Here is a 55257-nt window from a genome sequence, read left to right as displayed (position 1 = left end):
GCGTTGTGCTGCTGCTCGCCCTCGGTGGCCCAGAAGACGATGAGGATGATGAAGCCGACCAGCGGGATCAGGCTGATGAGCAGCCACCAGCCGCTGCGGCCCGTGTCGTGCAGGCGGCGCACCGCGACCGCAAGGTACGGGATGAGCACGGCGAGCACGTAGATCGGGCTGATGAGCGTAATGCCCAGCACCGAGTCGAGGATCGAAGCGACCGCGGAGAAGATGAAGTTGAAGAGGAAGAACATCCAGAATGCCTGGCGGCGGGCGCGGCCGCTGAAGGTCGCGTACTTCTTGAACGCGTCGAGGTACCAGTTCACTTTGTCCCCCCAAGGACTGGGTGTGTGAGCGGGAGAGCCTGTCCCTGTGGAGCAAGCTTTACGCGAAACTTATGTGGCCGAAACCACGTGGGTCAATTCGTTACCTGGCGGTGGCCGTTCACAGACACAGTCGCGACGAACGTGAACGGCGCCGCCACCTCTGTCGAGGGGCGACGCCGTTCTCTCGGGTCGGGATCGGGTCGGTCGTCACGTCCTTCTCTTGCTCATCAGCAGACCGCCGGCGACCAGGGCGAAGAGACAGACACAGGCGCCGGTGATGACGTTGCTGAGGATCGCGCCGGTCCCCGCGTCACGGGCGACCACCCATGGCGAGACGATCAGCCACGCACCGAGCAGGAGGACCACGAAGTTGAGGTCCTGGGACCGCTCCGGAGCCATCGACATGCACAGGCCCAGGCCGGCGAGGGCGATGCCGACGATCAGGTTGCTGATGGCGAGCTCCGGCTTCGCGGCGGAGAAGTGGACCGTCCACGCGGAGACCGCGGCGTAGATACCGGCGAGGATCACCAGTTCCTCGACCGCCGCCACACCTCGGGTCTGGAGCACGCGCGTGTAACGTTCGCGCATTTCTCCGGCGTCGGGGTGTCCCCTGATATCACCAGGACGGTGAGAGACGTCGGCCATACGACTCGCCTCCTTCTGGCGTTCTGCACGTCTGACCGCGCTTGGCGGCATGATGCCGCGGTTTCATTGTGCTCTTATCTGGCCTTTATGTGTAGATGTGCCCGATAAGGGAAGCGCACAGAAAACCGCCTCCGAAAATGGCTGGAATCTCCAATTCCGCCCTGTTGTTCAACAAAAGTTCAAGGAAAGGGCGGAGAAACCGCGGGCAGGCGCGCTCAGGGGCGGGCGTACGGCCGGGTCATGATCTCCATGTTGTGGCCGTCCGGATCCGCGAAGTAGGCGCCCCGGCCGCCGAAGAGACGGTTGATCTGCCCGGGCTCGGTGTGATGGGGATCGGCGTAGTAGGTGACGCCCATCCGCTCCAGGCGCCCGATCATCGTCTCGAACTCCTCGTCGGGGACGAGGAACGCGTAGTGGCTGGGCACGATGGGCGTGTCACCGGCGTCGTAGTAGTCGAGGGTGACGCGGTTGCCGGTGTCCACCGGCACGAACGGCCCGAAGGGCGCTCCGACCTCCAGGCCGAGCACCTCGGCGAGGAAGCCGGCGGAGGCCCGCTTGTCACGGGCGTAGACGACGGTGTGGTTGAGTTCGACGGCCACAGGGGGTCCTTTCGCAGAGTGCGCGCTGATGTCCTCCTTCTGTCCCGTGCTCCCCACGCACAGCGGTGCGTGGCACAGGACGAACGGACGACCGCGGCGGACCCCGCGCCCACCGGCCCGGGGCGCTCACGCCACGGCCGGGCGCCTCTCTCGATCACGGCCCACGGCCGACCCGGCAGTCATGTGATCAACGTATCCCCGTCCGCGGCCTTGCGGCAACGCCGTTCTCCGGCCATCCGGCGAGTACGCGCGTACGTGAGTGGGGCGGGCGGGCGAGTGTGTGAGCGGCCTCCGGCGTAGCCTGGAAGTGGCCTCGGGGGTCGCACGTTCCACCGCCGGGAGGCGGAAAGACGATGACCGGAATCGTTTCCAGGAGCTTCGACTCCGCAGACGAGACCCGTCCCTTCGAGGGCGGCAAGGGCAGGATGGACCTGCTGAACACGGACGGCGGAGCGGTGGGCCGGGCCGTGTTCGAGCCGGGCTGGAAGTGGTCCGAGCACGTGAAGCCGATCGCCGGCACCGACAGCTGCCAGGCGCACCACGTCGGCTACATCGTCAGCGGCCGCATCACCGTGGTCATGGACGACGGCGAGACCGCCGACCTGACCCCCGGGAACTTCTACGAGGTCCAGCCGGGCCACGACGCCTGGGTGGTCGGCGACGAACCCTGTGTGGCCCTCGACTGGGTCGGCTTCGTCGACTACGCGAAGGCCGCCGGATCCTGACCTCTCGTTCGCCGGGACCACCGGGCTGGCCGGGATCGCCGGGCTCGCCTAGGCGTGGCCGAAACGCACGCCCTCCCACGGCACCCGGTGCTCCGGGAACGAGAACGGTGAACGCTGGTCCAGGGTGCGGGGAGGGGCCGCCTCGATGACCGGGGCCGAGCCCTCGACCTCCTTCAGCCAGGTGCCCAGCGCGTCACGCAGCCCGTCCGCCACCCGCCGGTGCGAGGTGAGCCCGACCAGGTTCTCCAACTCGTACGGATCGGCCGCCAGGTCGTACAGCTCCGTCTCCCGGTAGCGGTCGGACGCGCGCTCGTGCCAGGCGTCCGGGCCGTCGGGGCCGTCCGGCGCCGTCACCACGTACTTCCACCGGTCAGTACGCACCGCGCGCCCGATGACGTCCTCGCTGAGCTGCACGAACACCGAGAACGGGCGGTCGAGTTCGCTGCCCCCGCCGACCAGCGGGCGCAGCGACCGCCCGTGCACGCCCGCCGGCACCGGAAGCCCGGCGGCGTCGAGGAGCGTCGGCATCAGGTCCACCGTCGACACGGGCTGCCGGATGCGGCCGCCGCCCTGGAACCCGGGGCCGGTGAGCACGAACGGCACGCGGACGGAAGCCTCGTGGGCCGAGCGCTTGTACTCGCCGTTGCGGGTGCGGAAGTGCGAGCCGTGGTCGGCCGTCCACGCGAGGACGGTGTCGTCCTCGATGCCGAGGCTGCGCAGACAGTCGCGCAGCCGCCCCACGCCCTCGTCGACCCGCTTGATCTGGCCCAGATAGCCGCCGATGTGCCGGTGCGCGCCGCCCTGCGCCGCGCCCGGGCTGAGCGCGGCGAGGTCCGGCGGCAGCCACCGCCCCTCGAAGCGCTCGCGGTAGCCGGCCGGCGCCGGGTAGTCGTCCGTCGCGTTCTGGTGGTGCGGCTCCAGGAGCGACAGGAAGAGCAGGAACGGGCGCTCGTGGTGGTCGGCGACGAACCGGATCGCCGCGTCGACAAGGCCGTCCGACCGGTATCCCGGCAGCCGTACCGGCTCGCCCGCCTCGTCGTACAGCACCGTCCGGTACGCGTCGGACGTGAACTCGAGCCGGTCCGAGGCGAGCCACTTCTCGTACCCGCCGCGCCGCTCCGGCGGCACCGGCCCGTCCGGGTGCCGTTCGCCCGCCAGATGCCACTTCCCGATGTACCCCGTGACGTACCCCGCCGCCCGGAACGCCCCCGCGAGCGTCGGCACGTCCGCGCCGAGCGGCAGCCCGTTCCGGTGCACCCCGGTCGCCGTCGGGAACCGCCCGGTCTGCAGCGCGGCCCGCGCCGGGGCGCACACCGGATTCGGCGTGATCGCCTGCTCGACCAGCGTCCCCTCGCGTGCCAGCCGGTCGAACTCGGGCGTGACCCCGGCGGGATTGCCGTGCGCGCCCGTGGTGTCCCACCGCTGCTGATCGGTGAGGACCACGATGACGCGGGGATGACTCGTCGGCATGCGGATCCCTTCGGGACGGGGGCGGTCCGCAATTAATTTCGCAGAGGAAGTAATGCCCGCGCCAGGGTTGTGGCCGAGAACGGCCGAAGTCACGCGCCTGCTACGGCTCTCCTCAGCGGACGGGCCCGCACTCGTCGACGAGGAGCGGCGGTTCGCCGAGGAAGACATCGGGGGCGACGGGGCCGTACGCCACGTTGAAGGTGTCCAGCCAGTACGACCAGTCCCGCACGCCCGCCGCACTGCTGAACCGGTAGTTCAGCCGCCACCGCACCCACTGCCCCGGCTCGAGCCGCACCGCGGGCGGCCTGCGCCGCCGGGGCGGCAGCCCGCCGAGCAGCGGGATGTTCGTGTGCACCCGCAGCCGGCCGTTCTCGTCCCGCAGCACCAGCCCGGCGTCGCGCAGGGTCGTCTCGCCGGCGCGCGGCCTGAAGTCGTCGTCCTCCCGGAGCCGGACGGCATGGGCGAACCCGGGCGTCGGCGGGGTCGGCGAGGGCAGGGCGAAGCCCGCCGGCAGGCCGTTCCGCAGCGCGGCGGCCGGCCCGCCCCGGGACCGCTTGGTCCAGCTGACCCGTACCCACTGCGCCGTGATCTCCATGACGTCTCCCCTCCGGGACGAGCCTACGAGAGGGAGCCGGGGCGATCCCCGGTCAGGCCCCCTGACCCGGCCCCTGGCCCGTACCCCGGCCAGGGTCGACCGGGGCGCTGCCGCGGCCCTGCGGGCGGCCGGACAGCTCGGCGTCGAGGGTCTCCTGGGCGACGCGCATCGACTCGGCGTACGCCGGTTCCCGCAGGCGCTTCCACATGACGTCCTCCGGGACGTCCTCGACGTGGGCGACGACCCACCAGATGTTGCCGAAGGGGTCCTTGACGCGGCCGCCGCGCTGCCCGAAGGCGTTGTCCGAAAGCGCCGTTACCACCTCGGCGCCCGCCGCGAGCGAGCGCGCGAAGGCCTCGTCCGCGTCCGCGACGAAGACCCGCAGCAGGCTGGGCATGACCGGCCACTCGGGCCGCCGGTCGAAGGCGAGGACCACGGTGTCGCCGACCCGGATCTCACCGTGGCCGATCGAACCGTCCTCCGTCGCGACCCGGGCGAGCTCCTCCCCGCCGAACGCCTGGGTGACAAAGTCGAGAAAAGCTCCCGTGTCGTCGGTGACCACCCACGGGGCGACGGAGGTGTAGCCCTGCGGGGCGGCGCTGCCGGTCTGAGCGGACATGGTGGGGGTCCTTCCTGCGGAATCCGTACGGACACCACGACCGTAGGACGCAACCAGGCCAGATCCCGGCCTCCATGGCCCGCGGCGCGCGGTGCCCGTCCCGCCGAACTCTTGCTGTAATTCAGGTGCCACCCCTTCCGAGACGAGGCATGGATGAGCCCCACCCTCCGAGGCCCCCGACCACCCGGCGACGGCCCCCGCGAGCCGACCGCGACCCCCGAACCCGAGCCGGGCCAGGGCCAGGGCCTGGACACCGGTTCAGGTACGGGTCCGGTCCCGGGTCCGGGTGCCGGTCCTGGTTCCGGTCCGGGCCCGAGTACGGGGGCGAGTCCAGGCACCGGCCCCGGCCCCGGCTCCGCTGCCGCCGCCGGATCCCGCCCCGCCGGGGACTGCCGGCGCGAGACCAACGCGGCCACCGTCCTCCGTACCGTCCTGGAACACGGCCCGCTCGCCCGCAGCGCCATCGCCCGGCACTCCGGCCTCAGCCCCGCCGCCGTCTCCCGGCAGGCCACCGACCTGCTGCGGCACGGGCTCCTCAGGGAACTCCCCGAACGCGCCGAGACCGCCGGACCCGGCCGCCCCCAGATCCCCGTCGACCTGCACCTCGGCAGCACCACCGGGCCCGTCGCGGGCGGCGTCCATCTCGGCGTCGACGTCACCTCCTTCGGCCTCGTCGACCTCCGCGGCCGCGTCGTCGCCCGGCGCCGCTTCGCGCACGCCGGCGCCGACCCCCGGGTTCTGCCCGCCTCCGTCGCCCGGGAGTTGCGCGCCTTTCTCGCCCAACATCTGGGTACCCGGCCCCTGTTAGGTGTCGGCGCCGCGCTCGGCGGCTGGGTCGACCCCGACCGCGGCCGGGTCGTCCGGCACGACGCACTGGCCTGGACCCACCGCCCCCTCGCCGCCGAACTCGCCCGTGGTCTCGGCGGCCCCACCGTCCGCGTCGACAACCACGCCCGCGCGGTCGCCCAGTCAGAGATCCTCTTCGGCCGCCCCGAGGCCCGCCGCAGCCTCGTCCACCTCTTCGTCGGCAATGTCGTCGACGCCGCCCTCGGCATCGCCGGCGTGGTCCACCAGGGCCCCGGGTCCGCCGCCGGGGAGGTCGCGCACCTGCCCGTACCGGACTCCGACACCCCGTGTACCTGCGGACGTTCCGGCTGTCTCGCGGCGACCGCCTCCAACCGCGCGCTGGCCGAGACCGCGTACCGCCGGGGAATCGTCCCGGAACCCGACACCTTCCTCGTCGTCGACGCCGCAGCCACCGGTGACCGCCGCGCCGACCGGCTGCTGCGCGAACGCGCCCGCGCCGTGGGCCGCGCGGTCGCCCTGCTCCTCGACGTCCTCAACCCCGACCTGGTGGTCGTCACCGAACTCGCCAGCCTGCTCGACCCCTGCTACCTGGAGGAGATCCAGGGAGCCGCCGTCGACCACTCCCACGTCTGCGACGACCCGGAGCGCATCGTGATCCCCCACGCGGGCCCGGCCACCATGCCCGTCGCCGCCGGCACCGTCCTGCTCAACCCCCTCTTCCGCAACCCCCTGCAGAGCCTCGAAGGCCTCGCGGCGCGGGAGTAGGGGAGCGACGGCGGCGACCCGCCGGGGCGGCGGGGGTGCCGGAAAAGGGCGGGGTACCCCGCCCCGCCCCCTGGCACCATGCGGCCATGACCCGAGACCACCGGATACCGACGCCCCGCACCGCCGACGAGCGCGCCACGCTCACCGCCATGCTCCAGTTCCAGCGCGACACCCTGGCGATGAAGTGTGAAGGTCCCACCCCCGAGCAGCTCAGGTCCCGGGCGATCGACCCCTCAGGGCTCTCGCTGCTCGGCCTCGTACGCCATGCGGCCGAGGTGGAACGGGGGTGGTTCCGCAACGTCATGGGCGGTGAGCGCAGCCGCAGCCCGTGGACCCCGCCCGGCGCCACCGACTGGGCCGATTTCGACGTGGACGGCGCCGACGCCGACGAGGCCTTCGCCGTCTGGCGCGCCGAGTGCGCCCGGGCCCGCCACTTCGTGGACGCCGCCCCGAGTCTCGACGTCACCGGCAGCCTCGGCGACGAGACGTACTCGCTGCGCTATGTCCTCGCCCACATGATCGAGGAGTACGCCCGCCACAACGGCCACGCCGACCTGCTGCGCGAGCGCATCGACGGCCGCACCGGCGAGTAGCGGTACGGGGCCGGGGGCGGCGCCGCAGACCGGGCCGCAACGAGCCGTGCCCCGAGCCGGGGGCGCCGACCCGGGCCGCGGACCGTGGCCTGCCCCGGCCCCGCGCTGGTACGTACAGGGCCCGCCCCGGGCCCCAAACCGCCCCGCCCGCCCGGCTGTTATCGTCCCTGCATGCCGCAGCTGATCACCCCCACGACCCGACTCCACGTCTCCTGGCTGGCGGCCCGCGCCGAGTGGAACGCCGGTGATCACCAGGCCGGGGGCGGCGTATGGCTCGCCGCCGAGCAGGAGCTCGCCGACCCCGATGTCTTCGCCGCCTGGGTCGGGCGGCTGTGCGCGATGTCCGACCGTTCCCGGACCCTGCCCGCCGGCCAGGTGCACGACACCCACTGGTGGATCGTCGAGGGCGACACGTACCTCGGCGCGATCGACCTGCGCCACGAACTCAACGACCTCCTCCTCCACGCCGGCGGCCACATCGGCTACAGCGTGCGCCCCTCCGCCCGCCGCCGCGGCCTCGCCACCTGGGCGCTCGGCGCCGTCCTGGCGGAGGCCCGCAGCCTCGGGCTCGACCGGGCGCTGCTCACCTGCGACGACACCAACACCGCCTCCGCCCGCACGATCGAGCGCAACGGGGGAGTCCTGGAGGACGTCCGCGAGACCGAGCTCGGCCGCAAGCGGCGCTACTGGATCGAGCTGTAGGCGTCGGTGACGCAGCACGCCGGGCGGCCGGCCCGCTCGTACGCGTGCCGGAGCGCCGCGGCGGCGTCCTCCCGAACGACCTCGTCGTAGCCGAAACGCTCGTCCGCGAGCCGTACGACGTCCCCGACCGTCACGACGGTCGGTTCGCCGCGCCCCGCCGCGTCCCGCGCGGTCATGAGGGCCAGGTCGGCGGAGCGGGTGAGCGCCCGCGCGTACGCCTGCCAGGCGAGGGCCCGCGCACGCCGGGGCGCGAGCGGTCGGGCCGCCCGCCCCTGCCAGCGCGCGCCGATCGCGACGAGGACGGCGCCGGCCGTGACGACCAGGGCGCCGACGGCGGCATCGGGGCTCATGTTCACACCGCCTCCCTTCCCCAGGCGCCCGGGACCGAACCGGCTGGGGTCTTGGTCGCCCGCAGGTGACACGTGTAATTTCTGAAAGGTCACCCTCTTCGCACCACCACCGAGCAAGCGGCGGCCGCACCGGCCGGGCCAGGAAGGCGCACCATGTCCCTGGAGACCCCTGAAACCTCCGAGACTTCCGAGACCCCCGAGGCCTTCGTGGACGCCCCCGTCGTGACCACGACCCGCGGCCCGGTCCGCGGCGAGCGGCGGGCCGACGGCAGCTGCCGCTTCCTCGGCATCCCCTACGCCAAGCCGCCCGTCGGCCCCCTGCGCTTCGCCGCGCCCGAGCCGCCCGAACCGTGGACCGAGCCGCTGGACGCGACCGCGTACGGGCCGACCGCGCAGCGCCGGCCGTTCGCCGACGTCACCACGATCCCCGAGCCGACGATCCCCGGCGAGGGCGTCCTGAACCTCAACGTCTTCACGCCGGACACCGCCGGGGCGGCCGGTCTGCCGGTGCTGGTCTGGATCCACGGCGGCGGTTACGTCGCGGGCTCGGCGGCCAGCCCCTGGTACGACGGCGCCGCCTTCAACCGCGACGGCGTCGTCCTCGTCTCGCTCGGCTACCGCCTCGGCGTCGAGGGCTTCCTGCACCTCGACGACGCGCCCGACAACCGGGGCGTACGGGACTGGATCGCGGCCCTGGAGTGGGTGCGCGACAACATCGCGCGCTTCGGCGGCGACCCGGCGAAGGTGACGATCGCCGGGCAGTCGGCGGGCGGCGGCGCGGTGCAGACGCTGCTGGCCGTGCCGGCGGCCCGGGGGCTGTTCCGCGGCGCGCTCTCGGTGTCCGGCGCCGTCATGCGGCCCGACGGGCCGGAGGTCGCCCGGGCCGTCTCGCGCCTGTTCACCGCCCGCACGGGGCGGCCGGCCACGGCCGCCGCGCTCCAGGACCTCGGCGACGACGAGCTCCTCGACCTCCAGGACCGCCTTGCCGCGCCCGGCCCGGACCGCGAGGGACTGCCGCCGATGCTGTCCCTCGTGCCCTTCGCGGACGGCGAGCTGATCCCCGAGCCCGTCCTGGACGCGCTCACGACGGGCGGCGCGGGCGACGACGTCCCGCTGATGCTGGGCTTCACCGCGCACGAGTTCAACATGATCCCGTCCCCGGGCGCGGACGGCCCGCCGCTGCCGGTGCTGCTCGGCGGCCTGGGGCTCACCGGCGAGCGCGCGGCCGCGTTCGCGGAGACGTACGCGGACACCGACCCGGCCGGCCACTTCGGCCAGGCCCTCACCGACGTGACCTTCCGCGCCCCCGCGCTGGAGGTCGCCGACGCGCGCGCGGAGCGGGAACGGCCCACCTGGCTCTACCAGTTCGAGTGGACCTCACCCGTCAACGGCCAGGCCCACCACTGCCTCGACCTCCCCTTCGCCTTCGACCTCCTCGACGCGGAGGGTGTCCCCGCCGCGGCCGGCCCCACCCCACCCCGCCCCCTCGCCGACGCCCTCCACCGCGCCTGGGTCGCCTTCGTCACCGACCAGAACCCGGGCCCGGACTGGCCCGCGTACACCCCGGACACCCGCACGACGAAGATCTGGGACACCGTGCCCCGTACGGAGCGGGACCCGCTGGCGGCGGTCCGGGAGATCTGGCTGGGGGAGTGAGCGGCCGCTGAGCCGCGGTCCGGCAAGGTGACGACACGGCGCCCCGCCCCGCGCGGGCGGACCGCCGCCGTCTCAAGACCCTGCTGCTAATTGGTTTGACCGGGCCGCGGTTCGGCGTTGCACTGTGGCGGGGCGCCGCGCGTGTGGTGTCCGTGAAACGGGAGGCAGCAGCACCGATGCAGATCCGGCCGACGACCGATCAGGACCACGACGTCTTCGTCGACACCCTCCACGCCGCGTTCGCGCGCTTCCCCGAGGCCTCCGGTGAGGACGGTCGCGGGGTCTGGTGGGCGGCGCTCGAGATGGACCGGGGGCTGATGGCCGTGGCGCCGGACGGGCGGCCGGTCGGGACGGCCGCCTCGCACGCCTTCGAGCTGACCCTGCCGGGGCAGACCCTCGCCCCGGCGCCTGGAGTCACCGCCGTCGGCGTCCTGCCCTCGCACCGCCGCCGGGGCGTGCTCACCGCGATGATGCGGCACCAGCTCACCGACCTGCGCGAGCGCGGCGAGTTCCTGTCCGTGCTGCTCGCCTCCGAGGCGCTGATCTACCGGCGCTTCGGCTACGGCCCGGCGACGTACACCGCCCGGATGACCGTGACCCGCCACCAGAGTGCCTTCGCTCACCCCCGAGCCGGCGAGGTCGCCGACACCGGCACCGTCGAGGTGCTGAAGAGTTCCGAGTGCGCCGACGTCCTCGAAGAGGTCTACGACCGCTACCGCCGCGCCCAGCCCGGCGCCCTCTCCCGGCCGCACCGCTGGTGGGAGCGGGCCGCGGGGCAGCCGCCGATCTCGCCCGCGCCGCGCTACATCGCACTGCACCGCGACGCGGACGGCGTGCCGGACGGATACGCCAGCTACGCGCACGGCGAGTCCGGCACGATGAAGGTCGACGAGGTCATCACCGCCGACGACGCCGTCTACACGGTCCTGGTCCGCTACCTCCTCGACCACGACCTGTTCACCGAGGTCGCGTTCAAGCACGTCCCGGCGGACCACCCGATCCGCTGGCAGTTCGAGGACTTCCGCGCCGCCGAGGTGGCGGGCGACGGGGACTGGCTGTGGGTGCGGCTGCTCGACGTCCCGCGCGCGCTGACCGCGCGCGGCTGGTTCGCGGACGGCGAGCTCGTGCTCGACGTGGACGACCCCTTCCTCGGCGAGCGCAACCGCTACCTCCTGAACGTCCGCGACGGCAAGGCCGAGTGCGTCCCCACCGACCGCGAGCCGGACCTCTCCCTGGACGTCAGCGACCTCGGCTCGGTCTACCTCGGCGGCACCGCCCCCAGCACCCTGGTCCGGGCCGGCCACATCCGCGCCCACCACCCGGCCGCCGCCCACCGCGCCGACACCCTCTTCCGCGCCGACCGCTCCCCGCACTGCCTCCACTGGTTCTGACCTCAGGGTGTGGGCGCCGCGTAGCAGTGGATCGTCACCGTCCGCTCGGGGGACCACCGTTGGGTCGTCGTGGTGAGCAGCCGCCAGCCCGCGCGCTCGTAGAGGGCGATCGCCGCCGTGTCCGAGGCCACCACGTCCAGGACCGGATGCCGGCCAAGACGCCGGGCCTCCGCCGTCACATGGCGGAGGAGGCCCGCGCCGATGCGGTGACCGCGCGCCGCCGGGGACACGAACAGGCGGCCCACGACGGCCGGTTCGGAGCCGTTCCGCTCCCGCCAGATCCGCGCCGCGAGGTCGTCGTCCGCCGGCCGGGACAGGGCCACATGCCCGGCGACACGGCCGTCGAGCTCCGCCACCCACGCGCCGATGCCCATCGCCGTGCCGTCCCCGGCCGCCAGCCAATCGGCGGGCCGGGCCGGCCAGTTCACCGGGTAGCCGTCCCGGTCGTGGACCTCCGCCAGGATCCGGACGCAGGCCGGGAGATCGGCGGCGCTGCGGGGGCGAACGGAGCAGGTGGGCCTGGTGGTTCGGTGAGTCATCCGCGAAGCTCATCACACCTGGGCACCCGCCCGCCCGCCGGCCGCCCGGCCGATATCATCGCCCACCACTCATCCCCCCGGCCTGCCGACAAACCCCACCCCCACGAAGGGAACAGCCATGCCGAAGCGGTTCGCCGAGCTGTCCACGCCCCTGATCGCCGACGCCTGCGTACGCCTCGGCGTGCCGCTGCGGGCCGCGCCCGCAGGGGTCGCGCCCGTCGTGCCCGGACAGCGGCTCGCCGGACGGGTGCTGCCCGCACGGCACTACGGCAGCGTGGACGTGTTCCTGGAGGCCTTCACCCGCCACGCCGCACCCGGCGACGTCCTGGTCATCGACAACGCGGGGCGCAGCGACGAGGCCTGCGTCGGCGACCTCGCCGTCCTGGAGGCCGAAGCGGCCGGGGTGGCCGGGCTCGTCGTGTGGGGGCTGCACCGCGACACGCCCGATCTGGTGGAGATCGGACTGCCGGTCTTCTCGTACGGGGCCCACGCGCCCGGCCCCGTACGGCTCGACCCGCGCGGGCCGGAGGCCCTGCGCAGCGCCCGGGTCGGCGCGCACACCGTCGACGCCGCCGACCTGGTGTTCGCGGACGACGACGGCGTGCTGTTCGTGCCCGTGGACCGGGCCGACGCGGTGCTCGGCACGGCCGCGGACATCTTCCGCACCGAGCGGGACCAGGCCCGGCGGATCAGGGCGGGGGTGACCCTGCGCGAGCAGACCCGCTTCGCCGAGTACCTGGAGCGGAACGCGCAGGACCCCACGTACAGCTTCCGCAAGCACCTGCGCCGGATCGGCGGCGCCATCGAGGAGTGAGCCGGGGGCAGGTACGCCGCCGCCCGCCAGGTTCCCCTCTCCGCCTCAGCCGGCCGCCCGGAAGCCGATCGAGCCGTCCGGGAGCACCGCCTCCACCTCGGCGCCGTGCTCCACGGTGCGGCTCACCGTGCAGTACTTCTCGTGGGTGAGGCGCACGCCCCGGGCGAACACCTCGGCCGCCCGCGGGTTGTTGTCGGGCAGCTCGAACTCGTAACTCACCCGGATCCGCCCGACCCGGCCGTCGTCCTCCGGGCCGATCACGCCCTCGACCACGATCCGCAGGTCGTCGTGGTCGACGGCTCGCGCCGTTCGGTCGACGACAAGCCCGCCGCAGCCGCCCATCGCCGCGAGCAGCAACTCCACCGGCGTGAACGACGGCTGGGCGGCCGCGTCGTCGTCGGCGGCGATCCGCACCTCCGCGCCCCGGTCGTTGCGGGCGGTCCAGGTGCGGTAGCCGGTGCGGACGGTCTCGATCCGGTACTCGTCGGCCATGGGGGCGGATCCTCCTCGGTACGGGGCGCGGGCGCGGGCGCGGTACGCACGGGCACGCAGGCACGCGGGCACGCGGATAGGCCACGTGCCCGCGCCCATCCCATCACTCCCGGCGGGACGGCGCCGGTACGGGCACGCGCACGCCCCGTACGACGGCCCCCCACGCCTCCGCCACCGCGCCCCACACCTCCCGCAGCCGCGGCTCCGCCTCCCGTACGGACCGCACGGCGGCCTCCGGATCAAGCCCCGCGTCCCGTACGTGCGCGTCGTCGGCACCGGCCCACACGGCCACCGTCGGGGCCAGGACCTCCGGATGGAACTGCACGCCCCACGCGTGCGGGCCGACGCGGAAGGCCTGGTACGGGCAGTCGTCACCGGCGAGCAGCGGCACCGCCCCGGGCGGCGGCGTCCCGATCTCGTCCCAGTGCCACTGCGCGGCGAGCGCGCCCTCCGGCACGGCGCCGAACACCGGGTCGCCGTCGGCGTCGGGCAGCCGGCGCAGCGGTACGGTGCCCAGTTCGGGCCCCTGCGGGCGCCGGACCACCCGGCCGCCCAGCGCGTGGGCCATGAGCTGGCCGCCCAGGCAGATCCCGAGGACCGGGGTCGGGGCCGGGCCGGTGACCGCCTCACGTATCAGCTCCCGGACCCGGGGCAGCCAGGGCGCGGCGGTGTCGTCCTCGCAGTTCGCCGAGCCGCCCAGGACGAGCAGCCCGGCCCACCCGTCGAGGGAGCCGGGCAGCGGCTCGCCGCGCCAGGGGTGCACGGTCCGGACGTCGAGCCCGGCCGCCCGCAGCCGTTCGCCGACGAGGCCGGGGCCGGCGCCGTCCTCGTGCTGGACGACCAGGACGGGAGGTGTGGTGGTGTCGTCGGTCAAGTCGTCCCGCCTCCGCGTGATCGAGAGTGACGCATGGTCGTGAAAGTGATCGGAACAGCCGGCCTCCAGGGTCGCTGAGGAATCGTTTCCGCGTGGCCGGTTCAGCGGACTTGGCAGGGGCACCGGGCCGGTGATCGACTGACCCGATGAGCACACGGCGGTACGGCAGGACGGCGCAGCCGGGACCTCTTGGCGCCGAACGGCCCGAGCAGAGCGCGTACATGCTGCGCACGGCGGCGATGGAGGCCGGCCGCGCGTACAAGGAACACCTGCTCCGGCTGCTCGACATCCGGACCGGTCAGACGGCGCTCGACGCCGGCTGCGGCCCCGGCGCCGACCTGCCCGCGCTCGCCGCACGCGTCGGCGGGCCCGGGCGGGTCATCGGCGTCGACCGCGACCCGGCGATGCTCGCGGAGGCACGGCGCCGGACCGCCGGACTCGCACGGGTCGAGCTGCGCGAGGGCGACCTGAACGCCCTTCCGGTGGCGGACGGTTCGGTCGACCGCGCCAAGATCGACCGGGTCCTGATGCACGTGCCCGACCCCGCCGCCGTGCTCGCCCGGCTGCACACCGCCACCGCGCCCGGCGGCCTCGTCGGCCTCGTCGAACCCGACTGGGACACCCTCGCCGTCGACTCCGAGGACCTGGACACCAGCCGGGCCTTCACCCGGTACACCGTCACCGAGGCGGTCCGCAACGCCACCGTCGGCCGTTCCCTCGGCCGCCTCGCCGAGCGGGCGGGCTTCACCGTCGAGACGGTGTGCGCCGCCGCCCCCGTCCTCCGGGACTTCGAGACCGCCGACTACACGCTCGGCCTCGGCCGCAACATCCGCAAGGCCGTCACCGCCGGATACGTGACGGAGGCGCGCGCCCACCGCTGGCTCGCCGGCCTCGCGGCGGGCCCGTTCCACGCCTCGTTCACGCTCGTCACGGTGCTGGCCCGGCGCTGAGCACCCGGGACGGGCCGGGGGTCCGAATACCGGGCGTGAGTACGGGGCGTGAGTACCGGTCGTGAGTACGTGGAGCGCGGACGACTGAGTACGGCGGCCGATGCCCGGGGCGGCGTCCCGCTGCTGAACTGTTCCCATGACCGACGACGCCCCGCGCACCGCCCGCCCCCTCCGGACCGTCACCGCCACGGCCACCGCCACCGGTTCGGCCCTCGCGGTCGCGCTGCTGCCGGTCGTCGTCGGCGCGCTGTTCGCCCGCTCCATGGGCGGCGACCCGATGGTGTCCGTGAACGCGATGATCGCGGGCGGCGGCCAGCGGGCCCGTATCTCCCGCTCACAGCTGCGCGTCTCCCGGGGCCGCGCCGTCGCCCGGGCGCGCTGCGCGTGGGGCCGGTCGCCACTGCGCCCCCGCCGACTGCCGGAGGGGCCGACGCGTCCTGACCGCTGCCGGTAGAGAATGGCCCACGCCTGGCGGAGCTCAGGGGAGGGCAAGGTGACGACAGAACCGGTCGTGTGCGCGTCCGTGGCGTACGGGGAGGAGTGCCCCGACTGCGCGGCGCGTCTGGTCAGCCACGGCGTCCAGGCGCTGGTGGGCAACCGTTTGCGCTGGGACGTCGAGTCCTCCTGCGCCGCCTGCGGATTCGCCGTCGTCGTGTGCGGCACCGGCCCGCCGCCGCCCGAGCGCCGGGCGCAGCTCCTCGCCGAGGACGGGCCCGCCGTGCTGCGCGTGGGCGGAGGCGAGACCGGACAGGTCTCCGTCGCCGTCGTCATGCGGGTGCTGCGGGCCGTGCCCGGCGAGGAGCTGGACCGGGCGGCGGCCAGGGAGGCCGCCCGGCGGGTCCTGGCGGGGGAGTGGACGGGGACGCTCCCGGAGACCGAGCGCCTGGCGCGCGGGCTGCGGGCGGCCGGTGTCGCCGCCGAGGCCGTAGGGGCGAGGGCCTGAGGACCCGCAGGGCGAGCGGGTGGGCCGTGGCGGCCCTCCTGACCGCGGTGACCGGAGGCCCCGCCGAACGGCAGGGCCTCCCAACCCGAAGCGCCTCGGCGGCCTCCTCGGCGCCCTCACGCTCGGCGCCGCCCTTGAGGCGGCCCCGGGCCGGCGGTGGTCACCCACGCCCGCCCGCGTGTGGAGTTGACGGTCCAGCCGTGAAAGCTGCGCGGTTCCGGCCCCGGCGCGCGCCCGAACGGGTGATGATCATCCGGGTCACCACACCACCGGAGCACCACCGCACCACCCCGGACCGTCCCCGCGCCCGCCCCCGTCGAAAGGCCACCCCTCATGGCAGAACAGGACCGCTCCCCGCAGCCCGGACCGGACGACGCGCCGCCGCCACGCGCCGGCCTGGGGCGGCGCAGGTTCCTCGGTTACGTCCTGGCCGCGCCGACCCTGACCGTCGCCGCCCGGATCGGCGCCGACGCCCTCGCGCCCACGCCCGCCGCGGCCGCGGTCCCCGGTGCCGCGCCCGCCGTCATCCCCTCGCTGCCCGGGCCCGCGGAGATCCTGGACCTCAACGACCTGCTCACCGCCGCCGCGCTGCCCACCGCGAACCTCATCACCATCCGGCTCGACCCGGACGGCACCGCCCACTTCGCGCTGCCCCGCGCCGAGGTCGGCCAGGGCATCACCACCTCCACCGCGATGATCATCGCCGAGGAGCTGGACCTGCCCCTGGACCGGATCAAGGTCACCCTCGCCGACGCCCGCCCCGAACTCCTCTTCAACCAGCTCACCGGCGGCTCCAACACCACCGTCTCCACCTTCACCCCGGTCCGCGTCGCCGCCGCCGTCGCCCGCGGCCGGCTGCTGCGCGCCGCCGCCCTGGAGCTCGGCGAGGCCGTCTCCACCCTCACCGCCAAGGCCGGAGTCATCACCTCCGCCGCCGGAGCGGTCCTCACCTACGGCGAACTCGCCGTCAAAGCAGCCGCCCTGACGGACACCCAGGTCTCCGTCACGCTCAAGGAACCGGACGACTTCACGGTGATCGGCACCGCACAGCGGCGCGTCGACGCGCTCGAAGCGGTCACCGGGCGCAAGAAGTTCGCCATGGACGTGCAGGTCCCCGGCGCCCTGCCGACGATGGTCTGCCGCCCGCCGACGATCAACGGCACCGTCCGCTCCGTCGAGAACGCGGCCGAGGTCGCCGCCCTGCCCGGCATCACCGACGTCGCCGTCGTCTCCACCGGAGTCGCCGTCCGCGGCCGCACCTTCGGCCAGTGCATCGACGCCGTCCGCGCCCTCAAGGTCACCTGGGGCCCCGGCACCGCCGAGGGCGCCTCCGACGCGACCGTCCTGGAGAAGCTGCGCCGCGCCGAACTCCCCCTCGTCGTCCCGCCGCTCGACCTGCTCACCAAGTCCGTCGACGTCCGCTTCACCTTCGCCTTCGCCAGCAACGGCGCCCTGGAGACCAACTGCGCCGTCGCCGACGTGCGCCCCGGCTCCGCCGAGATCTGGGCCAGCCTCAAGTCGCCGATCGTCGCCCAGGAGAAGATCGCCCTGCAGCTCGGCCTGCCGGTGAGCGCCGTGAAGGTCCATGTCACCGAGGGCGGCGGTTCGTTCGGCCGCAAGCTGTTCCACGACGCCGCCGGCGAGGCCGCCGAGATCTCGAAGGCCATGGGCAAGCCGGTGCGCCTGATGTGGCACCGCACCGACGACTTCCGGCAGGGCCGTACGCACCCGATGGCGACCTCCCGGGTACGCGCCACGTACGCGCTCGGCGAGGTCCTCACGTACGAGCAGCGGCACACCTCCGTCGCCACCGACTTCGGGCACGGCGTCGGCGAGATCATCACTTCGGAGGCGGCCAAGCTCCCGGTCGCGAACCTCACCTTCTCCGAGACGATGTTCCAGCTCACCCAGACCAGCCCCTACCACTTCGGAGTGACCACCCAGCTCCTCAACGAGGTCGACCACGGCTTCAACACCGGCTCCATGCGCAACATCTACTCGCCCAACGTGCGCACCGCCCAGGAACTGGTCGTCGACGAACTCGCCGAGCGCATGGGCCTCGACCCGCTCGCCTTCCGCCGCCGCTTCCTCAAGGACGACCGGGCCCGCGCCGCGCTCGACAAGGTCGCCGAACTCGGCGACTGGGGACGGAAGATGGAGCCCGGCACCGCGCAGGGCATCGCGATCCACCCCGAATACCACTCCGTCGTCGCCGTCCTCGCCGAGATCGACTGCCGTCCGGCGACCACCGGCCGGCAGATCCCGAACGCGTACACCGGACCGCGCGTCACCAAGGTCGTCTGCGCCGTCGACGTCGGCCTCGCCGTCAACCCGCGCGGCCTGGAGGCCCAGATGATGGGCGGCATCAGCGACGGCATCGCGATCACGCTCAGCTCCGGACTGCACCTCAAGGACGGGCACTTCCAGGAGAGCAGCTGGGACAACTACTTCTACACCCGGCAGTGGAACACCCCGCCCGAGCTGCGGATCGTCGTCATGCCGTCCACCGGCGACCAGCCGGGCGGCGCGGGCGAACTCGCCGTCGCCGCCTCCGCGGCCGCCGTCGCCTGCGCCTACGGGCGGGCCACCGGCACCATGCCGACCAGCTTCCCGCTCAACCACACGGCGCCGCTGCCCTTCACCCCGACGCCGACCGTCCCGCCGATCCCCGCCGCGCCCACCGACGGCCGCGACCACACCCTCTGACGCAGCCCGCCCCCGCCCCACGACTCACTACGGAGCCACCGTGCCCCAGCACACCTTCATCCTCAACGGCAAGGCCGTCACCGCCGAGGTCGAGGACGACGTCCGGCTGCTCTGGGTGCTCCGGGACGTCCTCGGCGTCACCGGACCCAAGTACGGCTGCGGGGTCGGCGTCTGCCGGGCCTGTACGAGCCACCTCAACGGCCGGGCCTTCACCCCCTGTTCCATCCCCGTGAAGGACCTCGCGGACACCGACGAGGTCACCACCATCGAGGGCCTGCCCGGCACCGTCGGCAAGGAGTTGCACCCGATGCAGGAGGCCTGGCTCGATATCGACGTCGCCCAGTGCGGCTACTGCCAGCCCGGTCAGATCATGACCGCCGTCGCCGCCGTCCGGCGCGCCCACGAGGCCGGCCGCGAGATCGACGAGGCCGATCTCGACCAGATCCGCAACATCTGCCGTTGCGGCACCTATAACCGTATCCGTGAGGCCATCAAGGAGGGCGCCCGCCGCATGGCGTGAGCCGTACCCGATCCGGTGTACGGCCGATGTCCGGTGTACGGCCGCTGCACCGCGTACGGCCGGTGTACGGGCCGGCGGCCCTCCGCCACAGCAGGAGCCTCCACGACCGCAGGGGAGAGCCGCCGGTGTCCGGAAAGATCGTCCAGTTCATCTCCATCTCGCTCGACGGGTACATCGAGGCACCCGGCCACGACCTCTCCTGGCACCGGGTCGACGAGGAGGTGCACACGTACTTCAACCGGGAGATCGCCTCGATGGGACGCCTGATCAGCGGTCGGCGCACCCACATGCTGATGGCGTACTACTGGCCGACGGCCGACCAGGACCCGGACAGCACGCCCGTGGAGCGGGAGTTCGCCGAGATCTGGCGCACGAAGCCCAAGACCGTCTACTCCACCACGCTGGAGCGCGCCGACTGGAACACCACGGTCGTCGACCGGGTCGACGCCGCCGAGGTCCGCGCCCTCGCCGCCGCCACCGACGGCGACCTCTGCCTCGGCGGCGCGGAACTCGGCACCGCCTTCCGCGAACTCGACCTGATCGATGCCTACCACATCGCCGTCCACCCGGTCCTGATCGGCCGCGGCACCCCGCTCTTCCCGCCCACCGACACCACCGCCGATCTGCGGCTCACCGGCACGCGCACCTTCGGCAACGGGGTCGTGGTGCTCCGGTACGACCGCGACCGAGGCGAATGACGGCCCGTCGCCGCCCTGCCGGCTCCTCCGGCGGGGCGGGGTAGGCTCCCGAGATCCACGATCATGGGGGGACCATCATGCTCACGTCTTCGTTCACGGCATCGATACGAGGCGGCGCCGTCGCCCTCGCGGCCCTGGCCGCGCTCTGCGTGTCCTGCAGCGCCGAGCCCAAGCCGCAGCCGCTGCCCGGCGCCTCCGACTCGATCGCCACGGTGCCCACGTCCGCCGCGGAGGCCGCCGAGGCCGCGGCGAGCGCGGAGGCCGCGGCCGGCGAGACCACCACGCCCGCCGAGCCCGATCCCACACCGGGGCCCGAGAAGGTGCGGGACGCCTTCGCCGGGCTCCAGGCCACGCTGAACGACTCGTGCGCGACGAGCGGGTGCGCGTACTTCCTGGGGCGCGTACATGACGAACTGCTCCGCCTCGACCGCGCCATGAAGGCGGACCCCAAGGGCCCCGGGCACTTCCCCGAGCCGATCGAGCTGATCGCCGGGCTGGAGGCCGCGCTGGGCGGGGACAACTCCTTCGAGAACCTGAAGAAGCACGAGACCCTGCTCGTCGGCACCCGTGACAAGATCAACACCTGGATGCAGGGCCACCCCGACGACTACCGCTGACGGGGGGAGCGGGCGGGCGTCGGACGCGGGCGGGCGGGGCCGCGCGCCGCGGAGCGGGGCAGGCCGAACTGGTAGCTTGCGGGCGTGGACCACTTCTCACTCGCGTGGAGCGCCCTGCGCGCGGCGGTCGCCGGACTCGCCGAGGAGGACTTCGCCCGGCCCTCCGGCTGCACCGGCTGGCTCGTCCGCGACCTGGTGTGCCATCTCGTCATCGACGCCCAGGACGTCCTGATCACCCTCGCCACACCCGCCGGGCCGGACGCCGAGCCCACCCGCGACGCGGCGAGCTACTGGGAGGTCTCCGACCGGCCGCCGACCGGCGACGACCCGCTCGACGCCCTCACCGTGCGGCTGGCCGCCGCCTACCAGGACCCGGGACTCCTGACCTTCCACCTCGACGACGTCGGCTCCGCCGCCGGCCGCGCGGCCGTACTCGCCGACCCGAAGCTCCTGGTGGAGACCAAGGGGGAGGTCCTGACCGTCGCCGACTACCTCGGCGCGTACGTCCTCGAATGGACCCTCCACCACCTCGACCTGATCGCCCATCTGCCCGGCGGCCCGCCCGCGCCGCCCGCCACGACGCTGGCCGCGGCACGGGCGCTCCTGTCGCGGGTCGCCGGGGCGGAGCTGCCCCGGGAGCTGTCCGACACGGACGCGCTGCTCGTCGGCACCGGCCGGCGCGCGCCGGACGAGGCGGAACGGGCGGCATTCGCAGCGGCCGGGGTGCGGATCCCGCTCTCCCTCGGCTGAGCCAGGGCCCGCGGTCGGGCCCTGCCCTGGAGACCGCTCAGTCGCCCGTCACGCCGTCCGTCCGCTCCCGCAGGAAGTCGGCGTGGCCGTTGTGGCGGGCGTACTCCTGGATCATCAGCAGATAGACCCAGCGCAGACTGAGCGGAACCCCGCGCGTGGAACGGAAGGTCTCGTCGAGGCCGTGCCCGGCCGCCGCCGCGTCGCACGCCGAGACCTCGGCCCGGAAGCGTGCGAAGTCCCGCTCCGCGTGGGCCGGATCGACCCCGGCCAGTCCCTCGTCGCCGTCCGCCGGGCCGGTGAACACCTCGCCGAGGTCCTCACCCGCGAAGCTCCGCCGGAACCACCAACGCTCCACCTCCGCCATGTGCCGCACCAGGCCGAGGAGCGTGAGGTTCGAGGGCTCCACCGCCGTCCGGGCCAGCTCGGCCGGTCCGAGCCCGGCGCACTTGGCGAGCAGCGTCTCCCGGTGCCACCGCAGCCAGCCCTCCAGCATCCGCCGCTCGTCCAGCGTGCCCAGCTCGCCGAGCCCCTGATCCCGCTTCACCTGTGGTGCGGTCCATGTCATGGCTCCACCCTGCCAGCCGAAGGGGCCCCGATCACCTGTCATACCTGAGAGCCACCGCCGGAGTTGGCTCCCTGGCGGGACGCGGACCACACGCCCCGCTTCCTACCTTTCTTCCGCAGCGGAACGAATTCCGCTCCCGCACCCCCGCTACGGAAGGAACCACCCATGGCGCCGCCCCTCGCCCGGATCCGCCGAGGGCTGCTCGCCGCCCTCGTCACCGCCGCCGTCGCGCTGCCGGTCGCGGGCGCGGCGGGCCCCGCCGAGGTACCGGCCCCCGCCCCGCCGCCCACCGCCCCGCTGACCGCCGGCACCCCGGCCGAGCTCACCGCCCGGCTCGACGCCCGCTACGCCGACCGGCGCGCCGCCCTGCGGGCCGCCGAGCAGACCGCCCACGCCTACGGAGCCCGCCGACGGGCCGCCGCACTGCACGCCATGGCCGAGCCCGGACGCCGGTTCCTCGCCTTCGACGGGCGCGACGGCGGCCGCAGCGCCGAGGTCGTCGGCGACCTCGCCCGCGCCGACCGGATCGCCGTACTCGTCCCCGGCGTCGACACCGGCCTCGACCACTACGCCCGCTTCCGCGCCGGCGCCCTCGCCCTCCGGGACACCCTGCGCCGGGACACCGGCGGCGACCGCACCCGCGGCGACCGCACCGCCGTCGTCGCCTGGCTCGGCTACCGCACGCCCGCCACGGCCAGCGCCGCCTCCCTCACCCCGGGCCGCGCCGAGCAGGCCGCGCCCGCGCTCACCGCCACCGTCGCCGAACTGCACCGCATCCGCCCCACCGCCCGCATCACCCTGCTCTGCCACTCCTACGGCTCCGTGGTCTGCGCCCGCGCCGCCGCCGGCACCCCCGCCGCCGCGATCGTTCTCTACGGCAGCCCCGGCACCGGCCACGACGACGTGGCCGCCCTCCACACCCGCGCCACCGTCTGGGCCGGGCGCGCCGCCGGCGACTGGGTCGCCCGGGTGCCCCACGTCCGCATACCCCTCCCGTCGCCCGCCCGCTCCGGCAGCGAACTCGGCTTCGGCGCCGACCCGACCGACCCGGCCTTCGGCGCCCGCCGCTTCGCCGCCGGGGACGGCGGCCACAGCGACTACCTCGCCCCCGGCTCCGTACCGCTGCGCAACCTGGCCCGGATCGTCGAAGGCCGGGAGCCGGCCGATGCGTGACCTCGCCCGCCGGATCGACGCCGCCACCCCGCCCGGCCGCGACCGCGCCCTCGACGCGCTGCGCGCCCTCGCCATCCTCGGCGTCGTCCTCGGCCACTGGCTCGTCACCGCCCTGGTCGCCGACAGCGGCAGCCTGCGGGTCGAGAGCCCGCTCGGCCGGATGCCCGAACTCACCCCGGTCTCCTGGGTGTTCCAGACCCTCGCGGTGTTCTTCCTGGTCGGCGGCCTGGTCGCCGCCCGCGGTCACGCCGCCGCCCGGGCCCGCGGCGAGAGCCACCGCCGGTGGATCGCCGCCCGGCTCGGCCGGCTGTTCCGGCCGGTGCGCCCGCTCCTCGGGGTGTGGCTCCTCGCCTCCGCCGTCATGCTCGCCTGCGGAGTGCCGTGGCAGACCCTCTGGACGCTGGGCAAGCTCGTGCTCTCCCCGCTGTGGTTCCTGCTCGTGCTCGCCGCCCTCACCGCCGCCACCCCGCTGGTCGCCCGCGTCCACCCGCTGTGGCCGCTCGCCGTCGTCCTCCACGTCGACCTGGTCCGCTTCGGCCTCGACGGCCCCGGCCGGCTCGGCTGGATCAACCTGCCCGCCGGCTGGCTCGTCCCGTACTGCCTCGGCGCGCTCATCGCCCGGCGCGGCACACCCGCGAAGGGCGCCGCCTGGACCCTGCTCCTCGGCGGCGCCGCTGCCACCGGCCTCCTGGTCGCCTTCGCCGGCTACCCCGGATCCATGGTCGGCGTGCCCGGCGCCCCGGTCTCCAACCTCAACCCGCCCACCCTCGCCGCCGTCACCTTCGGCCTCGCCCAGTGCGGCGCCGCCGTCCTGCTGCTCGGCCCGCTGCGCCGCGCCCTGCGCCGGCCGCGCGCCTGGGCCGCCGTCGCCCTGCTCAACCTCGGCGCCCTGACCGTCTTCCTCTGGCACCAGACCGCGATGATCGGCGTCACCACCGGCGGACTGCTCACCTCTCACCTCCTCGGCCGTCCGCCGCTGCCCGGCCTCCACACCGTCCCCGACGGACCCGTCTGGGTCCTCGCCCGCCTCGGCTGGCTGCCCCTGTTCGCGGGCGCACTGCTCGCCTGCTGCGCCGTCTTCCACCCGTACGAACGCACGCACACGGCTCGCGCCCCGAAGCCGCGGCCCGACCGAAGGACGGAGGCACGACGTGCCTAGGCTGTCGCAGGGGAACGCACACACCAGCGGGGGGAGCACGGTGACCGACACCGCACGATGGGAGGCCGCCCTGCGCGCGGCGCCCGGCGTCCTGCGCGCCGACCTGCGGCCGGGGCGCCGCGACCCGCTGCCCCGGCACCGCCATCTCGGCCGGCTCGCCCACGGGCACATCGTCCTGTTCTGCGTCGTCATGGGCATCTGGGACGCGAACGACTACGAGAGCTTCATGCAACCCGCCACGGGTGCCGTCTCGTTGCTCGTCGTCTTCCAGAGCGCCGCACCCGTCCTGGCTCTGAGCAGGCCCGTGGCAGCCCTGTGGGTCTCCTCGGCCGCGCTCACCCTGACCGCCGTGCTGACGTCAGCGGTGTTCGGCCTCGCGTGGCCGTGGAGCGTCCCGGGCATCGCTCTGCACACCCTCGTCCTGCTCCTGCTCGCCCTGCGGGTGCGCCCCGCCGCCTCCGTCGCCGCCCTCGGGATCTCCGTGCTCACCGGCATCGGCGCCGCCGTCCCGCACCCGGTCCCCGGACTGAACACCCTTCCCCAGGGCGCCGTCTCCTTCGCCCTCGCCGTCGTCCTCGGCTGCTCCCTGCGCGCCACCCGCGTCTCGCGCACCAAGCTCGTCGAGCAGGAGGTGATCACCGCCGGGGAACGGGCCCGGCGCGCCCTCCTGGAGGAGCGCGGCCGGATCGCCCGCGAGCTCCACGACGTCGTCGCCCACCACATGTCCGTCATCTCCATCCAGGCCCAGGTCGCCCCGCACCTGGTCGCCGACCCGTCCCCGGAGCTCCGCGAGAACCTCGCGGGCATCCGGCAGAACGCCGTCGACGCCCTCACCGAACTCCGCCGCGTCCTCGGCGTGCTGCGCGGCGAGGACGCGCCGGGCGACGCCGCCGCCGGCGTACGGCACGCCCCGCAGCCCACCCTCGACCGGCTCGGCGAACTCCTCGCCAACGTACGGGCCGCGGGCCTCGACGCGACCGCGGAGTTGCGCGGCGAGCGCCGCCCGCTCTCGCCGGGCACCGAGCTCTCCGCGTACCGCATCGTGCAGGAGGCCCTGAGCAATGTGATGCGGCACGCGCCGGGCGCCCGCGCCGCCGTCGAGACCCACTACCACCGCGAGGGCCTGACGGTACGCGTCACCAACACGGCACCGGACCGGCCGACGGACCCACGGACGGCCGGCCCCGGGCGCGAACCCGGCCACGGACTGCTCGGCATGCGCGAGCGCACCACCATGCTCGGCGGCGAACTCGCCGCCGGACCCACCCCCGAAGGCGGCTGGGACGTCACCGCGTTCCTGCCCGCACCCCTCGGATCCCTCGACCCCAAGGACGGTTCATGAGCCACGCCGGCACCGGAGACATCAGGGTGCTCATCGCCGACGACCAGGTCATGGTCCGGCAGGGCTTCACCGTGCTCCTGAACGCCGAGCCCGGAATCACCGTCGTCGGCCAGGCCGTCGACGGCGCCGACGCCATCGCCAAAGCCGCCGAACTCGCCCCCGACGTCGTCCTGATGGACATCCGGATGCCCGGCACCGGCGGCATCGAGGCCACCCGCGTCCTCACCGCCGAGGCCCACGCCACCGTCAAGGTGCTCGTCCTCACCACCTTCGACCTCGACGAGTACGTGTACGAGGCGCTGCGCGCCGGCGCCGCCGGGTTCCTGCTCAAGGACGCCTCGGCCGAGGAACTCGCCGAGGCGGTACGGGTGGTGGCCCGCGGCGACGCGCTGCTCGCGCCCAACGTCACCAAGCGGCTGATCGCCGAGTTCTCCCGGCTGAGCGCCGCCGCCCCGCGCGCCCCGCTGATGGACCGGGTGGGCGCCCTGACGGAGCGCGAGACGGAGGTGCTCACGCTCATCGCGCACGGGCTTTCCAACGCGGAGATAGCCGCCCGGCTTGTGGTCGCCGAGCAGACCGTGAAGACCTATGTGAGCCGCATCCTCACCAAGCTGTCGCTGCGCGACCGCACCCAGGCCGCCGTGCACGCATACGAGACGGGCCTGGTCCGTCCCGGCGGCGGCCGCTGAGCGGCTCCCGCTGATCGGCGCCCGCAACGCCACCGGCCCCCTGCCTCCCGTGACGGGAGACAGGGGGCCGGTTTCGCGGGGCTCACGGGGCCCGGCGGCTCAGACGGCCGGCGGGACCCGGGACGGGCGGCCGGAGCCGCGGGTCAGGACGTAGCCGCCGATGCCGGCGAGCGCGGCGAGCACACCGCCCGCCGCCGTCCACAGCCAGCGGTCCGACCACCAGCCGGAGGACCAGCCGTCCTCCGGGGCGCGGGCCTCGACGGCCTCCGGCCGCGTCGCACCCGGCACCAGCGGCACGGCGAGCGCGCCGTCCGCCGCGTAGGCGCCGTCGAACTCGCGCGAGGTGGCGCCGATCCGGGCCGAGAACGGCTGGCCGGAGTCCTCCTCGGGCAGCCGGGTGGCGGTCAGCCGCACGTAGTAGCTGCCCGGCAGCGGGTCGTTCGACCAGGTGTCCGCGGCCGCCCGGACCGGGCGCAGGACACAGGCCAGTTCCACGGTCGCGGCGTCCTTGGCCGCCACCCGGGACTGCATCCCGTACATGCACGGCTGGCGCCTGCGCAGCCCGTCGTACACGTCGATCCGCCAGGCCGAGGAGCCGTGCCGCTGCGCGGCCTCGGGCAGCGTCACGGTCGCGGTGACCGTCGGCCGCTCGCCGGTGTCGGCGGGGAACACCCAGTACAGGTAGTCACCCGTGGACGCCTGCGCGGTGGCCTGCTGCCCCTGCCGGAAGAACGCGGCGGTACGGAAGGAGGTGCCGGCCTCGGTCGGCCCGGCCTGCTCGGCGGCCTCGCCGCTCGCGCTGCCGCTCGGGGCGGGCCCGGTCGGCGTCGCGGTGTCGGCGAGACCCGGCACGGCGGCCGGGCCGAGCAGCGCGGCGCCGGCGAGCGCCACGGCCGCGAGCATTCTGCGTACGGTACGCATCAGTGGGTCCTCCAGACAGCGAAGCGCCAGCGGGACAGCCAGCCCCAGATCAGACCGCCGAGGAAGCCGGCGAGGGCCAGGACGCCGAGCAGCCACCAGCCGCGGCCGAGGCCGAACGCGGCGACGTCGGAGGCGGAGCCGGGACCGTCGACGACGTCGATCGCCAGCTCGACCGGCATGCCCGGGGTGGTCTTCACCGACGGGGGAGCGGAGAAGGAGTTGCTGACCTGGAGGCAGACGGTCTCGGCCGCGGACTTGGTGTCGTCGTCGAGGGCCGCCTCGTCCTCCTTCGTCGGATAGCGCAGACCCGTCGAGATGACGTCGGTGCGGCCGTCGCCGGCCTCGGAGCCGCGCACGATCTCCCGGCCGTGGAGCGTGACGGCCCTCAGCAGCACGCCGTAGTCGTTGTTCACGGCCCGGTCGGCGGAGACGCTGACCGAGGCGCGCAGTTCCTGACCGGGCAGCACGTCGACCCGGTACCAGCGGTGCCGGCCGAAGCCCTGCCGGTCGGTGTAGAGACCGGGCTTGAGGACCGGCGCGTCGGCACAGCGCTCGGCGCCGTTGGTGGCGACGGGGGTCACCACCGGGTCGGCGGCGCGGTCGACGAGCTGGCGCACTCGGCCGGACAGCTCCTCGGTGCGGTGCACGGAGGTGTAGGTGCCGCCGGTGGCCTCGGCGATGCACATCAGCTGACGGCGGGTCTTGACGTCCGGGACCAGGCCGAGGGTGTCGATGACCAGGTGGATGCCCTTGGCGGCGATGTCACGGGCCACCTCGCACGGGTCGAGCGGGGCGCAGGTGTCCTCGCCGTCCGTGATGAGCACGATCCGCTTGGTCGCCTCACCGCCCTTGAGGTCGTCGGCCGCGCCGAGCAGCGCCGGGCCGATCGGCGTCCATCCGGTGGGGGCGAGGGTGGCGACGGCGGTCTTGGCCTCGGTGCGGTCGAGGGGGCCGACCGGGTAGAGCGCCCGGGTGTCCTTGCAGCCGCGCCGGCGGTCATTGCCCGGGTAGTCGGCGCCGAGGGTACGGATACCCAGCCGCACCTCCTGGGGGACCGCGTCCAGAACCTCGTTGAAGGCCTGCTTGGCGGCGGCCATCCGGGACTGCCCGTCGATGTCGCGGGCGCGCATCGAGCCGCTGACGTCGAGCACCAGCTCGACCTTGGGGGGCTCCTTGACGGTGTCCGCGGCCACCGGGCCCGCGTCTGCGGCGGCGCTGGTCGCGGTGGCCGGAAGGAGTCCGACGGTCAGGGCGGCGAGCAGCGCACAGGCTCCGGTCGCCAGCCGTTTTCTCGTGATCATCGGAGGATCGTAGGGATGATCCTCCGAAGAACCAAAACCGGGTGGTGAACCCCTGGTGAAAGCTTCCTGAGCCGGGGTCAGGACTGGCTGTTCAGGAAGCCGATGAGGGTCGCGCCCCACCAGCCGAGCTGGCTGACGCCGGCCGCGGCGGCCGAGCGCAGCAGCAGCCGGCGCGGCACCGCGCCGCGCTCCCGGAAGCGTTCGAGGAGCTGGCCGAGCCGGTGCGCGTGCAGGCCGTTGAGGGTGACCGCGAGGACCAGGCCGAGCTTGGTGAGGGTGAGCGGCGAGCCGAGGTCGGGGTGGAGGAAGAGGCCGCTGACGGTGAGCCCGCCGAGGCCCGCCCAGATCGGGGTCTGCAGCGCGCAGGCCGTGTCGAGGACGCCCGCGAGGGGCCGGCGCCCGGTGAGCCACAGCACCGCGAACCAGTCGACCGCGAGCACCGAGCCGAGCCCGGCGACCAGGCTCGCCACGTGCACGAAGCGGGCGGCGGTCTGGAGCGTGGCGTCCGCGTGGACGTGGCCGGCGGTCCAGAGGGAGGCCGCGAGGAAGCCCGCCGTGAGCACGCCGGCGGCGGTGAGCAGCCAGCCGGGGGTGAGGTGGGGGAGCGGTTCGTCGGTGGCCGGTCTCGGCATGGCGCGTGGTTCTCTCGGCTGGTCGGGCGGTCGGTCGCCCGGCTGGACTGCGGGTGGTGGCCGGTTGGCTGGAAATCGAGGTTAGGTAAGGCGAAGCTAAGTGTCGCCTGTGTTCACGTCAAGTGGGACCGGCAGGTGGGACCGTCAAGTGGACGTGACCTGCGTCGCGCCACCCGCGACCGGTCCCACCGCCCGGGTGGCATACCGTGAGGCGATCGACACCGGGAGCGGGCCCCCGGGACATCGGGAGCCCGAGGACGGAGGGGAGGACGGATGGAAGCACAGGCGACCGGGACACCGGAGACCGACTCCGCCGCACCCGTCAACGGCGGCGGCTGGCTCCGCGACCAGGTCTGCGAAGGGCTGCGCGACCGCATCATCACCGGACGGCTCAAGCCCGGCGACCGGCTGGTCGAGCGGGACGTCGCCGAGGACTTCGGGGTCTCCCGGGTCCCCGTCCGCGAGGCCATCCGCATCCTCATCGGCGAGGGCTTCCTCCAGGCCGTCTCCCAGCGCCGCATCGTCGTCCGCGAGATGACCCGCCAGGACGTCGAGAACCTCTTCGACATGCGCGAGGCCCTGGAGGTGCTCGCCGTCCGCCGCGCCTCCGAGCGGCGCACCGGCGCCGAACTCGACACGCTCGCCCGGCTCCTCGTGGAGGCCCGCGCCGCCACCGACACCGGCCGTCCCGAGCAGCTCTCCCGCGCCAACACCGCCTTCCACGCCCACATCGTGCGCATCTCGCGCAACGAACTCCTCACCACCACCCTGGAATCCCTCGAAGGCCGGCTGCGCTGGCTGTTCCAGCAGGTCGACGACCCCGGCCCGCTGTGGGAGGAGCACCGCCTCCTGTACGAGGCGATCGGTGCGGGCGACGCCGACGCGGCGGCCGACCTCGCCCTGCGCCACGTCCGCCACTACCGCGAGGTCGCGCTGCGCCTGCTCTTCACGGAGTAGGCCATCGCCTTCGCGGGCCGCACGGACGAGGAGGTCCGCAAGACGAGGGAGGGCTGGACAGCGGACGACCGCCTCGGGAGATGAAGGGGGTCGGCACGGTCGCGGCCGGAGCCCGTAGCCGTTCCCCCGCGGGTGTGCGGGGATGCGCCACAAGTTGCCGGACGCCGGCAACCACGCACGCCGCTGACTGCGCGTCAAGGACCTGTCAATGCCGCATAAGGAATGCGTAAGGTCCGTCGCGGAGTGCCGGGAAGTCTGGTCGGCGAACAAGGGACACGTGTCCTCGTCTGCCGATCAAGGGACTTCCGTCATGGTGCTCGTCGCTGTCTTCGGGGCCGCGCTGCTCATCGCCGTCCTGCTGTCCGGGCTCGCCGCCCGGACCGTCCTCTCCACCTCCCTGCTCTTCCTGCTGGGCGGGGCGCTGGTCAGCGACGGGTTCCTGGGTCTGATCCACATCTCGCCGGAGAGCGAGATCGTGTCGGTGACCGCCGATCTCGCGCTGCTCGCCGTGCTGTTCACCGACGGGATGCACGTCTCTTTCGCGAAACTGCGCGCCAACCGGCCGGGCCGAGCACGGGCGCTCGGGCTGGGGCATGCCGCTCGCGGCTCGTCCTCCAGGCCGGCATCCCTCAGGGGCAGGAGGCGTACACCCTGATCGCCGTCTGCATCGCCTTCTCGATCATCGCCCACAGCGGCACGGACGTCCCCATCGCCCGCCTCTTCCACGTCGGCGACATCGTCGACACCACCCGTGACAGCCCCGCTGGACACTCGACCCCGACTGTCCCCTCACGACAAGGAGCACGTTCCGATGAACGAGGACGAACCCGTCTTCAAGAAGAGCCGGTGGGGTAGCAACCGCTACGTATACAACCCCAACAACCCGATCGGTCTCGCCCTGATCATCGCCAGCAGCGTCTTCGCCATCGTCATGCTCCTCCTCATGGAGAACCGGGCGGGCCCCTTCGCTCCGGCTCCCACCCCCACGTGGAGTCCGCCGTCCTCCGAAGACGTGTGGCCGTACCCCTCCACCACGCCATGAGCCGGCACCCACACAAGGGGTCCGTCAGGGGTGTCGTTCACCCTGTCGCCCCGGCCTGCACGGGAAGGTCGGCCAGGCGCCATTCGAGCATGCCGTCGTTGAGCCGGACCGCCCGTCGGCCGTGGTCGGCGAGCAGGCGCACGGCGTCGTAGGCGAGCGCGCAGTACTCGCCGCGGCAGTAGACGACGACCTCCCTCTCCTCGGGCAACTCGCCGAGGCGGTCGGCCAGTTCCGCGACGGGGAGGGAGACCGCGCCGGGGATGTGGCCGGCGAGGTACTCCTCGATCGGCCGTACGTCGAGCACCACCACATCGCCGGCCTCGACCCGGGCCAGGAGCTCCTCGTGGGTGACCTCCGTGGCCCCGTCCTCGCCCAGATAGGCGTCCCGGGCGGCGGGGACGGCGGCCTGGTGGTTCTCGGCCACCTTGCGCAGCAAGGTGAAGAGCCGGGCGACGTCGTCACCCGCGAGCCGGTAGTGGATCCGCACCCCCTCGCGGCGGGTGGCGACGAGACCGGCCTGCTTGAGGGTCTGCAGGTGCGCCGACGCGGTGGTCAGGTTCAGCCCGGCGGTCTTCGCCAGGGCGTCCACGGTGCGCTCGCCCTGGGCGAGCAGATCGAGCAGCTCCAGACGCTTGCCGCTGGCCAGCGCCTTGCCACTGGCGGCGAACGCCTCGTAGAGGGCGGCCTTCGTGCCGCTTGTGGTGGCATCCCGCATTGCGTCCTCCAAATATCTATGGATTACTGTAACTGATGGCGGACGATGACGCTCGCCGCCCGCCCCCTTCTTCTCGCGAAGGACAGTTCGATGGGTCTCCCCGAAGATCACCTGATCCCCCTGGTCGACGAAGGGCTCGGCAACAGCGCCTACCTCGTCGACCTGGGCGACGGCCGCGCCCTCGCCGTCGACGCGTGCCGTGACCTGCGCGCCCTGTACGCCGCCGCCGAGCGGCGCGGTCTGACCGTGGCGTACGCCGCCGATACACATCTGCACGCCGACTTCCTCTCCGGCGCCGTCCAGCTCGGCCACGATCAGGGCGCCACGATCCTCGCCTCCGCCGCCGGCAACCGCGCCTTCGATCACCAGGGCCTCGTCGACGGCGACGAGGTCGACCTCGGCGGGCTGACCCTGCGGGCACTCGCCACTCCCGGCCACACCGACGAACACCTCTCCTTCCTGCTCCTTGACGGCCGGTCCGAACTGGGCGTCTTCACCGGTGGGTCGCTGATCGTGAACTCCGCCGCCCGTACCGACCTCCTCGGCCCCGAGCGGACCGAGGGACTCGCCCGGGCCCAGTACCGGTCGCTGCGCCGGCTCACCGAACTGCCCGACAGCACCGCGGTATGGCCCACGCACGGCGCCGGCTCCTTCTGCTCGGCCCCACCGGGCAGCGAGCGCACCTCCACCGTCGGCGCCGAGAAGCGGGCCAACCCGTTGCTCGCCGCACCCGACGAGGACACGTTCGTGCGCCTGCTCACCGCGAGCCTGGGCAGCTACCCCGCCTACTTCGACCGGCTCGGGGAGGCCAACCGGCGCGGCCCCGGCATCGTCGCCGGCACCCCGCTGCCGGCCCTGCTCTCCGTCGGACAGGTCCGCGCCGTCATGGCGGACGGCGGCCACGTCGTCGACGTACGCCCGGCCGCCGACTACGCCGCCGGCCACCTCCCCGGATCGCTCTCGATCCCCCTCCGGGGCCAGTTCGCCACCTGGCTCGGCTGGCTCCTGCCCGACACCGCCCCGCTCGTCTTCGTCACCGCCGACGGCCAGGACCTGAGCGAGATCGTCTGGCAGGCGTACAAGATCGGCTACGAGCGACTCGCCGGCCGCCTCGACGGCGGACTGCCCGCCTGGACCGCTGCCGGCCACCCGCTGACCTCCACCGTCTTCGTCACCGCCGCCAGGACGGACAGCCGTCCGTACGTCGACGTGCGGCAGGAGTCGGAGTTCGCCGCCGGCCACGTCCCCGGCGCGGTCAACATCGAACTCGGCGCCCTCGCAGGCGCAGCCGCGGCCGCCCCCGAGGGCGCGATCGTGGCATGCGGGCACGGCGAGCGCGCCATGACCGCCGCCAGCCTCCTCGAACGGGCCGGCCACACCGACGTCGCCGTCCTCGACGGCGGACCGGCCGACTACGCCGCCGCCCACGGCGAGCAGCTGGCGCGGGGCACGGAGGACACCCGCCCGTGAAGACCGCCCCCGCCTCGACGGCATCGACGAACGCCTCCAGCCGTCCCGTACGCCTCGGCCTGCGCGAGAACCGGCTTCAGTTCACCCTGCTCGTCATCGTCAACATCTGCGTCGGCGGCCTGGTCGGCCTGGAGCGCACCACCGTTCCGCTGATCGGATCCGAGACGTTCGGCCTGACCAGCGACCTGGCCGTCTTCTCCTTCATCATCGCCTTCGGCGTCACCAAGGCGTTCACCAACCTGGCCGCCGGGGCGCTCACCGCCCGCTTCCGCCGCAAGCAGCTGCTGGTGGCCGGCTGGCTGATCGGCGTCCCCGTCCCCTTCGCACTCGCCTGGGCTCCGTCCTGGGGCTGGATCGTCGCCGCCAACGTCCTGCTCGGCCTCAACCAGGGCCTGACCTGGTCGATGACCGTCAACATGAAGATCGACCTCGTCGGTCCCGCACGGCGGGGGCTCGCCACCGGGCTGAACGAGGCCGCCGGCTACACCGCGGTCGGTGCCACCGCCCTGGTCACCGGCTACCTCGCCACCAGCTACGGCCTGCGCCCCGTCCCCGAGCTCATCGGCGTCGTCTTCGTCGCCGCCGGCCTCGCGCTGTCCCTCGTCGTCCGCGACACGGCCGCCCACGTCGCCCTGGAACTCGCCCACCACGCCAAGCCGGTCCCCAGCGGCGAGGACACCGGCCTGAAGACCACCTTCGCCCGCACCTCCTGGCGCAACCGCTCACTGCGCGGCGCCAGCCAGGCCGGGCTGATCAACAACCTCAACGACGGCCTCACCTGGGGCGTCTTCCCGCTCCTCTTCACCGATCACGGCCTCGGGCTCGCTGCCGTCGGTCTGATCAAGGGCCTCTACCCCATCCTGTGGGCCATCGGCCAGATACCCACCGGCCATCTCGCCGACCGCATCGGCCGCAAACCCCTGATCGTCTACGGGATGCTCGTCCAGTCCGGCGGCTTCGTCCTCGCCCTCGCTCTCCTCGACCGCCCGCTGCTCGCCGGAATCCTGTCCGCCGTCGCACTCGGCCTGGGCACCGCCATGGTCTACCCGGCCCTCATCGCGTCCGTCTCCGACCACGCCCACCCGGCCTGGCGCGCCAACGCCCTGGGCACGTACCGGTTCTGGCGGGACATCGGCTACGCCGCCGGCGCTCTCGTCGCCGGCATTCTCGCCGACCTCCTCGGCCTGAACGCCACCGTGCTCGCCGCCGCCGTCCTCACCGCCGCCTCCGGACTCCTCGCCGCCCGCTGGATCACCGATCACGCGACGTCATGACGTTCCCGACCGCCCCGCCGGGTGAGCCGGTGGTGTGACCTTCCCTCCCTGCTCTCCCGACGCGGCGTCACCTGCCAGCGGGATTCCTATCCGGATTGCGCGAATTGTCTTCTTATGGGATGGCGGCTAGCGTGGCAGGAGTAAGCCTCGTCTGCTCCGCGGAGGGCGTTATGGCCAGGCTCACCGATCATGCCGTCGGCTCGCTCAGGGAGCGGATCAGGGGAGACGTCCTCGGGCCGGAGCATCCTGAGTACGACGCCGCCCGCTCCGTGGCCAACGGTGCCATCGACCACCGCCCCGTCCTGCTGGTCCGCTGCGCCGAACCCGCGGATGTCGCCGCCGCACTCTCCTTCGCCCGTGATGAGCACCTCGAGGTGTCGGTGCGCGGCGGGGGCCACAACCCGGCGGGTGCCGCAGTCTGCCCCGACGGGCTGGTCGTCGACCTGACCGCGATGCACACCGTCACGGTCGACCCCCAGGCCCGCACCGCCCGCTGCGGCGGCGGAGCCACCCTCGCGCAGCTCGACGCCGCCACGCAGGCGCACGGCCTCGCCGTGCCGGCCGGCACCATCAGCCACACGGGCGTCGGCGGCCTGACCCTGGGCGGCGGCATGGGCTGGCTCACCCGCCACCACGGACTGACCATCGACAATCTGCTCGGCGCCGAGGTGGTGCTGGCCAACGGCGCCCTGGTGCACGCGTCCGCGGAGGAGAACCCGGACCTGTTCTGGGCGCTGCGCGGCGGCGGCGGGAACTTCGGGGTGGTCACGGCCTTCGAGTTCGGGCTGCACGCGGTGGGACCCGAGGTGCACGTCGGCATCTTCTTCTGGGACATGTCGGTGGGCCGCGAGGCGATGGAACTGATCCGCGAGGTGGTTCCGGCACTGCCACCGAAGCACAGCGTGCTGGTCGGCATCGGGCTGAACGCCCCGCCGGAGCCCTTCGTGCCGGTCGAGCACCGCGGCAAGCTCGGCCACGCGCTGATCATCGGCGGCTTCGGCAGCGCGGAGGAGCATGCCGCCGCGGCCGCCCTGCTGGACGGTGGGCCGCCGAGGCTCTTCGAGATGCGGACCCCGCTGCCCTACACCCAGCTGCAGAGCATGCTCGACGACTCCTCGCCGTACGGGATCCTCGACTACGAGAAGGGGATCCTCATCAAGGAGTTGAGCGACGACGTGATCGCGCTGCTGAACGACTACCTGCAGCGCAAGACCTCGCCGCACACCTTCTGCCCGACCTTCCGGCTGGACGGCGCCTTCACCGAGGTCGACGAGGACGCCACGGCCTACGGAAGCCCGCGCGAACCCGGCTACATGATGGCCCTCACCGCCCTCACCTCCGACCCGGAGGAGCTGGTGGCCGACACCGCCTGGGTCAGGGCGCTGTGGACCGAGCTGCTGCCGCACGCGGTCGGCCCCGGTGGCTACGTCAACTTCATGACCGAGATCGAGGAGGACCGCGTCCGGGCGTCCTACGGGCCGGAGAAGTACCAGCGGCTGGCCCGGATCAAGGCCAAGTACGACCCGGAGAACGTCTTCCACCGGAACGCCAACGTCGCCCCCGTCGCAGCCTGACGCGCCGGATCACCCGACCGTGGACGCGGCACGTCCTGCGAGCCCTGGCCCGATGACGTAAGGCTTTCGTCATCGGGCCAGGGCTGTCCGGCGCGCCTTCGATCGCCTTGGATGGCGGACGAACGCGAACAGTGGACACGGAAGAGGGGGGGCGTCGTGGGGCGCGTCACGAGGAGACAGCGGTGGGGCGCGGGGGTCGTCGTGGGTCTGGCGGTGGTGGTGGCCGGGCTGCTGTGGTTCAAGCCGTGGGCGCTGTGGGTGGACGAGACGGTGAACGAGGCGCTGCCCTCCGCGAACCCGAACCCGAACGCGAACGCGACCTCACCGGCGCCGACGAAGGGTGCGCCGCCCTCCGCGTCGGCCTCCCAGGCACCGTCCGGCCCGGTCACCGTCGCGCAGGGCAGCTTCATCAGTCACGAGCACGCCACGACGGGTGTGGTGAAGGTCGTACGGCTCGCTGACGGCACCCACACGCTCCGCCTCGAGGGCCTGGACACGAGCAACGGCCCCGACCTGCGCGTCTGGCTGAGCGATGCCCCCGTGAAGGAGGGCAAGGCAGGCTGGGGCGTCTTCGACGAGGGGAAGTACGTCAACCTCGCCAAGCTGAAGGGCAACAAGGGCGATCAGAACTACGCACTGCCCGCCGGCCTCGACTGGTCGGCGTACCCGAGCGTCAGCATCTGGTGCGACCGGTTCGACGTCTCCTTCGGCGCCGCGGCGCTCGCCCGCATCTGACACGGGCGTTGTCAGCATCGCCGATTCTGCTGTGTGTTGACGCGGTGGTGTTCTCCGTGCGGACGGGGAGCCGTCCCGCTGCTTCGCGCCGGGAGATGCGTGCCGAGATCCCGTAGTCCGCCAGGTCGGTCTCGCCGGTGACGAGTACGTCGGGTTCGAGGGGTTCCACCTGGAGGTGCAGGTTGCTGTTCCTGGCCATGAGGCGGCCCATCGGTCCGGTGGGCAGGTAGGGCTCGCGGGCCCGGCCGGTGCGGTAGGGGCCGAGGTCGGCGATGTGTCCCGCGACGGGCGCCCCGGTCAGGCGGGGCAGCTCGGCGGCGGAGCCGAAGTGGTCGATGTGGCCGTGGGTGATGACGATCAGCGACACGTCGGTGGGGTCCACCCCGTGGGCGGCGATCCGCTCGTAGATCTTCCGGCCGCTGCCGGGCGTTCCCGCGTCGACGATGACGGGCCGGCGGCCGAGCAGCAGGTACGCGTTGATGTGGTGGCGGCCCATGACCGGGATGGGCGGAACCTTGGTTCGGGACACGGTTCTCTCCTGTGGGCATGACTGTCTTCCGCCGCGCGGTGGTTCGCGAGCGGTGGAGGAGTACGGCGGGGGAGTACGGCGGGGTTCAGCGAAAGCGGCGCCGGTACTGGGCGGGGGTGGTACCGAGACGGCGCCGGAAGGAACGGTGCAGGCTCTCCACGGAGCCGAGGCCGCAGAGCGCGGCGATCTCGGGCAGGCCGTGGTCGCTGTCCTGGAGCTGCCGGCGGGCGGCCTCCAGCCGGACGGACTCGACGTACGCGGCCGGAGTGGTGCCGGTACGCGCGCGGAACAGCCGGGAGAAGTGGCGCACGCTCAGGTGCAGTCGTGCGGCCAGGGCGTCGGCGGAGAGGTCCTCGGTGAGGTGCTCACCGATCCACCCGCGCAGCTCGTCCAGCCGGTCGCCGGGCGCCGCGGGAGGTGCGAGCGGGGCGCTGAACTGACTCTGGCCGCCGGCGCGTTTGACGTACATGACCATCGTGCGGGCGGTGGCCAGGGCGCGTTCCGGGCCGTGGTCCTCGGTGACCATGGCCAGGGCCATGTCCATTCCCGAGGCGATGCCGGCGCAGGTCCACAGGCGGCCTTCCCGGATGAAGATCGGATCCGGATCGGCGGTGACGAGCGGGTGGTCGGCCGCCAGCCGTGCGGCCGTCCGCCAGTGGGTCGTGCGGTACGGCCGTCCAGCAGGCCCGCCGGGGCCAGCAGGTGCGCGCCCGAGCAGATGGATCTGATCGCGCAGGTCAGAGCGCGTCCCTCGGCGGAGACCCGGAAGACGCGGACCGGGCCCTTCTTGAGGATGAACAGCACCTCGGAGGGTTGAGCGGGGGAGTAGAGCAGTTCGCCCTGTAGGCCTTCATGGGGGCCGTGGCGGCGATGACGTCCATCTCCGCCTCGCTCAGGTCCCGGAAGATGTCGATCTCGGAGATGCACCAGGTCTTCTCGGCGTCGTCACCGGTCGGGTTCATGAGGGGGCCCCTCGCGTCGTCCCGGTGCCCACGGCGGGGGCGTTGCTCCCCACGGCGGGCAGGCCAGCGTGTCTGCGCTGTCGGCAAGACAGTAGCCGTCCGGGATGCCGGCCGCGGGTGGGAACCGCTGGGCGAGGTGGCCGAACCCGAGACCGCCGACGAGTCCGGCCGCTGCACCTCACCCTCGACGCTACGAGGACATCACAGGCGGGTATGTGAGCGCGCTTACCTACGTGCCGGTAGGTCCCGCGCATCGACTCCGGTTGCCGGTGCCCGGTCGAGGGCGGCGCTGACGCGAGAGGCCGAAGGAGGCGGCTTCGGGGTCGGTGCCGAGGTGACCCGTACCGCGTACTTCCTGGGCAAGCGGATTGACTATGTGCTGCGCGTCGCCGCCCACGAACCGCCGCGGCTCCTTGACATGGTCTCCGTCGCCGGGCCGATGCCCATGCACGTGACCTACACGTTCGACCCGGACCCGGGCGGCGGCACGCTCGCCCGGATCCGCGTACGGGGTGACGCGTCCGGCCTGTACGGTCTCGCCGCGCCGCTCATGGCGCGCAAGGTGAGATCGTCACTGGTCAAGGACCTGCGGGACCTGGAGCTGCGGCTGGGCGAGCCGCAGGGCTGAGCGCGAGGACAGACATGGCATTCGACGAGGGACTGGCGGAACGGATCCGGGCCCACCTGGGCGTGGACTCCGCCGTCACGGAAAAGCGGATGTTCGGCGGCCTGGCCTTCCTGCACGCCGGCAACATGGCCGTGGGTGTCATCGGCGACGACCTGATGGTCCGCGTCGGCCCCGACGCCACCGACGCCGCCCTCGCGCGCCCCGGGGCAAGGATCTTCGACTTCACCGGCCGCCCCATGCGTGGCTGGGTCGTCGTCGACGCCTCCGTCCTCACCGAGGACGAGGATCTCGCCGAATGGGTCGACCGAGGCCACGCGTTCGCCGCGGGTCTACCGCCCAAGTGAGCGATGCGATCACGACGCGCAGGCACGCCGTCCTCATGAGGCACCTCCCACGGACCGAGCCTGACCCGTCGCGCACTCAGCCGCTGCGAGAGCCTTCCCGGACAGCGACCAGCAGGGCGTATCCGAGAACGCCGTCCGCCACGGCTGTCCGGGCTGCCCACAGGACGGCGGGGGCGGCGTCGAGGTCGATGCCCGCCATGGTGAGCCTGGCGGGTGCGGTCATGCGCAGCAGATTCAGGCCGGCCTCGATCTGGTCGATCATGCGGAGCATCGCCCGGTCGTGGGGCTCGGTGCGCACGGTGCGCAGTCCGGCGGCGGCCAGGAACGCCTTGGCATCCGTGCAGTCGGGAGTAGTCGGCCATGAGTCGGCCACCCTCCGCCGGTGTGAGGCAGGACGCCTACCGCCGCCCTACCGGTGTCCGCGAAGCGTCCGGTCAGGCGCCCCCCGTCCCGCGCGAAGACGAGCCGCGTCGCGCATCGGGCCGCCGCTGTCGAAGACCGCGAGCAGGCCGTCCCGAGCGCCGAATCCCGTCACCGGATCTCGCGCAACCTGCCGGTGTGGACGTCATGGACGAAGCCGCGGACGGCCAGGCGCTTTCTCGGTCGGCCGCGGAGGGCTGCGGTCCGTGTACGCCGCCGCGAAGGCGGCGTACACGTCGAGCCCGTCGTAGACGGCGCTCATCGCTGAGCCTTCATCTGCCCGGCCGGATGTTGCGGTTGACGCGGAAGACGTTGTCCGGGTCGTATTTCGCCTTGATCCGGCGAAGACGCTCGTAGGTGCCCCGGTATGCGTCGGCGGTTCTGGCGTCGTCGTCCTCGGCCAGCTGGAAGTTGACGTAGTTCCCGCCGGTCGAGAAGGGACGGATGCTCTCCCATCCCTTGCGGACGGCGGCCACGGTCCCCTCGCCGTCGGTCCGCGGGGGCCAGACTCCGGAGAAGCCGCTGATGAACCGGGCGTCCCGGTTGCCGACCGCTCCACCGTCGCTGTCGCCGTCGCCGTCGACCTCGTTGAGCGCACCGGCGAGGTGGAAGACGACGGAGAAGGACAGGGGAGAGCAGACCTCCAGCGCCGCGTCGCGGAACACGGGAAGGAACGCGCCCGGCAGGCCGGGGAGGAACTCGGCCTTCCAGTACTGGTTCAGGCCCTTGGGCTCCATCGCGTCGAGCATCGACTGCTGGGCCGCGTACGGCTTCTCGCCGATCAGATCGAAGATCGGCTCTCCCAGGGCACGCAGCGGGGCGAGGTCGGCTTCGGCGTTCGCGCCGCTGTGGCACACGAGCAGTCCGACGACGGGCTTGCGGTGCCACGCGTCCGGGACGAACGGCGCGGGCGGCGCGAGCCGGACGATCGCCACCGCCGTCAGCTCGCGGGGAGCGGACGCGGTGAGTTCCCGGTACGCCGCGAGGACCTCGTCCGCCCGGTCGATACCCCAGGCCGCCAGGCCTCCGGTGATGACGGGGCCGACCTCGTGCAACCGGAAGGTGAAGCGGGTGACGACGCCGAAGTTGCCACCGCCGCCGCGGACCGCCCAGAACAGGTCCGGGTTCTCCACCCGGCTCGCGGTCCTGGTCGCGCCGTCCGCCGTGATGATCTCGACCTCCTCCAGGTTGTCGGCCGCCCAGCCGAACCGGCGGGTCAGGTAGCCGAATCCGCCGCCGAGGGTCAGGCCGGCGACTCCCGTCTCGGACACGAACCCCAGCATCGTCGCCAGACCGTACCGCTGGGTCGCCCCGTCGACGTCCTTCAGCAGGCATCCGGGACCCGCGCGCGCGAGGCGGGCCGCCGGGTCCACGGTGACCTCCTTCATCCGGGACATGTCGAGGGTCAGCCCGCCGTCGGCGAGCGCCGTGCCGGCGATGTTGTGGCCTCCGCCCTTGACGCTCAGCAACAGGCCGTGGTCGGCCGCGAACCGGACGGCCGTGGCCACGTCCTGGGCCGAGACCGGCTGGACGACCAGTGAGGGCTTGGCCGTGACCATGGCGTTCCAGAGCAGGACCGCTTCGTCCCAGCCCTCGTCCCCGGCGATGAGCACCGGCCCGTCGAGCCGGGTGCCGAGCTGTTGGATCTGAGCCGAGGTCAGGCCGACGCGCCCGCCGTCGAGTCCGGTGATCTCGAACGTGCTCGTGCTCATGCTCATGTCCTCTCCTCCTCTCCCGCTGTCTCCAGCGCCGCGCGCAGCGCGTCGAGGAAGGCCTCCGGCTGCTCGGCGGCGGGATCGTCCCGGCAGTCCTCGATGACATGCAGCGGCCAGCCGTACCGGGCGCTCGCCGCCTCCGCCGCCCGCAGCCGTACCTGGAGGTCGTACCGGCCGTGGATCAGGTCGGTGGGAACCCTGATGCCGGTGAGATCGCCGGACGGGATCGGCGGCACGCCGACACGCGGGATGATGCCGCGCATCGCCGCCTGCACGCTCGGTGTACGGGCCCGGTCCAGGGCGTAGTCAAGGAGCGGCTCCCACTGCTCTCCGGCCTGCTCGCCCACCCGCTCCATGTCGAGGAAGCACCGGTCGAACAGGCGATCCCGGCTCTTCGGGGTCGGGCGGGCGACGAAGCCCATCATGGGCACCGCGAAGCTCGGCGCCGGCCGGAACCAGCCCAGACCCATCGTGTCGACCAGGACCAGGTGAGCGAGGCGGTCGCCGTGGCGCACCGCGTACCGGGCGGCGATCGCGCCTCCCAGCAGGTGGCCGACCAGCACGGGCGGCCTCCCCTGGCACGTCTGGTCGATCAGCTCGTCGAGCCAGGTCAGGACCGTGTCGGCGTCGAGTCGGCCGTCGCGCACCTCCGAGGCGCCGTGGCCGGGCAGGTCGGGAACGATCACCCGGTACGTCCTGACCAGATCGGGGATCACGTTGATCCAGACGGCGGCGAACTCGCCCTGGCCGTGCAGCAGCACGACGGGCCGGCCGTCACCGCCTTCCAGGACGGCGGTGGACACCGTCCCCAGCTCCATCCGCCGCTCCGTCACCGGCATCGCGGCGAGAAGCCGGTCGCGCGCCTGCCGACCGGCAGACGTCTCCGCGCGTGTCGCCTTGGTCCGCGTGCTCATCACGGCCTCCTTCCTCCGTGCCCGCCAGGCCCACGGGGCCCGCGGGGCCTGCGAGGCTTCCAAGGAAAGAGTCCGTCTCCGGCGGCGGTGTCCGCATCGGCCGCATCGACCAACTCGGCCGGCATGCGGCGCGTGGGTATTTCTGTGTAGCGGCCTCACCCCTGGACGAGGTCGTGCTCGTAGGCGTACGCGGTGGCGGCGGCCCGCGAGGAGACACCCAGCTTGCTGAACATGTTGCTCACGTGCCGGGCGACCGTCTTGTCGCTGATGACGAGACGGTCCGCGATCTCCCGGTTCGACGCGCCGGTCGCGACCAGGCGGAGCACCTCGACCTCGCGCGGGGTCAGGCCTCCGGGATGCGCGTACGAGGCCGGGCCCGCCCGGTCCATGAGCTGCCGCGCCTCCTCCAGCGCCGGTACCGCGCCGAGCCGCTCGAAGACGCGGTGGGCGGCCTCCAGCTCCATCTCGGCCGTGTCGTGGTCGCCGAGCCGACGGCACGCCCGAGCGAGCTGCACTCGTGCGCGTGCCGTCTCGTACGGAGCGCCGACCTCGTGCCAGGCGACCCACGCACGGCGCAGGGCGGCGCACGCGGCCTCCGGCTCACCCGCGGCGAGGAGCACCGAGCCGTGCGCGTACGCCACCACCGCCCGCAGGTACGGCGAGTCGAAACCGGCGGCGATCTTGCCGAGCTCGTCCACCGCGAGCTGCGCCTCCTCGACGGCCCCGGCGGCGAGCTCGATCTCCACATAGCCGGCCAGCAGCCTGGGCCGCTCCTCCGTCACGCCGGTCTCCCCGAACGTCCGGCGGATCGCGGCGGCGGCGTCGTCCAGGCGCCCCTGGGCCAGCCGGAGCAGGGCCAGGCCGGGCTGCGCCGAGTGCCCCCAGGCGACGGCCTCGCGATAGCAGCTCTCGGCCCGGGAGAACTCTCCGCGCAGCCGGAACAGCTCGGCACGCTGGTACACCGCCATGCCCGTCACCGGGTCACCGGGCGGATCGGACAGGTGCTCGCACGCCTGCCGAACCTCGTCCATGGCGTCGGCCCACTCGCCGTGCAACTGCATGACCTCCGAACGGTGCACCAGGCACTGGCCCCGGTACGGCCTGAGGCCCTGCTGCGCGGCGCACCAGCGGCTCAGGGCCGCCGTCCACTCCCGTACGCGCCCCAGGTCGTAGATCCCGCGGCAGGCGAGGATCACGGCGCAGTAGACGATTCCGGCGACGATGGGCGACACCTCGCCCGTGGTCACCGCCACCATCGTCTCGTCCAGCACCGCCACGCCCTGTGCCGTCCGGCCCTGGGCGATCAGGGCCTGGCCCTGGCCAAGCCTCCCGAGCGCCCGCAGATCGGCGTCGTCGAACCGGTCGGCGATCCCGGCGATCTCCACGAACGCGCGATGTGCCCCCTCGGCATCGCCACCGCCCAGCGCCCGCAACGCCGAGGGAACGCGCAGGTACCCCTGCTCCGCGCAGTCCGGCGCCGCGTCCTCGAGGAGGTTCCCCGCCCGAGCCAGCCACCCGCCACCGCGGGCGTGCTCGCCGCGCAGGACGAGGGTGAGTCCGATCCAGAACGCACACCGCACGGCCGCCGCGGTGTCGCCTCGGTCCAGGAACGCGTGGTGGGCCCGCTCCCAGGCCCCGTCCGCCGCGTCGACGGCGCCGATCAGATACGCCGCGCGCGCCATCCGGTCGAGATCGGCCGCCTCCAGCGGTTCCCGCCGGTCGGCGGCCGACAGGTGCTCGTACGCGTCCCGCCACGCCAGCCGCTCGTACGCCTCGCGGCCCTGCGTACGTGGATCAACGGTGGCCATGACTGCTCCCGTGGGCGGCGAGTCCCCCTGGGCAGCGTATGCGGTGATCTTGAGTCATGCGCGCTGACCGCGGGCTGTCTCCCGCCGCGGCGAGCTGTCCCAGGGTGCTCCCCTTCGGGCCGGTCCAGGTGGCAGGGGCGCCGCCCCGGCGACGTACGCTGCGCGGTGACCAGAACCCTCTGGCTGTTCCCTCCGCGCACACGACGGGCACTGCACGAACCGCCGTACGGGCGACCCCTGCCCGCGTGTGCATCGCTGACTCGCGCCGGCGTTCGCCATTCTGACGGGATGACAGACGAGACGGGTGACCGACTGCAGACCTCCGCGCGCGGGTGGCTGACCCTTCAGCTCGCCGTGCTGGGCTTCGCCGGGCTGTGCGGGGCGCTCAAGAGCGGCGGCACGGGCGGATCGGGCGCCCCGCGCGCCGTGGAGGCGGTGGCCGGGGTGCTGGTGCTGCCCGCTCTCGGTGTCGCGTGCGCGGCCACGTACCTCGTGGCGCGGATCGCCTGGCCGGTGCGTACGCCGCCGCCGACCGCGGACGTGGTGCGGACCGGGCGGCGGCTCCACCTCGGCATCGGTCTCACCTTCCTCGCCGTGCTCCTGGTCGCCGTCGCGGCCAGCACGGCGTGGTGGCCGGAGGAAAGGCCCTCGAAGGCGGGGGCACTGGTCGAGGTCTCCACCGCCTCAGGCACCTGGTGCGGCACCTTGCGGGCGAGTGGCGGCGGCGCCCTGGGCCTGGAGGTCGCGGACGCCGGGCAGCCCGTGGACATTCCCCTGGGGGAGGTGGCGGCGCTCCGGCCGGTCGGCACCTGCGGCTCGTAGGCACGGGCCGCCGTGCCGGACCCGATCGCGCGAGCGCGGGCAGGGGGCGAGACGCGTGCCGGCCTGCTCGGCCCAGTGGTCGGCTCGGCGGTCGCCGGCGCGGTCGCACTCGGCGTTCAGCGGTGCTCGGGGTTCTCGAAGTCGAAGCGGCAGCCGGCGTCCCACTCGGAGCGCTGGTTGCCGTGGGCCGGGATGCCGTCGGCGTCCTTGAGCATGCGGGCCAGGTGGAGCTGGTTCCACGTCATGAAGGTGGTGTTGCGGTTGGTGAAGTCGTTTTCCGGGCCACCCGAGCCCTCGTCCAGGTATGACGGGCCCGGCCCGGCCGGGCCGACCCAGCCGGCGTCGGCCTGCGGCGGGATCACGTATCCGAGGTGCTGGAGGCTGTAGAGGACGTTCATCGCGCAGTGCTTGGCGCCGTCCTCGTTGCCGGTGATCAAGCAACCCCCGACCCGCCCGTAATATGCGTACTGGCCACGGTCGTTGAGGATGGACGAGCAGGCGTACAGGCGCTCGATCACCTTCTTCATGACCGAGGAGTTGTCACCCAGCCACACAGGTCCGGCCAAGGTGAGGATGTCCGCGGCCATCACCTGCGAGTAGATCACCGGCCACTCGTCGGTCTCCCAGCCGTGCTCGGTCATGTCCGGCCACACGCCGGTCGCGAGGTCGAGATCCACGGCCCGCAGCACTTCGACCTCGACGCCCTGGCGCTCCATGATGCCGGTGCTGACGTCGATCAGTCCCTGCGTGTGGCTGCGCTCAGGCGACCGCTTGAGCGTGCAGTTGATCACCAGCGCACGGAGATCACGGTAGGACGTGGCGGCGTCGGTCATCGATGCATCCCTTTGCGAACGAGTGGGCGGTCGGACGGCCGACCACGCCCGGCTGCCGACGTCGGTAGGGCCCCGGGTTGGTCCGGCCGGAAATCCCGTCCACTGTCTCGCCTCGTCGAGCGGAATGACCGAACGCCGCGCCAACGGCAGCGAAGTCGGCTCCCGATCACCCGCGTGGCCCGCACCGATGACAGGATCGCCGGCTTCACCGCGGTGGCGCCCGCGCGTGACGAGGGTGCCCGCGGCACCGGGGGCGCGGCCGCTGTGGTGCTGCCGGGTGCCGGGCCCTACCGCCGTACGCCGCACGGCTCGGCGACACCCGCAGACCGAGCGCGAGCGCGAGCGGGACGGAGCGGACGCCGGGTCCGAGTGGGCGGGTACGCCGTGCGCGTACGGGGTGATCCGGGAGGTCTGGTGGGCTGTGCACGCTCCCACGTACGGTGTGATCGGTCGTACCACCTACCGAAGGCGGTCCCGCATGGCCCTGTTCGACCTCCCCCTCGACGAACTCCGCGAGTATCACAGCGACTCGGTCGCCCCCGGGGACTTCGATGCCTTCTGGGCCAAGACGCTTCAGGAGGCACGCGAGTTCGACCTGGACGCCCGCTTCGAGCCGGTCGACGCAGGACTGTCGACAGTCCGGGTGTACGACGTGACGTTTGCCGGGTTCGGCGGTCACCCGGTGAAGGGCTGGCTGCGGCTGCCGGCCGATGCCGAGGAACCGGTGCCGCTGGTCGTGGAGTTCATGGGTTACGGCGGCGGGCGCGGTCTTCCCCACGAGGACCTGACGTGGGCGTCCAGCGGCCGGGCGCACTTCGTGATGGACACCCGGGGGCAGGGCAGCGTCTGGGGCGGCGGTGGCGGCACGGCCGACCCGGTGGGCAGCGCTCCGGCGTACCCCGGCTTCATGACCCGGGGCATCGACGCCCCGGAGAACTACTACTACCGGCGTGTGTTCACCGATGCCGTACGTGCGGTGGAGGCGGCACGCTCGCACTCGCTGACGGACGCCTCGCGGACCGTGGCGCTCGGCGGGAGTCAGGGCGGCGGCATCACCATCGCGGTGGGCGGTCTGGTGCCGGACCTGGTGGCGGTGGCGCCGGACGTGCCGTTCCTGTGCGACTTCCCCCGTGCCACGATGCTGACGGACCGACACCCGTACCGCGAGGTCGGCCTCTACCTCAGGACGCACCGCGGCCGTACCGAGGACGCCCTGCGCACGCTGTCGTACTTCGACGGCGTCCACTTCGCCGCCCGCGGTCGTGCGCCCGCGCTGTTCTCGGCGGCGCTGGAGGACCAGACCTGCCCGCCGTCGACCGTCTTCGCGGCGTTCAACGCCTGGGGCGGCGCCGACAAGGCCATCGAGGTCTACGACTTCAACGACCACGAGGGCGGCGGCCCGTACCACGAGGCCGCCAAGCTGCGCTGGTTGCGGTCGTACGCCTGACGCTTCGGGCGCGCTACGTGAACTGGCGGCGATGAACCGCGCGCTCAGGCACCGGTGGAGCATAGGTGTTAACGCTCACAATTTCTGGGTGTCGACTCTCCGCGTCACGCTGCCCTGTCGAGCCGGCCACTCTGGTACAGCCCAGGTCGCAGGGGGCCCGGAGACTCAAGATCCGTCGTTAACTGCCTGTTTCTCCGGACTTCGTGGGCCTCTCCGCGCCCCATGGCCGGCCCACTCCTGCGTATCAAGAACGTGTAACGGTCGTACGAGCCCTTGAGTAACTGCTCTGTTAGCGCTCACAATGTGTCGCGTTCGCCAGCTCACCGACCGTCGGGGCCGACGCTTCGTCCTGCCTCGCCCGGCTCAACCACCCCTGCGCAGCCACCCTTCACGGTGCCCATCGCCTTCAGGGCTCCGCCTGGTACGACGCACGTCCCGAGAGGAACCACGACATGGCCCACAGAGCCCTCCGCGTCATCGCCGCCGCCGCCCTGGCCGGCAGTGTGTTGACCGCCTGTACCACCGAGCCCGCGGCCACCGGCAGTCCCGGCGGCACCGGCAAGGGCTCCTCCGACGGCAAGCTGGTGCTCGGGTTCGCTCAGGTAGGAGCCGAGAGCGGGTGGCGCACCGCCAACACCAAGTCCGTACGCGAGGCGGCCGAGAAGGCTGGCATCACGCTGAAGTTCTCCGACGCGCAGCAGAAGCAGGAGAACCAGATCAAGGCGATCCGCACCTTCATCCAGCAGAAGGTGGACGTCATCGCCTTCTCGCCGGTGGTGGAGTCCGGCTGGGACACCGTCCTGAAGGAGGCCAAGAACGCCGGCATCCCCGTGATCCTCACCGACCGCGCCGTCGACTCGAAGGACACCTCCCTCTACCGGACCTTCCTCGGCTCCGACTTCGTCAAGGAGGGGCAGGAGGCCGGCAAGTGGCTCGTGAAGGAGTACGAGGGAACCTCGGCGCCCGTCAATGTCGTCGAGCTCCAGGGCACCACCGGCTCCGCCCCCGCCAACGACCGCAAGGCCGGCTTCGCCGACGTCATCAAGGGCGAGCCCAAATTCAAGGTCGTCGCCTCCCAGACCGGGGACTTCACGCGCGCCAAGGGCAAGGAGGTCATGCAGGCCTTCCTCAAGTCCCACGAGGACATCGACGTCCTGTACGCCCACAACGACGACATGGCCCTGGGCGCCATCCAGGCCATCGAGGAGGCGGGCAAGAAGCCGGGCGTCGACATCAAGGTGATCTCCGTCGACGGCATCAAGGACGCCTTCGTCGCCATGCAGGAGAAGAAGATCAACGTGGTGGTCGAGTGCAACCCGCTCCTCGGCGACCAGCTCATGGAACTCGCCAAGAAGGTCGCGGCGGGGGAGAACGTTCCGCAGCGGGTCGAGGTCAAGGAGGGCGTCTTCACCCAGGACCAGGCCGCGGCCGCCCTGCCCGGCCGCCAGTACTGACCGACGCCCGCACCGGATCGGGGGCGGCTCTCGCGCCGCCCCCGATCCCTCAGGAGAGGAGGGCGGATGGCAGCCCCACCCACACCCCGCACACCCCCACCCACACCCCGCACGCCCCCACCCGCCGACCGGCCGGTCCTGGAGGCCCGCGGCATCCGCAAGGCCTTCCCCGGCGTCCTCGCCCTCGACGGCGTGGACCTGCGCCTCTTCCCGGGCGAGGTCCACGCGCTGATGGGTGAGAACGGCGCCGGCAAGTCGACCCTCATCAAGGTGCTCACCGGGGTCCACCCGCCCGCCGCGGGAACGGTCTCCGTCGACGGCGCCCCTCAGCGGTTCGCCGAACCACTGGAAGCACAGCACGCCGGAATCAGCACGGTCTACCAGGAGGTGAACCTGTGCCCCAACCTCTCCGTCGCCGAGAACATCCTCATCGGCCGTGAACCCCGGCGCCTGGGACTCGTCCACTGGTCGGCCCTCCACCGGCGCGCGGCACAGCTCATCACCGAGTTGGAACTCGACCTCGACGTCCGCCTGCCGCTGAGCGCGCACTCCATCGCCGTCCAGCAGCTCGTCGCGATCGTGCGTGCCGTGGACATCCAGGCGAAGGTGCTCGTCCTGGACGAGCCCACCTCCAGCCTCGACCGGGACGAAGTCGCCCAGCTGTTCGCCCTGATACGCCGGCTGCGCGACCGGGGCGTCGCGATCCTCTTCGTCACCCACTTCCTCGACCAGGTCTTCGACCTGTGCGACCGGGTGACCGTCCTGCGGAACGGCCACCTCGAAGGCGAGTACCGGATCGACGAGCTGACACCCGTCACCCTCGTACACCGCATGGTCGGCAGCGAACTGCGCACCCTCGACGAACTCGCGGAGACGTCGCACACCGGCACCGCCGCCCCCGCCCCCGCGGACACCCCCTTCCTGAGCGCCCGCGGACTCACCCGGGCCGGTGCCGTCCAGCCGTACGACCTGGACATCCACCGCGGCGAGGTCATCGGCCTGGCCGGGCTCCTCGGCTCCGGACGCACCGAGGCGGCCCGGCTGCTCTTCGGCGCCGACCACGCCGACGGAGGAGAGCTCCGGATCGACGGCGAACGCACCGCCCTGCGATCGCCCCGCGCCGCGATCGCCCACAAGATCGCCTTCTGCTCGGAGAACCGCAAGGCGGAGGGCCTGATCGGCGAACTCACGGTCCGCGAGAACATCGTGCTCGCCCTGCAAGCCGCACGCGGCTGGACCAAACCGCTCTCCCGCACCCGACAGGACGAGATCGCCGCCCGGTGGACCGAGGTCCTCGACATCCGCCCGGCCGATCCCGAGGCCCAGGTCCGCAACCTCAGCGGAGGCAACCAGCAGAAGGTGCTGCTCGCGCGGTGGCTGCTCACCGACCCCGAGCTGCTGATCCTGGACGAACCCACCCGGGGCATCGACATCGGAGCCAAGACGGAGATCCAGAAACTGGTCACCCGGCTGGCCGCGGAAGGCACCGCGGTTCTCTTCATCTCCGCCGAACTCGAGGAAGTGCTGCGGCTGAGCCACCGCGTGGGTGTCCTGCGCGATCACCGGCTTGTCGCCACCCTTCCCAACGACCCGACCCTGACGCCCGACCGGATCCTGGGCACCATCGCCACCGGAGCCACCTCATGACACCACCTGACGACACCGGCGCCGGAGGGCGTCCGGCCCGGGCGCCCGGCGCCCGGCAGCTCACCGAACACCGCCTCTTCTGGCCCGCCGCCGTCCTGGCAGCCCTGCTGCTGGGGAACCTCGCGCTCACCCACGACTTCTTCGCCGTCCGCGTCCAGAACGGACACCTGTACGGCAGCCTGATCGACATCCTCCAGTTCGGCGCCCCGCTGGTCCTGGTGTCGCTCGGCATGACGCTGGTCATCGCGACCCGGGGCATCGACCTCTCGGTCGGCTCGACGGTCGCCATCGCCGGAGCCCTCGCGTGCGAGCACATCGCCACCGCGAAGGACCCCGGAAGTCTGCCCACCGTCCTGTCGGCGATCGCGGTGGCGGTCGGCGTGGCCGCCGCGATCGGACTGCTTAACGGCCTCCTCGTCGCCCGGCTCGGCGTCCAGCCCATCGTCGCCACGCTGGTCCTCATGGTCGCGGGCCGGGGCGTGGCCCAGCTGATCACCGACGGCCAGATCATCAGCGTGTCCAGCAGCGCCTACAAGATGATCGGCGGCGGCTACTGGCTCACCCTCCCCTTCGCCGTCCTCCTCGCCGCGGCCCTCGTCGCCGTCACCTCCCTCGTCACCCGGCGGACCGCGCTCGGCATGCTCATCGAATCGGTGGGCGGCAATCCGGTCGCGAGCCGACTCGTCGGCATCCGGGCAGCCGGTCTCCTGGTCATGGTCTACGTCGTCAGCGCCGTGTGCGCCGCGGTGGCCGGCCTGATGATCAGCTCCAACGTCTCCAGCGCCGACGGCAACAACGCGGGCCTGTGGATCGAGCTGGACGCCATCCTCGCCGTGGTCGTCGGCGGCACCGCCCTCACGGGCGGCCGCTTCTCCCTCGGAGGGACGGTCCTGGGCGCGCTGATCATCCAGACCCTCTCGACCACGATCTACACCCTCGGCGTACCGCCCGAGACCACCCTCGTCTTCAAGGCCCTGGTCGTCATCGTCGTGTGTCTCGTCCAGTCGCCCGAGTTCCGCGCGCGACTCTCGCGCCGTCGCCGACCGGCCGCCCCGGGCCAGGCCCCCGCGGCCGGCGACGTGGGAGCCCGCCAGCAGGAGGTCCACCCGTGAGCACCACCCTCAGCTCCCTCACCGGGCCGCTCCAGCGGTTCTCGGCACGGCATGCCACCCGGCTGCCGCTCGTGGTGACCGCCACTCTGCTGATCGTGATGTTCTCGATCGGCTCCCTTCAGTACGAAGGCTTCTTCTCCGCGCAGGTCCTGCTCAACGTCCTGATCGACAACAGCTTCCTGCTCGTCGTGGCGATCGGCATGACGTTCGTCATCCTCACCGGTGGAATCGACCTTTCCGTCGGTTCCATGGTGGCCTTGTCGACCATGCTGACGGCCTGGCTCGTCGAACGGAACGGCGTGCCGCTCGCCCTGGCGGTGCCGCTGGTCCTGCTGGTGGGAGCCGGAGGCGGCGCCCTCATGGGCTGGGTGATCCACGCCTTCCAGATCCAGCCCTTCATCGTCACCCTCGCGGGCATGTTCCTCGCCCGCGGCCTCTGCTACATGATCAGCACGGAGTCCATCTCCCTCACCGACCCGACGACCACGCGGATCGCCCAGACGCGAGTGCTCCTGCCAGGGGGGCTGTTCGTCTCACCCGCCGTGGTCATCGCCCTGGTCGTGCTGGCGCTCGCCTTCGTCGTCCTCCACCACACCCGCTTCGGCCGCACCGTCTACGCCCTGGGCGGCAACGAGTCCTCGGCCCGTCTCATGGGCCTGCCCGTGGGACGCACCAAGATCGCGGTGTACGCCGTGAGCGGCCTGTGCTCCGCCCTCGGCGGCCTGCTGCTGACCTTCTACATGCTGTCGGGCTACGCCCTGCACGCCGTCGGCATGGAACTCGACGCCATCGCGGCCGCGGTCATCGGAGGGACGCTGCTCACCGGAGGCTCCGGCTTCGTCCTGGGAACCGCGCTGGGCGTGACGGTCCTCGGCCTGATCCAGACCATCATCAGCTTCCAGGGCACGCTCAGCTCGTGGTGGACGCGCATCGTCATCGGGGGCCTGTTGTTCGTCTTCATCCTCCTCCAACGGCTCTTCGGCGGCTCCCGCCCGGTGCGCTAGACCTCCCGGGCAGGCCCGATCCCGGGCAGACCGCTCACCGCCGAGCACTCACCACCGACACTCGCCACCGACCACCACGATCACGGCCGGGAAAGCAGTCTTCAACCTCCTTTCCCGGCTGTGCCGCACTCCGGACAAGGAACTTCCATGACCGCGTCCTCCCTTCCGCCTTTCACCGGCGGCCCACCGGTCTGCCACACCGGCACGGATGCCGGGCAACGATGGACCTTCGGCTTTCCCGGCGGACTCACGGCAGAGGTGCACACCCGCGGCGCCCGCCTCCACGGACTGTGGGTGCCGGACCGGCACGGCACACCGGCCGACGTCGTCCTCGCTCCCCGCGACCCGGCTCGGACGGCTGCCGCCCGGTACTTCGGAGCCACCGTCGGCCGCTACGCCAACCGCATCGCACGAGGCCGGTTCTCCCTGGACGGGAAGACGTACCAGCTGACCACACAGGAGAACGGCCACTGCCTGCACGGCGGAACCGACGGCTTCGACACCCGGCTCTGGGAAGCCGAAAGCGTGCACACCCCGGAGTGGACCGGTGTGCTCCTGCGCCTCCGTAGCCCCGACGGCGACCAGGGATTCCCGGGAAACCTGGACGTGACCGTCAGCTGCCTCATCGGCCGCGACAGCGAACTCTCCTTCTCCTACGCGGCGGTCACCGACGCGGCCACCCTGGTCAACCTGACCAACCACGCCTACTTCAACCTCGAAGGCGAGGGCGCCGGCGACATCCTCGACCATCAACTGGCCGTCCACGCCGACCACTACACACCGGTCGACGAGGAACTCATCCCCTACGGGGACCACCGCCCCGTCGCCGGCACCGCGTTCGACCTCCGCCGGCCGCTCAGGATCGCCGAGGCCCAGGCCCGGCCCGGGGCGGGCGGCGGGTACGACCACAACTTCGTACTGAGCCCGCACGGCGACGACGACACGCTCCGCCGGGCCGCCGTCCTCCACGCACCGTCCACGGGCCGCCGCATGGAGGTGCTGACCACGGAGCCCGGGCTCCAGGTCTACACCGCGGGGCAGTTCGACGGAACGGTCCTGGGCAAGAGCGGTACCCCCTACCGGACGGGCGCCGGCATCGCGCTGGAGACCCAGCACTTCCCCGACTCCCCGAACCGCCCCGGTGACCCGTCCACGGTGCTGCGACCCGGCGAGGAGTACCGGTCGAGGACGGTCCTCCGGTTCAGGTCGAAGGAGGGCTGTTAGCGCTCACAAGGGCGTGTTACGAGAGGCGATAAGGTTTTTCTCGTATCGATGCACAGCCGCGATGTCGATACGCAGTCGCGATCAGGGAGAGGGGAGGCGAACGTGGGGCATCCCGCGGAAGAGGTCCGCCCGCCGACGATGGCCGATGTCGCTCGGGAGGCGGGGGTCTCTCATCAGACGGTCTCCCGGGTGCTGAGTGGTCATCCCAACGTGCGTGCGGCCACGCGTGAGCAGGTGACCGTGGCGATCGAGCGGCTGGGCTACCGCCGTAACTCCGCGGCCCGCGCTCTGGTGACGCGCCGGACGCGGACGCTGGGTGTCATCGCGGTCAACACCGCCCTGTACGGTCCGGCCAGCACGATGACGGGTCTGCAGGAGGCGGCGCGGGAGCAGGGCTATCTGGTCTCCACGGTGAGTCTGCGCACCGGGGCGGGGCAGGCGCTGAAGGATGCCATCGACCACCTCGCGGCCTGGGGTGTGGAGGGGGTCGTCGCCATCACTCCGCAGCGCTCGCACGTGCAGGCGCTCGCCGAGCTGGACGCGCCCTTTCCCGTGGTCACGGTGGAGGGCGGTCATCAGCTCGATCTGCCCGGTGTCTCCCTGGATCAGGAGCGCGGTGCCCGTATGGTCACGGAGCATCTGCTCGCCGCCGGGCACCGCACGGTGTGGCACGTGGCCGGGCCCGAGGACTGGCTGGAGAGCGAGGCCCGCACCGCGGGCTGGCGCGCGGTCCTGGAGGACAGCGGTATCCGGCCCCCGCGCGTGCTGGCCGGTGACTGGAGCCCGCTGTCGGGGTACCGGGCGGGGCAGGAGCTCGCGGGGCTCGCCCTGGCCCGCCGGGGCGCGGCGCCGGTCACGGCCGTCTTCGTCGCCAACGACCAGATGGCGCTCGGTGTCCTGCGGGCACTGCGCGAGGTCGGCATCCGCACCCCCGCCCAGGTGGCCGTCGCCGGCTTCGACGACATCCCCGAGGCCGAGTACTTCCCCCCGCCGCTGACCACCGTCCGCCAGGACTTCGCCACCATCGGACGCCGCAGCATCGGACTCCTCGTGGACCACATCGAAGGCCGCGCCCGCAAGGCCGAACACCTCCTGGTGGAACCACAGCTCATCATGCGCGCCAGCACCCGCCCCCCGGGCGACGCCTGACACGGCGGCCGGCTGCCTGTCCCCGAGGAGGGGAGCCAGGATCAGCCTGGCTCCCCTCAAGGGCGCGGGATGTCGCCGCAGCAGATCAGGTGCGGGTCCAGCGCTGGTTGGTGCCGCCCGAGCAGGAGTAGAGCTGGATCTGGGTGCCGTTGGCGGTGCCGGCCCCGACCGCGTCGAGGCAGAGGCCGGACTGGACGCCGACGATGGATCCGTCGGAGTTGAGGCGCCACTTCTGGTTGTCGCCGCCCCAGCAGCTGTAGATCTGGACCTTGGTGCCGTTGCCGGTGCCGGCGGCGTCCAGGCACTTGTTGCCGTAGACCCTGAGCTCACCGGCGCTGGTGGACGTCCACTGCTGGTTGGCGTTGCCGTTGCAGTCCCACAACTGGACCTGCGTGCCGTCGGTCGTACTGGCGCTCGGCACGTCCAGGCAGCGGCCCGAGGCGACGCCCTTGATCTGTCCGGAGCCGGGCGACGGGGTCGGAGTGGGAGTGGGAGTGGGTGTGGGGGAGGCGGTGTTGAGTGCGTTGAGGACGGCGGTGTAGGCGGGCTTCTTGCTGCC

General features: G+C 72.8%; 56 protein-coding genes and 3 pseudogenes (1 of these 59 only partly in view). 36 read left to right on the top strand and 23 right to left on the bottom strand.

Going from position 1 to position 55257, the window contains the following annotated elements; translation table 11 throughout:
* From KV205_RS11885 to KV205_RS11875, 3 genes are all read right to left on the bottom strand, one after another.
* On the bottom strand, positions 1 to 317 hold the 5' portion of the coding sequence (locus KV205_RS11885; protein WP_265864142.1) for a DUF805 domain-containing protein. It extends 37 nt beyond the left edge of the window; the window shows 317 of its 354 coding nt (coding positions 1-317); the start codon lies at positions 315 to 317; the stop codon falls past the left edge of the window.
* Between the two features lie 207 nt (positions 318 to 524).
* The gene (locus KV205_RS11880; RefSeq protein ID WP_265864141.1) at positions 525 to 884 is read right to left on the bottom strand and encodes an SPW repeat protein; all 360 of its coding nucleotides are present in this window, start codon (positions 882 to 884) and stop codon (positions 525 to 527) included.
* A gap of 293 nt (positions 885 to 1177) precedes the next feature.
* Positions 1178 to 1561, bottom strand: coding sequence for a VOC family protein (locus KV205_RS11875; protein ID WP_265864140.1), 384 nt, complete (start codon positions 1559 to 1561; stop codon positions 1178 to 1180).
* Between the two features lie 353 nt (positions 1562 to 1914).
* Here KV205_RS11875 and KV205_RS11870 point away from each other — a divergent pair, with 353 nt between their 5' ends.
* Positions 1915 to 2286: a cupin domain-containing protein gene (locus KV205_RS11870; protein WP_265864139.1), complete on the top strand. Its 372-nt coding sequence runs from the start codon at positions 1915 to 1917 to the stop codon at positions 2284 to 2286.
* A 48-nt stretch (positions 2287 to 2334) separates the two neighbouring features.
* On the opposite strand, the gene KV205_RS11865 is transcribed toward KV205_RS11870, so the two are convergent.
* The 3 genes from KV205_RS11865 to KV205_RS11855 form a co-directional block, all read right to left on the bottom strand.
* Positions 2335 to 3756 (bottom strand): sulfatase-like hydrolase/transferase, encoded by a 1422-nt coding sequence (locus KV205_RS11865; RefSeq protein ID WP_265864138.1) that lies wholly within the window; start codon positions 3754 to 3756, stop codon positions 2335 to 2337.
* 112 nt (positions 3757 to 3868) lie between these two features.
* Positions 3869 to 4351, bottom strand: coding sequence for a hypothetical protein (locus KV205_RS11860; protein ID WP_265864136.1), 483 nt, complete (start codon positions 4349 to 4351; stop codon positions 3869 to 3871).
* Between the two features lie 52 nt (positions 4352 to 4403).
* Positions 4404 to 4970, bottom strand: a complete 567-nt coding sequence (locus KV205_RS11855) for a VOC family protein (RefSeq protein WP_265864135.1) — start codon at positions 4968 to 4970, stop codon at positions 4404 to 4406.
* Between the two features lie 153 nt (positions 4971 to 5123).
* Between KV205_RS11855 and KV205_RS11850 the strand changes: the two genes are divergently transcribed.
* The 3 genes from KV205_RS11850 to KV205_RS11840 all read left to right on the top strand — a co-directional run bounded on the left by KV205_RS11850 (position 5124) and on the right by KV205_RS11840 (position 7837).
* The gene (locus tag KV205_RS11850; RefSeq protein ID WP_265864134.1) at positions 5124 to 6542 is read left to right on the top strand and encodes an ROK family transcriptional regulator; all 1419 of its coding nucleotides are present in this window, start codon (positions 5124 to 5126) and stop codon (positions 6540 to 6542) included.
* 86 nt (positions 6543 to 6628) lie between these two features.
* A complete protein-coding gene (locus KV205_RS11845; RefSeq protein WP_265864133.1) occupies positions 6629 to 7135 on the top strand; it encodes a DinB family protein in 507 nt (168 codons plus the stop codon).
* A gap of 171 nt (positions 7136 to 7306) precedes the next feature.
* On the top strand, positions 7307 to 7837 hold the full coding sequence (locus KV205_RS11840; protein WP_265864132.1) for a GNAT family N-acetyltransferase: 531 nt from the start codon (positions 7307 to 7309) through the stop codon (positions 7835 to 7837).
* Here KV205_RS11840 and KV205_RS11835 read toward each other — a convergent pair.
* Positions 7819 to 8187 carry a hypothetical protein gene (locus KV205_RS11835; protein ID WP_265864131.1) on the bottom strand — a complete coding sequence of 123 codons (369 nt, stop codon included), beginning with the start codon at positions 8185 to 8187 and terminating at the stop codon, positions 7819 to 7821. The two genes, KV205_RS11840 and KV205_RS11835, sit on opposite strands and share 19 nt — an antisense overlap.
* A 153-nt stretch (positions 8188 to 8340) precedes the next feature.
* Between KV205_RS11835 and KV205_RS11830 the strand changes: the two genes are divergently transcribed.
* Together KV205_RS11830 and KV205_RS11825 are read left to right on the top strand one after the other, a co-directional pair.
* Complete coding sequence (locus KV205_RS11830; protein WP_265864130.1) at positions 8341 to 9843, top strand: carboxylesterase/lipase family protein; 1503 nt, start codon at positions 8341 to 8343, stop codon at positions 9841 to 9843.
* Positions 9844 to 10019: 176 nt separating this feature from the next.
* The gene (locus KV205_RS11825) at positions 10020 to 11234 is read left to right on the top strand and encodes a GNAT family N-acetyltransferase (protein WP_265864128.1); all 1215 of its coding nucleotides are present in this window, start codon (positions 10020 to 10022) and stop codon (positions 11232 to 11234) included.
* Between the two features lie 2 nt (positions 11235 to 11236).
* On the opposite strand, the gene KV205_RS11820 is transcribed toward KV205_RS11825, so the two are convergent.
* Complete coding sequence (locus KV205_RS11820; protein ID WP_265864127.1) at positions 11237 to 11773, bottom strand: GNAT family N-acetyltransferase; 537 nt, start codon at positions 11771 to 11773, stop codon at positions 11237 to 11239.
* Between the two features lie 118 nt (positions 11774 to 11891).
* Here KV205_RS11820 and KV205_RS11815 point away from each other — a divergent pair, with 118 nt between their 5' ends.
* Positions 11892 to 12587, top strand: coding sequence for an RraA family protein (locus tag KV205_RS11815; RefSeq protein WP_265864126.1), 696 nt, complete (start codon positions 11892 to 11894; stop codon positions 12585 to 12587).
* Positions 12588 to 12632: 45 nt separating this feature from the next.
* Here the strand turns inward: KV205_RS11815 and KV205_RS11810 are convergent, their stop codons facing one another.
* Together KV205_RS11810 and KV205_RS11805 are read right to left on the bottom strand one after the other, a co-directional pair.
* Complete coding sequence (locus tag KV205_RS11810) at positions 12633 to 13079, bottom strand: OsmC family protein (protein ID WP_265864125.1); 447 nt, start codon at positions 13077 to 13079, stop codon at positions 12633 to 12635.
* A gap of 103 nt (positions 13080 to 13182) precedes the next feature.
* Positions 13183 to 13953, bottom strand: a complete 771-nt coding sequence (locus KV205_RS11805) for a type 1 glutamine amidotransferase (RefSeq protein WP_265864124.1) — start codon at positions 13951 to 13953, stop codon at positions 13183 to 13185.
* 146 nt (positions 13954 to 14099) lie between these two features.
* Here KV205_RS11805 and KV205_RS11800 point away from each other — a divergent pair, with 146 nt between their 5' ends.
* The 8 genes from KV205_RS11800 (at position 14100) to KV205_RS11765 (ending at position 21137) form a co-directional block, all read left to right on the top strand.
* Positions 14100 to 14903, top strand: a complete 804-nt coding sequence (locus KV205_RS11800) for a methyltransferase domain-containing protein (protein WP_265864123.1) — start codon at positions 14100 to 14102, stop codon at positions 14901 to 14903.
* 136 nt (positions 14904 to 15039) lie between these two features.
* On the top strand, positions 15040 to 15357 hold the full coding sequence (locus tag KV205_RS11795) for a hypothetical protein (protein ID WP_265864122.1): 318 nt from the start codon (positions 15040 to 15042) through the stop codon (positions 15355 to 15357).
* A 39-nt stretch (positions 15358 to 15396) separates the two neighbouring features.
* Positions 15397 to 15846: a hypothetical protein gene (locus tag KV205_RS11790; protein WP_265864121.1), complete on the top strand. Its 450-nt coding sequence runs from the start codon at positions 15397 to 15399 to the stop codon at positions 15844 to 15846.
* A 333-nt stretch (positions 15847 to 16179) separates the two neighbouring features.
* Complete coding sequence (locus tag KV205_RS11785; RefSeq protein ID WP_265864120.1) at positions 16180 to 18552, top strand: molybdopterin cofactor-binding domain-containing protein; 2373 nt, start codon at positions 16180 to 16182, stop codon at positions 18550 to 18552.
* Between the two features lie 40 nt (positions 18553 to 18592).
* Entirely contained in the window at positions 18593 to 19072 is a 480-nt protein-coding gene (locus KV205_RS11780) for a (2Fe-2S)-binding protein (protein ID WP_265864119.1), read from the top strand.
* A gap of 125 nt (positions 19073 to 19197) precedes the next feature.
* Positions 19198 to 19770 carry a dihydrofolate reductase family protein gene (locus KV205_RS11775; protein ID WP_265864117.1) on the top strand — a complete coding sequence of 191 codons (573 nt, stop codon included), beginning with the start codon at positions 19198 to 19200 and terminating at the stop codon, positions 19768 to 19770.
* Positions 19771 to 19847: 77 nt separating this feature from the next.
* Entirely contained in the window at positions 19848 to 20387 is a 540-nt protein-coding gene (locus KV205_RS11770; RefSeq protein ID WP_265864116.1) for a hypothetical protein, read from the top strand.
* A gap of 84 nt (positions 20388 to 20471) precedes the next feature.
* Complete coding sequence (locus tag KV205_RS11765) at positions 20472 to 21137, top strand: maleylpyruvate isomerase N-terminal domain-containing protein (RefSeq protein ID WP_265864115.1); 666 nt, start codon at positions 20472 to 20474, stop codon at positions 21135 to 21137.
* A gap of 37 nt (positions 21138 to 21174) precedes the next feature.
* Here KV205_RS11765 and KV205_RS11760 read toward each other — a convergent pair whose 3' ends face one another.
* A complete protein-coding gene (locus tag KV205_RS11760) occupies positions 21175 to 21702 on the bottom strand; it encodes a DinB family protein (protein WP_265864114.1) in 528 nt (175 codons plus the stop codon).
* A gap of 165 nt (positions 21703 to 21867) precedes the next feature.
* Here KV205_RS11760 and KV205_RS11755 point away from each other — a divergent pair, with 165 nt between their 5' ends.
* From KV205_RS11755 to KV205_RS11740, 4 genes are read left to right on the top strand one after another with little or no spacing between them, the layout of a single operon-like run.
* Positions 21868 to 22875: an alpha/beta hydrolase gene (locus KV205_RS11755; protein ID WP_265864113.1), complete on the top strand. Its 1008-nt coding sequence runs from the start codon at positions 21868 to 21870 to the stop codon at positions 22873 to 22875.
* Positions 22868 to 24034, top strand: a complete 1167-nt coding sequence (locus KV205_RS11750; RefSeq protein ID WP_265864112.1) for an acyltransferase — start codon at positions 22868 to 22870, stop codon at positions 24032 to 24034. Before KV205_RS11755 ends, KV205_RS11750 begins: the two co-directional genes overlap by 8 nt.
* A gap of 40 nt (positions 24035 to 24074) precedes the next feature.
* Positions 24075 to 25376: a sensor histidine kinase gene (locus KV205_RS11745; RefSeq protein WP_265864111.1), complete on the top strand. Its 1302-nt coding sequence runs from the start codon at positions 24075 to 24077 to the stop codon at positions 25374 to 25376.
* Positions 25373 to 26065: a response regulator transcription factor gene (locus KV205_RS11740; protein WP_265864110.1), complete on the top strand. Its 693-nt coding sequence runs from the start codon at positions 25373 to 25375 to the stop codon at positions 26063 to 26065. Before KV205_RS11745 ends, KV205_RS11740 begins: the two co-directional genes overlap by 4 nt.
* A 99-nt stretch (positions 26066 to 26164) precedes the next feature.
* On the opposite strand, the gene KV205_RS11735 is transcribed toward KV205_RS11740, so the two are convergent.
* From KV205_RS11735 to KV205_RS11725, 3 genes are all read right to left on the bottom strand, one after another.
* Entirely contained in the window at positions 26165 to 26986 is an 822-nt protein-coding gene (locus KV205_RS11735; RefSeq protein WP_265864109.1) for a hypothetical protein, read from the bottom strand.
* Complete coding sequence (locus tag KV205_RS11730; protein WP_265864108.1) at positions 26986 to 28287, bottom strand: VWA domain-containing protein; 1302 nt, start codon at positions 28285 to 28287, stop codon at positions 26986 to 26988. Before KV205_RS11730 ends, KV205_RS11735 begins: the two co-directional genes overlap by 1 nt.
* 77 nt (positions 28288 to 28364) lie before the next feature.
* The gene (locus KV205_RS11725) at positions 28365 to 28919 is read right to left on the bottom strand and encodes a hypothetical protein (RefSeq protein ID WP_265864107.1); all 555 of its coding nucleotides are present in this window, start codon (positions 28917 to 28919) and stop codon (positions 28365 to 28367) included.
* A gap of 273 nt (positions 28920 to 29192) precedes the next feature.
* On the opposite strand from KV205_RS11725, the gene KV205_RS11720 reads away from it, so the two are divergent.
* From KV205_RS11720 to KV205_RS11710, 3 genes and pseudogenes are all read left to right on the top strand, one after another.
* A complete protein-coding gene (locus KV205_RS11720) occupies positions 29193 to 29876 on the top strand; it encodes a GntR family transcriptional regulator (RefSeq protein WP_265864106.1) in 684 nt (227 codons plus the stop codon).
* Between the two features lie 310 nt (positions 29877 to 30186).
* Positions 30187 to 30468, top strand: a pseudogene (locus tag KV205_RS11715) (sodium:proton antiporter); the annotation flags it as partial.
* A gap of 219 nt (positions 30469 to 30687) precedes the next feature.
* Positions 30688 to 30918, top strand: coding sequence for a hypothetical protein (locus tag KV205_RS11710; protein WP_265864105.1), 231 nt, complete (start codon positions 30688 to 30690; stop codon positions 30916 to 30918).
* A 37-nt stretch (positions 30919 to 30955) separates the two neighbouring features.
* On the opposite strand, the gene KV205_RS11705 is transcribed toward KV205_RS11710, so the two are convergent.
* Entirely contained in the window at positions 30956 to 31633 is a 678-nt protein-coding gene (locus tag KV205_RS11705; protein ID WP_265864104.1) for a metalloregulator ArsR/SmtB family transcription factor, read from the bottom strand.
* Between the two features lie 90 nt (positions 31634 to 31723).
* Between KV205_RS11705 and KV205_RS11700 the strand changes: the two genes are divergently transcribed.
* The 4 genes from KV205_RS11700 to KV205_RS11685 all read left to right on the top strand — a co-directional run bounded on the left by KV205_RS11700 (position 31724) and on the right by KV205_RS11685 (position 36686).
* On the top strand, positions 31724 to 33103 hold the full coding sequence (locus KV205_RS11700; protein WP_265864103.1) for a rhodanese-like domain-containing protein: 1380 nt from the start codon (positions 31724 to 31726) through the stop codon (positions 33101 to 33103).
* A complete protein-coding gene (locus KV205_RS11695; protein ID WP_265864102.1) occupies positions 33100 to 34377 on the top strand; it encodes an MFS transporter in 1278 nt (425 codons plus the stop codon). The genes KV205_RS11700 and KV205_RS11695 overlap by 4 nt, the downstream gene beginning before the upstream one ends.
* 170 nt (positions 34378 to 34547) lie before the next feature.
* Complete coding sequence (locus KV205_RS11690; RefSeq protein ID WP_265864101.1) at positions 34548 to 35951, top strand: FAD-binding oxidoreductase; 1404 nt, start codon at positions 34548 to 34550, stop codon at positions 35949 to 35951.
* Positions 35952 to 36107: 156 nt separating this feature from the next.
* Positions 36108 to 36686: a DM13 domain-containing protein gene (locus KV205_RS11685; protein WP_265864100.1), complete on the top strand. Its 579-nt coding sequence runs from the start codon at positions 36108 to 36110 to the stop codon at positions 36684 to 36686.
* Here KV205_RS11685 and KV205_RS11680 read toward each other — a convergent pair.
* The gene (locus KV205_RS11680; RefSeq protein WP_265864099.1) at positions 36625 to 37215 is read right to left on the bottom strand and encodes an MBL fold metallo-hydrolase; all 591 of its coding nucleotides are present in this window, start codon (positions 37213 to 37215) and stop codon (positions 36625 to 36627) included. The two genes, KV205_RS11685 and KV205_RS11680, sit on opposite strands and share 62 nt — an antisense overlap.
* 85 nt (positions 37216 to 37300) lie before the next feature.
* Positions 37301 to 37944: pseudogene (locus tag KV205_RS11675) on the bottom strand (GlxA family transcriptional regulator); the annotation flags it as partial.
* A gap of 516 nt (positions 37945 to 38460) precedes the next feature.
* Between KV205_RS11675 and KV205_RS11670 the strand changes: the two are divergent.
* Both KV205_RS11670 and KV205_RS11665 read left to right on the top strand, forming a co-directional pair.
* Positions 38461 to 38805: pseudogene (locus KV205_RS11670) on the top strand (hypothetical protein); the annotation flags it as partial.
* 14 nt (positions 38806 to 38819) lie between these two features.
* The gene (locus KV205_RS11665; protein ID WP_265864098.1) at positions 38820 to 39149 is read left to right on the top strand and encodes a TfoX/Sxy family protein; all 330 of its coding nucleotides are present in this window, start codon (positions 38820 to 38822) and stop codon (positions 39147 to 39149) included.
* 76 nt (positions 39150 to 39225) lie between these two features.
* Here the strand turns inward: KV205_RS11665 and KV205_RS11660 are convergent, their stop codons facing one another.
* From KV205_RS11660 to KV205_RS11645, 4 genes are all read right to left on the bottom strand, one after another.
* The gene (locus KV205_RS11660; RefSeq protein WP_265864097.1) at positions 39226 to 39522 is read right to left on the bottom strand and encodes a hypothetical protein; all 297 of its coding nucleotides are present in this window, start codon (positions 39520 to 39522) and stop codon (positions 39226 to 39228) included.
* Between the two features lie 319 nt (positions 39523 to 39841).
* Positions 39842 to 41281 carry an FAD-binding oxidoreductase gene (locus KV205_RS11655; RefSeq protein WP_265864096.1) on the bottom strand — a complete coding sequence of 480 codons (1440 nt, stop codon included), beginning with the start codon at positions 41279 to 41281 and terminating at the stop codon, positions 39842 to 39844.
* A 2-nt stretch (positions 41282 to 41283) separates the two neighbouring features.
* Complete coding sequence (locus tag KV205_RS11650; protein ID WP_265864095.1) at positions 41284 to 42198, bottom strand: alpha/beta fold hydrolase; 915 nt, start codon at positions 42196 to 42198, stop codon at positions 41284 to 41286.
* A gap of 155 nt (positions 42199 to 42353) precedes the next feature.
* Positions 42354 to 44006 carry a helix-turn-helix transcriptional regulator gene (locus tag KV205_RS11645; RefSeq protein WP_265864094.1) on the bottom strand — a complete coding sequence of 551 codons (1653 nt, stop codon included), beginning with the start codon at positions 44004 to 44006 and terminating at the stop codon, positions 42354 to 42356.
* 288 nt (positions 44007 to 44294) lie between these two features.
* Between KV205_RS11645 and KV205_RS11640 the strand changes: the two genes are divergently transcribed.
* On the top strand, positions 44295 to 44828 hold the full coding sequence (locus KV205_RS11640; RefSeq protein ID WP_265864093.1) for a hypothetical protein: 534 nt from the start codon (positions 44295 to 44297) through the stop codon (positions 44826 to 44828).
* A 116-nt stretch (positions 44829 to 44944) separates the two neighbouring features.
* On the opposite strand, the gene KV205_RS11635 is transcribed toward KV205_RS11640, so the two are convergent.
* Positions 44945 to 45661: a flavodoxin family protein gene (locus tag KV205_RS11635; protein WP_265864092.1), complete on the bottom strand. Its 717-nt coding sequence runs from the start codon at positions 45659 to 45661 to the stop codon at positions 44945 to 44947.
* Between the two features lie 478 nt (positions 45662 to 46139).
* Between KV205_RS11635 and KV205_RS11630 the strand changes: the two genes are divergently transcribed.
* From KV205_RS11630 to KV205_RS11600, 7 genes are all read left to right on the top strand, one after another.
* Complete coding sequence (locus tag KV205_RS11630) at positions 46140 to 47108, top strand: acetylxylan esterase (protein WP_265864091.1); 969 nt, start codon at positions 46140 to 46142, stop codon at positions 47106 to 47108.
* Positions 47109 to 47560: 452 nt separating this feature from the next.
* Positions 47561 to 48562, top strand: a complete 1002-nt coding sequence (locus tag KV205_RS11625) for an ABC transporter substrate-binding protein (protein WP_265864090.1) — start codon at positions 47561 to 47563, stop codon at positions 48560 to 48562.
* Positions 48563 to 48628: 66 nt separating this feature from the next.
* Positions 48629 to 50209 (top strand): sugar ABC transporter ATP-binding protein, encoded by a 1581-nt coding sequence (locus KV205_RS11620; protein ID WP_265864089.1) that lies wholly within the window; start codon positions 48629 to 48631, stop codon positions 50207 to 50209.
* On the top strand, positions 50206 to 51321 hold the full coding sequence (locus KV205_RS11615; RefSeq protein ID WP_265864088.1) for an ABC transporter permease: 1116 nt from the start codon (positions 50206 to 50208) through the stop codon (positions 51319 to 51321). Before KV205_RS11620 ends, KV205_RS11615 begins: the two co-directional genes overlap by 4 nt.
* Positions 51318 to 52325: a galactofuranose ABC transporter, permease protein YjfF gene (yjfF, locus tag KV205_RS11610; RefSeq protein WP_265864087.1), complete on the top strand. Its 1008-nt coding sequence runs from the start codon at positions 51318 to 51320 to the stop codon at positions 52323 to 52325. Before KV205_RS11615 ends, yjfF begins: the two co-directional genes overlap by 4 nt.
* A 147-nt stretch (positions 52326 to 52472) precedes the next feature.
* The gene (locus KV205_RS11605; protein WP_265864086.1) at positions 52473 to 53549 is read left to right on the top strand and encodes an aldose epimerase family protein; all 1077 of its coding nucleotides are present in this window, start codon (positions 52473 to 52475) and stop codon (positions 53547 to 53549) included.
* A gap of 138 nt (positions 53550 to 53687) precedes the next feature.
* Complete coding sequence (locus KV205_RS11600; RefSeq protein WP_265864445.1) at positions 53688 to 54698, top strand: LacI family DNA-binding transcriptional regulator; 1011 nt, start codon at positions 53688 to 53690, stop codon at positions 54696 to 54698.
* A gap of 85 nt (positions 54699 to 54783) precedes the next feature.
* Here the strand turns inward: KV205_RS11600 and KV205_RS11595 are convergent.
* A partial coding sequence (locus KV205_RS11595) for an RICIN domain-containing protein (protein ID WP_265864085.1) occupies positions 54784 to 55257 on the bottom strand: 474 nt, incomplete at its 5' end.

It is taken from the genome of Streptomyces sp. SKN60 (assembly GCF_026236535.1).
Classification (GTDB): domain Bacteria; phylum Actinomycetota; class Actinomycetes; order Streptomycetales; family Streptomycetaceae; genus Streptomyces.
This window is presented reverse-complemented; position numbering and strand designations above follow the sequence as displayed.

What these genes read in the sequence shown, in the direction of transcription:
- KV205_RS11870 (WP_265864139.1), top strand. Translation starts at nt 1,915, where the DNA reads ATGACCGGAATCGTTTCCAGGAGCTTCGACTCCGCAGACGAGACCCGT.
- KV205_RS11865 (WP_265864138.1), bottom strand. Translation starts at nt 3,756, where the DNA reads ATGCCGACGAGTCATCCCCGCGTCATCGTGGTCCTCACCGATCAGCAG.
- KV205_RS11860 (WP_265864136.1), bottom strand. Translation starts at nt 4,351, where the DNA reads ATGGAGATCACGGCGCAGTGGGTACGGGTCAGCTGGACCAAGCGGTCC.
- KV205_RS11855 (WP_265864135.1), bottom strand. Translation starts at nt 4,970, where the DNA reads ATGTCCGCTCAGACCGGCAGCGCCGCCCCGCAGGGCTACACCTCCGTC.
- KV205_RS11850 (WP_265864134.1), top strand. Translation starts at nt 5,124, where the DNA reads ATGAGCCCCACCCTCCGAGGCCCCCGACCACCCGGCGACGGCCCCCGC.
- KV205_RS11845 (WP_265864133.1), top strand. Translation starts at nt 6,629, where the DNA reads ATGACCCGAGACCACCGGATACCGACGCCCCGCACCGCCGACGAGCGC.
- KV205_RS11840 (WP_265864132.1), top strand. Translation starts at nt 7,307, where the DNA reads ATGCCGCAGCTGATCACCCCCACGACCCGACTCCACGTCTCCTGGCTG.
- KV205_RS11835 (WP_265864131.1), bottom strand. Translation starts at nt 8,187, where the DNA reads ATGAGCCCCGATGCCGCCGTCGGCGCCCTGGTCGTCACGGCCGGCGCC.
- KV205_RS11830 (WP_265864130.1), top strand. Translation starts at nt 8,341, where the DNA reads ATGTCCCTGGAGACCCCTGAAACCTCCGAGACTTCCGAGACCCCCGAG.
- KV205_RS11825 (WP_265864128.1), top strand. Translation starts at nt 10,020, where the DNA reads ATGCAGATCCGGCCGACGACCGATCAGGACCACGACGTCTTCGTCGAC.
- KV205_RS11820 (WP_265864127.1), bottom strand. Translation starts at nt 11,773, where the DNA reads ATGACTCACCGAACCACCAGGCCCACCTGCTCCGTTCGCCCCCGCAGC.
- KV205_RS11815 (WP_265864126.1), top strand. Translation starts at nt 11,892, where the DNA reads ATGCCGAAGCGGTTCGCCGAGCTGTCCACGCCCCTGATCGCCGACGCC.
- KV205_RS11810 (WP_265864125.1), bottom strand. Translation starts at nt 13,079, where the DNA reads ATGGCCGACGAGTACCGGATCGAGACCGTCCGCACCGGCTACCGCACC.
- KV205_RS11800 (WP_265864123.1), top strand. Translation starts at nt 14,100, where the DNA reads ATGAGCACACGGCGGTACGGCAGGACGGCGCAGCCGGGACCTCTTGGC.
- KV205_RS11795 (WP_265864122.1), top strand. Translation starts at nt 15,040, where the DNA reads ATGACCGACGACGCCCCGCGCACCGCCCGCCCCCTCCGGACCGTCACC.
- KV205_RS11785 (WP_265864120.1), top strand. Translation starts at nt 16,180, where the DNA reads ATGGCAGAACAGGACCGCTCCCCGCAGCCCGGACCGGACGACGCGCCG.
- KV205_RS11770 (WP_265864116.1), top strand. Translation starts at nt 19,848, where the DNA reads ATGCTCACGTCTTCGTTCACGGCATCGATACGAGGCGGCGCCGTCGCC.
- KV205_RS11760 (WP_265864114.1), bottom strand. Translation starts at nt 21,702, where the DNA reads ATGACATGGACCGCACCACAGGTGAAGCGGGATCAGGGGCTCGGCGAG.
- KV205_RS11755 (WP_265864113.1), top strand. Translation starts at nt 21,868, where the DNA reads ATGGCGCCGCCCCTCGCCCGGATCCGCCGAGGGCTGCTCGCCGCCCTC.
- KV205_RS11750 (WP_265864112.1), top strand. Translation starts at nt 22,868, where the DNA reads ATGCGTGACCTCGCCCGCCGGATCGACGCCGCCACCCCGCCCGGCCGC.
- KV205_RS11740 (WP_265864110.1), top strand. Translation starts at nt 25,373, where the DNA reads ATGAGCCACGCCGGCACCGGAGACATCAGGGTGCTCATCGCCGACGAC.
- KV205_RS11735 (WP_265864109.1), bottom strand. Translation starts at nt 26,986, where the DNA reads ATGCGTACCGTACGCAGAATGCTCGCGGCCGTGGCGCTCGCCGGCGCC.
- KV205_RS11730 (WP_265864108.1), bottom strand. Translation starts at nt 28,287, where the DNA reads ATGATCACGAGAAAACGGCTGGCGACCGGAGCCTGTGCGCTGCTCGCC.
- KV205_RS11725 (WP_265864107.1), bottom strand. Translation starts at nt 28,919, where the DNA reads ATGCCGAGACCGGCCACCGACGAACCGCTCCCCCACCTCACCCCCGGC.
- KV205_RS11720 (WP_265864106.1), top strand. Translation starts at nt 29,193, where the DNA reads ATGGAAGCACAGGCGACCGGGACACCGGAGACCGACTCCGCCGCACCC.
- KV205_RS11710 (WP_265864105.1), top strand. Translation starts at nt 30,688, where the DNA reads ATGAACGAGGACGAACCCGTCTTCAAGAAGAGCCGGTGGGGTAGCAAC.
- KV205_RS11705 (WP_265864104.1), bottom strand. Translation starts at nt 31,633, where the DNA reads ATGCGGGATGCCACCACAAGCGGCACGAAGGCCGCCCTCTACGAGGCG.
- KV205_RS11700 (WP_265864103.1), top strand. Translation starts at nt 31,724, where the DNA reads ATGGGTCTCCCCGAAGATCACCTGATCCCCCTGGTCGACGAAGGGCTC.
- KV205_RS11690 (WP_265864101.1), top strand. Translation starts at nt 34,548, where the DNA reads ATGGCCAGGCTCACCGATCATGCCGTCGGCTCGCTCAGGGAGCGGATC.
- KV205_RS11665 (WP_265864098.1), top strand. Translation starts at nt 38,820, where the DNA reads ATGGCATTCGACGAGGGACTGGCGGAACGGATCCGGGCCCACCTGGGC.
- KV205_RS11655 (WP_265864096.1), bottom strand. Translation starts at nt 41,281, where the DNA reads ATGAGCACGAGCACGTTCGAGATCACCGGACTCGACGGCGGGCGCGTC.
- KV205_RS11650 (WP_265864095.1), bottom strand. Translation starts at nt 42,198, where the DNA reads ATGAGCACGCGGACCAAGGCGACACGCGCGGAGACGTCTGCCGGTCGG.
- KV205_RS11645 (WP_265864094.1), bottom strand. Translation starts at nt 44,006, where the DNA reads ATGGCCACCGTTGATCCACGTACGCAGGGCCGCGAGGCGTACGAGCGG.
- KV205_RS11640 (WP_265864093.1), top strand. Translation starts at nt 44,295, where the DNA reads ATGACAGACGAGACGGGTGACCGACTGCAGACCTCCGCGCGCGGGTGG.
- KV205_RS11635 (WP_265864092.1), bottom strand. Translation starts at nt 45,661, where the DNA reads ATGACCGACGCCGCCACGTCCTACCGTGATCTCCGTGCGCTGGTGATC.
- KV205_RS11630 (WP_265864091.1), top strand. Translation starts at nt 46,140, where the DNA reads ATGGCCCTGTTCGACCTCCCCCTCGACGAACTCCGCGAGTATCACAGC.
- KV205_RS11625 (WP_265864090.1), top strand. Translation starts at nt 47,561, where the DNA reads ATGGCCCACAGAGCCCTCCGCGTCATCGCCGCCGCCGCCCTGGCCGGC.
- KV205_RS11620 (WP_265864089.1), top strand. Translation starts at nt 48,629, where the DNA reads ATGGCAGCCCCACCCACACCCCGCACACCCCCACCCACACCCCGCACG.
- KV205_RS11615 (WP_265864088.1), top strand. Translation starts at nt 50,206, where the DNA reads ATGACACCACCTGACGACACCGGCGCCGGAGGGCGTCCGGCCCGGGCG.
- KV205_RS11605 (WP_265864086.1), top strand. Translation starts at nt 52,473, where the DNA reads ATGACCGCGTCCTCCCTTCCGCCTTTCACCGGCGGCCCACCGGTCTGC.
- KV205_RS11600 (WP_265864445.1), top strand. Translation starts at nt 53,688, where the DNA reads ATGGCCGATGTCGCTCGGGAGGCGGGGGTCTCTCATCAGACGGTCTCC.